The following is a 55,996-nucleotide window of genomic DNA, read 5'->3' as shown; positions in this document are numbered from 1 at the left end:
CGGTTCTCGATTACACGCGCGACGCCATCGCCGCCGCGACGGAAGAGTTCTCCATCCCCGTGAACGCGCTGCACGCACAGGGCTTTCTCTCCATTGGCTGCGCGCCCTGCACGCGCGCCGTCAAGCCCGGCGAGGACGAACGCGCCGGCCGCTGGTGGTGGGAGCAGGACGACAAGAAGGAATGCGGCCTGCATGTCGGCGAAGACGGAGTTCTGCGCCGCGGCTCGGCCCCGAAATCGCCGGAGGCGTTCCAATGACGGCGCTGCCCACACGCTCGCTCGGCCATCTCGACCGGCTCGAAGCGGAAAGCATTCACATCATGCGCGAGGCCGTCGCCGAATGCGAACGGCCCGTGATGTTGTTCTCGGTCGGCAAGGATTCCATGGCGATGCTGCATGTCGCCATGAAGGCCTTCTACCCGTCGAAGCCGCCCTTCCCGTTGATGCATATCAACACGACATGGAAGTTCAGGGAGATGATCGACTTTCGCGACCGCATCGCGAAAGAGTGGGGCCTCGAGCTTATCGAATACATCAATCCCAGGGGGATTGAGATGAACATCAGCCCCTTCGTTCATGGCTCGAAGCTTCATACCGAGATCATGAAGACCGAGGCGCTGAAGCAGGCGCTCGACAAATATAAATTCGACGCGGCCTTTGGCGGCGCGCGCCGTGACGAGGAAAAATCGCGCGCCAAGGAGCGCGTGCTGTCCTTCCGCACAGCGCAGCATCGCTGGGATCCAAAGAACCAGCGCCCGGAATTCTGGCGTCTCTACAATACGCGCAAGGCGCCGGGCGAAAGCCTGCGCATTTTCCCCATGTCGAATTGGACGGAAGCGGACATCTGGGACTATATAGCGCGCGAGAACATCCCCGTCGTGCCGCTCTATTTCGCCAAGGAACGGCCCGTCGTGCGCCGGAGCGGCACGCTGATCATGGTCGAAGACGACCGCCTGCAGCTCGAGCCGGGCGAGGTCGTGGAGCACAAGAAAGTGCGTTTTCGCACCCTAGGTTGCTATCCCCTGACCGGCGGCATTGAGAGCGAGGCGGAGACGCTCGACGAAATCATCACCGAAATGCGCGAGAGCCGCTCCTCCGAGCGGCAGGGCCGCCTCATCGACCATGACGGCTCGAGCTCGATGGAACAGAAAAAGCAGGAAGGGTATTTCTGACATGCAGGGCGTCGAGCTCATCGAAGGCGCCGCCCAGACGGCCGTCGCGCGTGTTCCAGCCGACAAGCCGCTGCTGCGCTTCATCACCTGCGGCTCGGTCGACGACGGCAAGTCGACGCTGATCGGACGCCTGCTCTATGACGCCGATCTCGCGCCCGACGATCTGATCGCCGCGCTCGAGGCCGACTCGAAGAAGCACGGGACGCAGGGCGACGATCTCGATTTCGCATTGCTCGTCGACGGCCTCGCCGCGGAGCGCGAACAGGGCATCACCATCGACGTCGCCTATCGCTATTTCGCGACCGACAAGCGCAAGTTCATTGTCGCCGACACGCCCGGCCACGAGCAATATACGCGCAATATGGCGGTCGGCGCCTCGACGGCGGATCTCGCCATCCTGCTCGTCGACGCGCGCAAGGGCATCCTGCCGCAGACGCGCCGGCACAGCGTCATCACCTCCATGTTCGGGGTGCGCCATGTCGTCGTCGCCGTCAACAAGATGGACCTCGTCGACTACAGCGAGGAGACCTTCCGCAAGATCGAAGCGGATTTTCGCGACTTCGCCAAGCATCTGCGCTTCGCCTCCGTCTATGTCCTGCCGCTCGTCGCCAAGGACGGCGACAATCTGGTGCATGGCGCCAAGACCATGCCCTGGCACGACGGCCCGCCGCTCTTGACCTATCTTGAAGGCGTAGCGGTCGAGGACGTGATGCGCATCGCGCCCTTCCGCATGCCGGTGCAATGGGTGAACCGCCCCAATCTCGACTTCCGCGGCTTCTCCGGCTTCATCAGCGGCGGCAATATCCGGCCCGGCGACATCGTCCGCATTCTGCCGGCCGGGCGCGACACGCGCATTTCCCGCGTCGTGACTTACGACGGCGATCTCGACAGCGCAGTCTCGGGCCAATCGGTGACGATCACGCTCACGGAGGAAATCGACTGCTCGCGCGGCGATCTGTTGAGTTCGCCCGTGTCGCCGGCGAAGGTCGGCGACCGGCTGGAGGCGAAGTTGCTGTGGCTCGTGCGCGAGCCGCTCTCGATCGGCAAGAGCTATCTCCTGAAGATCGGCGCGAAGACGACGCCGGCCAATATTACGGCGGTCGACGCGCGCATCGAGATCGAAACGGGCCTCGCGGCGCCGATCCCTTCGGACGAGACGCTGGCCTTCAACGAGATCGGCGAGGCGAGACTCTCGCTCGAGACCGTCGTGGCCTGCGATCCCTATGTCGAGAACCGCGAGACGGGCGGCTTCATTCTGATCGATCGCATCACCAATGAAACCGTGGCCGTCGGCATGGTGAAGACGGTCGCGGCCTCGGATCGTCGCGCCGAGACGCCGCTCACCGATCTGAGCTACGCCTCCATGGAAGGCGTCGCGATCGAGCGCGAGAGCTACCGCCCCGCGCCGAAGCGCAGCCTCGCCAAGGCTGTCACCTGGCTTTTGCCGGCGGGCGTCTCGACCTTCTTGGTCGTCTACGCCTTTCTGGAAGACGCCGCCCGCGCGGCGGAGATTGCAGGCGTGCAAGTCGGCGTGATGTTTGTGCTCTATTATCTTCATGAGCGCATCTGGACGCGCTACGCTTATGGCCTGGAGAGCGACAAGCCGCCGCCGGCGAATGATCCGGGGATCTAAAATTTCAGCCGCTTCCCTCCCCGCAAAGGGGAGGGCGAGCGCATTCTCAATGCGCTTCGTCCCAATTATGCGCGGCGCGCGCGTCGACTTTCAGCGGCACGCTGAGGTCGACGGCGGGGAGCGGCGCCTGCTCCATCACCCGGCGCGCGATTGCAATCGTTTCCTGGGCTTGCGCCTTCGGCGCCTCGAAAACGAGTTCGTCGTGCACCTGCAGAAGCATTTGCGCCGCAAGGCCCGCCTCGGCGAGCGCGGCGTCCATGCGCGTCATGGCGCGGCGGATGATGTCGGCGGCCGCGCCCTGGATCGGGGCGTTGATCGCCGCGCGCTCATAGAAGGCGCGGTCAGAAGGGTTGGCCGACGCCATGCGCGGGAAATGCAGCGCGCGGCCGAAGATCGTCGTCACGCACATTTTCTCGCGCACGATCTTTTTGGTTGCGTCCATGTAGTCGCGAATGCCGGGGAAGCGCTCGAAATAGCGCTTGATATAGGCGCCAGCCTCTTCGCGTGGGATGGAGAGCTGATTGGCGAGGCCGAAGGCCGAAATGCCGTAGATAATGCCGAAATTGATCGCCTTGGCGCGGCGGCGGACCTCCGGCGGCATGCCCGCGACGGGCACGCCGAACATTTCGGAGGCCGTCATGGCGTGAATGTCGATATCGTCGGCGAAAGCTTGTCTGAGTTGCGGAATGTCGGCGATATGCGCCAGCAGGCGCAGTTCGATCTGCGAGTAATCGGCGCTGATCAGCACATGGCCAGGGCTCGCGACGAAAGCCTTGCGGATTTTGCGGCCCGCCTCGTTGCGCACGGGAATGTTCTGCAAATTCGGCTCGGATGACGAGAGCCGCCCCGTCGTCGTCGACGCGAGCGAATAGCATGTGTGGACGCGGCCGGTTTCTTTGTTCACGAAGCCGGGCAGGGCGTCGGCGTAAGTGCTCTTGAGTTTCGACAATTGGCGCCAGTCGAGGATGCGACGGGAGAAGTCGTTGCCTTCGCTCGCCAGATCTTCGAGCACGCTCGCCGACGTCGACCAGGCGCCGGTCGCGGTTTTCTTGGCGCCGGGCAGGCCCATCTTGCCGAAGAGAATATCGCCGAGCTGTTTCGGCGAGCCGAGATTGAACGCTTCGCCCGCGAGGTCGAAAATCTCGGCCTCCAGACGCGCCATGTCCTGCGCGAACTCGCCCGAGAGCCGCGACAGCATGTGACGGTCGATCGTTATCCCGCGCCGCTCCATGCGGGCGAGCGTTTCGACCATCGGCCGCTCGAGCGTCTCGTAAACCGCGGTCTTATGCTCCGCGGCGAGGCGGGGCTTGAGCGCGCGCCACAGGCGCAGCGCAACGTCGGCGTCCTCGGCGGCGTATTCCGTCGCGCGATCGAGGGGCACGCGCGCGAAACCTTTGAAGTTGCGGCCCGTCCCGGCGACTTCGCCGAAGGTGAGATTTTGATGGCCAAGATGTTTTTGCGCCAGTTCGTCGAGGCCGTGATTGTTGCGGCCGGCGTCGAGCGCGTAAGAGATCAGCATCGTGTCTTCGATCGGCGCGACCGCGACGTCGTAGCGGGCGAGCACGAGCAGATCATATTTCATATTGTGCGCGACCTTGAGGGTGGCGTCGTCCTCGAAAAGCGGCTTCAGCCTGTCGAGCGCGGTCTCGAGCGGCATCTGGCCGGCGACGAGCTCCGCGCCGCCAAAGAGATCCCCGTCGCCCGCCTCGCGGTGCTGCAGAGGGATGTAACAGGCGCGGCCGGGCTCCAGCGCCAGCGAGACGCCGACAAGCTCGCAGCTCATCGGATCGAGCGAGGTGGTCTCGGTGTCGAGCGCGACAACGCCGGCGGCGAAGGCGTCCGCGACCCATTGGTCGAGCCGCGCGGGCGACAGCACCGTCTCATAGGTCGAGCGGTCGATCTTGGACGCGAGAGCGGCCGCCTTGCGCGCGGCCGCGAGCGTCGAGGGCGCGAAGGCGGCGGCGGCTTTCGCGGCTTCGGGTTCGGCTGTGCGCGTCGGCGCGGGCCGGGGCGCGTCGCTCACCTCGCCGTTGCGCGCCCGCCAGCCGGCGGCGCCGACGAAGTCGGGGTCGGGCTCGACCTCATGGACATCGACGCCATAGAGCTCGCCGACGCGGCGGGTGATGGTCGTGAACTCCATCGCCTGCAAAAATGCGATCAGCTTTTTCGCGTCCGGCTGATGCAGGCCGAGGTCCTCGAGCTTGGTTTCGAGCGGCGCGTCGCGCACGAGCTCGACGAGCTGCTTGGAGAGGCGAATGAGCTTCACCGCCTCGGGATCGGTCAGGGCTTCGCGGCGCTTGGGCTGCTTGATGCCGGGCGCCTTCTCCAGAAGCGTGTCGAGATCGCCATATTCATGGATGAGCTGGGCGGCGGTCTTGACGCCGATGCCCTTTGCGCCCGGCACATTGTCGGTCGAGTCGCCGGCGAGCGCCTGCACGTCGACGACCTTATTGGGCGGGACGCCGAAATAATCGACGACCTCGGCTTCGGTGATCAGCCGTTCCTCGCGCGAGCCCTTTGCGCCCGCGGTTCCGGAAGCGGGATCGTACATGATGACGCCCGGCCCGACGAGCTGCATGAGGTCCTTGTCGGCCGAGACGATGAGAACGTCGGCGCCCTTTTTGCGAGCTTGCGCCGCGTAGGTCGCGATCAGATCGTCGGCCTCATACATGTCCTGCTCGATCGGCGTGAGGCCGAAGGCGCGCACGGCGGCGCGCATGAGCGGAAACTGCGGGACGAGGTCTTCCGGCGGCTCGGTGCGGTGCGCCTTGTAGTCCGGATAGATGTCCTTGCGGAAGGACCTCTCGCTCTTGTCGAAGATGATGGCGAGATGGGTGGGCTTCGCCCCCGCCGCGCCCTCGCGCACGAATTGCAGAAGCTTGGTGCAGAAGAGCCGCACTGCGCCGGTCGGCAGGCGGTCGGAGCGATAATTGTATTTGGCGTCCTGGCGGATCGACTGGAAATAGGCGCGAAAGACGAAGGACGAGCCATCCACGAGGAAGACATGGCTGCCGGGGCCGACGGGTTTGTGCGTGAGGGTCATGGGTTCATTCTAGCGGGAATATGCCGATGAAGGCCACGATCTCTTCCCTCCCCCTTGCGGGGAAGGGATGCGGCGCGCGATCGGCGTCGGGCGTTACCCCAGCCGCCCGAGCGCCGCGGTGAGCTTCTCGATGCGCGCCAGCGCTTCCTCGCGGCGCTCCTTGTGCTCTTCGATGACGTCCTCGTCGGCCTTGGCCATGAAGCCGGGATTGCCGAGCTTCGCCTCGACCTTCTTCGCCTCGCCCTCGAGCTTGGCGATTTCCTTGGCGAGGCGGGTCTTTTCGGCGGCGAGGTCGATCACGCCTTCGAGCGGCATGGCGACGACGCCGCCGCGCACGATGATCTGCGCCGAGGATTTGGGCGCGGCCTCGGCGAAGCCGATGCGGGAGAGACGCGCGAGCTTGCGGATCGTTTCATCCCAGCGCGAGGCGCGCGCCTGCACTTCGGCGTCGGCGCCGATCAGCAGAAGCTCGGTCTCGCTCGTTAAGTTCATCTCCGCGCGCAGCGAGCGGATTTCCGAGACGAGGTCGACGACCCAGCCGATCTCGGTCTCAGCGAGCGCATCCTCGAGCCCGTGGAGGGATGGCCATTGGCTCAGCGCCAGCAGGCTCTCGCGCTTGGGCCCCTCGGCGCCTTTGATCGCCCACAGCTCCTCGGTGATGAAGGGCATGAAGGGATGCAGCAGCGCGTAAATCTGGTCGAGCACGAAGGCGGTCGTCGCCCGCGTCTCGTCCTTGGCGGCGCCGTCGGGGCCGGTGAGCAGCGGCTTCGACAGCTCCACATACCAGTCGCAGAAGACGTTCCAGACGAAGCGATAGGCGGCGCCGGCCGCCTCGTTGAAGCGATAGGCGTCGATGGCGGCGGAGACCTCCTGCGCCGCGCGCGCCGCTTCGCCGACGATCCAGCGGTTGAGCGTGACCTGATTGGCGCGCGGGTCATAGCCCGAGACGCGCGCGCAGCCGTTCATCTCGGCGAAGCGCGAAGCGTTCCACAGCTTCGTCGCGAAATTGCGGTAGCCTTCGACGCGCTGGGTCGAGAGCTTGATGTCGCGGCCCTGCGCCGCCATGGCGGCGAGCGTGAAGCGCAGCGCATCGGCGCCGTATTCGTCGATCAAATGCAGCGGGTCGATGACATTGCCCTTCGACTTCGACATCTTCGCGCCCTTCTCGTCGCGGACGAGCGCGTGGATGTAGACGTCGCGGAAGGGGATCTCCTTCTTGAAGTGCAGGCCCATCATCATCATGCGGGCGACCCAGAAGAAGATGATGTCGAAGCCCGTGACGAGAACATTGGTCGGATAGAAGCGCGCGAGCTCCGGCGTCTCGTCCGGCCAGCCGAGCGTCGAGAACGGCCACAGCGCCGAAGAGAACCAGGTGTCGAGGACGTCTTCGTCGCGGGTGAGCGCCACATTCTCGCCGGTGCGCGCGCGGGCGGCGGCGTGGGCCGCCTCTTCGCTCTCCTCGACATAGACATTGCCGTCGGCGTCGTACCAGGCCGGAATGCGATGACCCCACCACAGCTGGCGCGACACGCACCAAGGCTGAATATTGTCGAGCCACTCGAAGTAGGTCTTTTCCCAGTTCTTGGGCACGAAGCTGGTGCGGCCCTCGCGGACGGCGGCGAGCGCCGGCTGCGCCAGCGTCTTGGCGTCGACATACCATTGGTCCGTCAAGCGCGGCTCCAGCACGGCGTTGGAGCGGTCGCCATGCGGGACCATGTGCTTGTGGTCGTCGATCCCGTCGAGCAGGCCGCGCTCTTCCATCATCTCGACGACGCGCTTGCGCGCGACGAAACGATCCTGTCCGTCGAGTGCGGCGACAACGGCCGCGAGTTCGTCTGAGGGCGGCGTCCCCTCGTGAAACTCGGCGTTGGCGGCAAGCATCATGCGCGCCTGCGCGTCGAGCACATTGACGAGCCGCAGGCCATGCCGCTTGCCGACCTCGAAATCGTTGAAGTCATGCGCGGGGGTGATCTTCACCGCGCCCGTTCCCTTTTCGGGATCGGAATACTCGTCCGCAACCACCGGAATCAGACGGCCGACGAGCGGCAGGCGCAGCTTCTTGCCGACCAGCGCCTTGTAGCGCTCGTCTTCCGGATGCACGGCGACGGCCGTGTCGCCCAGCATCGTCTCGGGGCGCGTCGTGGCGACGACGATGAAGTCGCCGGTCTCTTTGCCGTTGTCGTCGACAACAGGATATTTGAAGCGCCATAAGTGGCCCTTCACTTCCTGCTGCAGCACTTCGAGATCGGAGATCGCCGTGTGCAGCGCCGGGTCCCAATTGACGAGGCGCTTGTCCTTATAGAGCAGCCCGTCGCGATAGAGCTGCACGAAGACTTTCACGACTGCGCGCGACAGGCCGTCGTCCAGCGTGAAGCGCTCGCGCGACCAGTCGCAGGAGGCGCCGAGGCGCTTCAACTGCTCGACGATCTGGCCGCCGGACTCCGCCTTCCATTCCCAGACGCGTTCGAGGAATTTCTCGCGGCCCATGGCGCGGCGGCCCTGCTCTTGCCGCTCCATGAGCTGGCGCTCGACCACCATCTGCGTCGCGATGCCGGCGTGATCCGTGCCCGGCTGCCACAACACGTCCTCGCCCTTCATGCGGTGGTGGCGCACGAGAATGTCCTGCAGCGTATTGTTGAGCGCATGGCCCATGTGCAGGCTGCCGGTGACGTTGGGCGGCGGGATAACGATGGAATAGGGCGCGGCCTGCGCGCGTTCGGGACGCCCGGCGCGGAAGGCCTGGGCCTCTTCCCAGGTTTCGCGGATGCGGCTCTCGATGGAGCGGGGGTCGAAGGTTTTTTCCATGGTCATCGGTAAAGCCGAACGCCTCAGTTACAAAAATCCCTCCCCTTTACGGGGAGGGTGGCCCGGCGAAGCCGGGTCGGGTGGGGTATAGGCCGCAACAGCGAGAAACTCGGAGCCGGACCCCACCCGGCTCGCTCCGCTCGCCACCCTCCCCGCTAAGGGGAGGGATGTGAGCGGAGAGATCGTCAGCGATCAGGCCAGCGCCTTCAGCGCGCTCCTGCCGGCGTAAATCGCCGCGTCGCCCAGCTCTTCCTCGATGCGGATGAGCTGGTTGTATTTGGCGGTGCGGTCGGAGCGGGCGAGCGAGCCGGTTTTGATCTGGCCGCAGTTCAGCGCCACCGCGAGATCGGCGATCGTCGAATCCTCGGTCTCGCCGGAGCGATGCGACATGACGCTGGTGTAGCCGGCGCGATGCGCCATATCGACCGCCGAGATCGTCTCGGTGAGCGAGCCGATCTGATTGACCTTGACGAGGATCGAATTGGCCGTGCCGGTCTTGACGCCCTGACTCAGGCGGGTGACGTTCGTCACGAAGAGATCGTCGCCGACGAGCTGCACCTTCTTGCCGATGGCGTCGGTGAGCTTCTTCCAGCCCTCCCAATCGTCTTCGGCCATGCCGTCCTCGATCGAGACGATCGGATAGTTATTGGCGAGCTTGGCGAGATAGGCGACCTGCTCGTCGATCGAACGCGTCACGCCCTCGCCTTCATAAACATATTTGCCGTCCTTGAAGAACTCGGTCGCGGCGCAGTCGGAGCCCAGCATCACGTCGACGCCCGGCTTGAAGCCCGCGGTCTCGATCGCCTTCATGATGAAGTCGAGCGCCGCTTCGGCGGAAGGAAGATTGGGCGCGAAGCCGCCCTCGTCGCCGACCGAGGTCGAATGGCCGGCCTTCTTCAACGCGCTTTTCAGTGTGTGGAAAATCTCCGCGCCCCAGCGGATCGCGTCGCGGACGTTATCGGCGCCCGTCGGTAGAACCATGAATTCCTGGAAGTCGATCGGGTTGTCGGCATGGACGCCGCCATTGACGATGTTCATCATCGGGGTCGGCAGGACGCGCGCCTGCGTGCCGCCGACATAGCGGTAGAGCGGCAGGGCGGAGGCTTCCGCGGCGGCCTTGGCGACGGCGAGCGAGACGCCGAGAATGGCGTTGGCGCCGAGGCGCGACTTGTTCGGCGTGCCGTCGAGCCGGATCATGGCCTGGTCGATGCCGACCTGGTCCTCGGCGTCGAGGCCGAGCAGCGCGCCGGCGATCTCGTCATTCACATTGTCGACGGCCTGCAGGACGCCTTTGCCGAGGTAGCGCTTGGGATCGCCGTCGCGCTTCTCCACGGCCTCATGCGCGCCCGTCGAGGCGCCCGAGGGGACCGCCGCGCGGCCGGAAGACCCGTCTTCGAGCGTCACATCGACCTCGACGGTTGGATTCCCGCGCGAGTCGAGAATTTCACGGGCGTGGATGTCGATGATCTCGGTCATGTGAAGGGCCTCTTTTGGGTGCGCCGCGGAGCAGCGCCGCCTTTTAGCCTTATTAGCCGGCGCGGGAAAGCCTTGGCGCGCGTTATGAGCGGCATTTCGGGACGCCCCTGCCGCAGGCCGGCGGGAAAGCGGTTGACTGGCGCGGGTCGGGGACTACCTTGAGCTTTATCAAGAAAAAACGCGAGTCGGCCGAGCTTTGCTCAGCGTCACGCCGAAAAAGACAAGAGCGGGAGAGAAACATGACGTTCGACAGGAGAGCGCGGGCGCTCGCCGCGGCGGCGATGTTGACGGCCAGTCACGGCGCTTTGGCGCAGACGGCGGAACATACGGCGGCGGTGAAAGCCATGTTCGACAAGTCCCCGGTTCGGGCGGGAGCCTGCGCCCCGCTTTCCGAGGATTTCATGGGCTGGCCGGCGGCGCTGGCGCAGCGCTGCGACTATCCGCAGGGCATCGCCTATATTCTCGACGTCAAGCCCGAGACCATGGCCAAATGGATCGAGACGAGCTGCGCCGCCCATGAGTCGGGCGTCGCCGCCTGTTTCGACCGCATGCTCAAATGCGCGGGGGAAAAGTCCAGCGCGACCTTCGTCATCGGCGGCAATCTGGCGGCCGCGCGCAAGGGGGCGGTGACCAATCTCTTTTTCCGAAATGGCGTCGTCGTCGCCGCGCCCCAGAACGGCACGGCCGAGCCCGTGCCTGTCGCCGAACAGGAAAAGCTCGCCCGCCTGCCCGAATCGGCGATCGAGGCCATGCCGGGCGGCGGCGCCGTCGCCTTCTGGCATACGCAACCGTTTCAGTTCGCGGTCAAGGCGATCGACCTCGGCGTGCCGGCCGAGATGAACACGCCCGACCGGCGGCAGAAATGGCTGGAGGTCATTCGCGCCGAAATGCAGGCGGCCCTGAAGTCCGACACGAACCGCTTTCTTTCGGGCTGGATGACCGCGCATCCGATCACCCTGCGCACCGGCGAATGCGCCGACGATCGCGATCCGTGACGGGGCGTCTTCCGGGTTGACGGATTTCCTCGTCCTTCGAGACGCCTGCTTCGCAGGCTCCTCAGGATGAGGAAATCCTTCTGTCAGCGTTGCTTCCTTCATCCTTCCTTTCTTCGTCCTTCCTTTCCGCCGGCCACGCCGCCGCGCGCGTCCTTCTTGACGGGCGGGCCGCAGCGTTATCTTTAGCCTTCCATGACGAAGATCCACGAAGGCGCGTCGCTTCTCGGCGTGCAAGCCAAGCTCCCCGCTTCGCCCGACGAGGCGAAGCTCGATCTCGTGCCCAATCCGCACAAGGGCGTCGCTTATCTGGTCCGCTTCACGGCGCCGGAATTCACCTCGCTCTGCCCGGTGACCGGCCAGCCCGATTTCGCGCACATTGTCATCGACTATGCGCCAGGCGAATGGCTCATCGAGTCCAAGGCGCTGAAGCTTTATCTCGGAAGCTTTCGCAACCACGGCGCCTTTCACGAAGACTGCACGCTGCGCATCGCCCGCGATCTCGTCGCGGCGATGACGCCGCAATGGCTGCGCATCGGCGGCTATTGGTATCCGCGCGGCGGCATGCCGATCGACGTGTTCTGGCAGACCGGCGCGCCCCCCGAGGGGCTGTGGCTGCCCGATCAGGGGGTGCCCCCTTATCGCGGGCGGGGGTGAGTCGCGCCTTGAACGAGACGCGCCACTTCTGCGCGCAACACCGGCAGGACTTCCGCCTCGAACCAGGGGTTTTTCTTCAGCCAGCCCGTGTTGCGCCAGGAGGGATGCGGCAGCGGGAAGAGCAGCGGCCGCCCGCCCTGAAACTCCCGCCAGCGCGCGACGATCCCGGAGACGCTGGCGCCTCTGGGCAGAGCGTGGCCGAGCCGGGCGAAGTGGTAGTCCTGCGCATAGCGGCCGATCGCCAGCACGGTCTCGATCTGCGGCATGGCCGAAAACAGCGCGTCGTGCCAGAGCGTGCGGCATTCGGGGCGCGGCGGCAGATCGCCGCCCGCCGCGTCATTGCCGGGAAAGCAGAAGCCCATTGGCGCGATGGCGACGCGCGAGACGTCGTAGAACGTGTCGCGATCCACGCCCATCCATGCGCGCAGCCGTTCACCCGATGGATCATTGAAGGGAATGCCGGTCTGGTTGACGAGATTGCCGGGCGCCTGGCTCGCGACGAGCAGCCGCGCGGTCGGCGAGACCCGAAACACCGGACGCGGGGCGTGCGGCAGGGGCGCGGGGGCCTGCGCGCAATGGCGGCAGGCGCGAATCCGCGCCGACAATTCTTCCAACGTCTCGGGTCTGTCGCGCCTCATGTTGCGCGTCAGGCGGCCGCGCTCGGCCGCGCCGCCACGTCCGATCGCCACCGCGCCAAATGCGCCAATTCTCCCGGGACGTCGACGCGGGCGAGCGGCGACAGCTCCAGCGCGACGAAGGCGGTGATGTCGGCAATGGTGAAGGCGTCGCCCGCGACATGGCGGCGCGCGGCGAGTTCGCCGTCGAGCCAGCGCATCGCGTCCACGGCCCGCCCGCGCTGAGCCTGCGCAAAGTCCGGGAACTGTGGCTGCTCCAGCGCGGCGAGCCGCGGGTGGCTGTGGCGGAAGGCGTGCGCCACCGGCATGAACAGCTCGAACTCCATCCGCCGCTGCCACATGTCGATAAAGGCCGCCTCGCGGCCGTCGCGCCCGAAGAGCGGCGGCTCGGGATAGAGGGTTTCGATATAGCGGCAGATCGACACGCTCTCCGTCAATACGGCGCCGTCGTCGAGCACGAGCGCCGGCACGCGGTGGAAGGGGTTGATGCGCGCGTAGTCGTCACTCTTGTGCTCGAGCGCGAGGAGATTGATCTCGCGGGTGGGGATGGGGACGCCTTTTTCCGCGAGAAACATACGAACCCGCTTGGGGTTGGGCGCGCGCGGCGTATCGTAGAGCAGCATTTTCGAAGTCTATCATCGCCACAGCGGCCCGTTCAATTTAAACCCTGCCGTGAGCGCGCCGTTAATGTTTCCGGGCGATTATCGCGCTTCGCCGATTTTGACGGCGGTCCTGCATGCACAGTTGAGCATGAGCGAAGTCACCGCTGAGATGATTGAACGCGGGCGCGGACTCGATCCCCAGGCCGCGACCAGGAAACGCCGCATGGGCGCGCACATGCGCGCGGCGCGCGAGCGCTTGACGACCTCCGACACGGGACACAGGGGCACGGATCTCGAATTGCTGCGCGCCTATGCGGAAGCGCGGAGCAAATCCGCCTTCGGCGCCGCCTGTCTCATTCTGATGCTGGCGCTTCTCGCCCTGTTCTGGGTTCCGGCGACGAAGACTCTCGTCTGGCTCGTCCTGGCGCTTTCGAGCATGGCCCTTTGCGTCAACATGGCGCGGGGCCTCGCTGGACTCGAGGACACGAAGGTGACCGTCATCGAGTGGCGCAGGAGATTCGTTGTGACCGAGCTCCTGCACGGCTTCCTCTGGGCCGGCTATGCGGCGGTGTTGCTCAGCGTCAACGACCCGAACGCTCGCACGCTCGTGGTTGTGATGCTGCTCTTGTCCTCGGCCTTCAACACCATGGTGACGGCGACAATTCCCGCGGCCGTGTATGCGGCGATCGCGCCGAGTTCGCTCGCGGCCGTCGCTTACATCACGCTCGTCAATCGCGCCGGCGCGGACACGCTCGGCGTGCTGCTCGCCATGGTCGCGGCGGCGCAGTTGTTTTTCTACACTCTCGCCAAGCGCTTCCATCAGCTCGCCTCCGAAAGCCTGTTCTTCCGCGCCGAAAAGAACGAGCTGATTGCGGAGCTCGAGCAGGCGAAAGCCAATTCCGACGAAGCGCGCCGCCGCGCCGAGGAGGCCAATCTGGCGAAGTCGCGCTTTCTGGCGACGATGAGCCATGAGCTGCGCACCCCCTTGAACGCCATCCTCGGCTTTTCCGAAGTGCTGAAAGGCGAGCTGTTCGGCGCGCACGCCAATCCCGCTTACCGGGATTATTGCGAAAATCGCCCGTGAAAGCCCGGATTTATTGGACATTGCTGTTAAGCTTTGAGCTTCGTTATACAGTCTGTTGCCAGCGTCGGGGCAGCGTTCAAACGACGCCGCCTCGGTCCTTGCCCCGCGTCCCTCAACACGCGTCGGCTATGCCCCGGCGCTGATCCTTGGCGAAGCGGCGGGCGTCATCTGGGACTCAGGGATTCGCGCGCGCCTGTCTTCGTGCCGCGTGACTTTCTGCGAAAACAAACGCTTCCTTAAGAAATCAAGCGCCTGATACGTCCTGCAACGTCAGGTGCTCCTTTCTTAACGCCGCAAATTTAAGAATAGTAAAGCAGCTTGGCGTTGCGCCAATGTCAAATCAACCTAATAGACAAGGTAAAATGGTTTTGGATTTTGCCTATCCTGCCATTCTGATTGGCAGCTTCTCAGCTGCTCTCATATTTTTGTTATCGACCGCTGTATGGTTACTCCGAGAAATCTTAGTTGAGCTTCGTGAAATTCGCGAGACGATACGGAACACCGCATTATCGGACATAGAGCTACGCCTTTTTGGGAATGACGGCGATTAAATGTCGAACATGGCCCCCGAGGTAAGGCTGGCAGCCGTTTGAGCCAATGGGCGTTGGCCGCCAGCCTCGGCACTGCGGAGATGCAGACAGTGCAGCTCTAATTTAGAGCCACCCATCTTGACGCCATTGTGGGAAATACGGGTGCGCTACGGCTCCCCGAGCATGGTGCTCCGGCCACAGAAGGATGTAGCCGCCCGCCACTAAAATTTTCCTGAAGGTAAGCTATTGCGACAAAACCAAAGACGCCCATCGAGGGCAGGCGGTTGCCTGCTTGCAGCGCCCGCACCCGCTGGAACAAGCCAAGCAGGGCTCGCGTTGCAGGGGCGGCGTTGGGGCTTTGTCCAACAAGGGCCTAGACCGGGCCGAGGGAGTTCCGCTGATGACGAACTCACGCAAGACAATTACTGCGGCGCTGGCCGCCGCGATGACAATCACTACGCTGTCGATTGCGACTCCTGCTTCCGCATGGGGCCGCTATGGCGGCGGTTGGGGACACCGCCATTGGGGCTCCGGCTGGGGTTACCGTCATGCCGCGTGGCGTCCGACATGGGGTTATGGCCGCTGGGGCTATGCCGGTATGCGTCGAGGATGGGGCCGCTGGGGCTTTGGCGGCATGGCTCTCGGCGCAGCGGCAAGCTACCCATACAGCTACGGCTATTATGGCTCCGCTTATCCATCTGCGTGCGAAAATTATGGCTCGGGGACTTACGGCTATTCAGGCGCAAGCTATTCCGCGCCTGTCGCGAGCGAGGGCTATTACTGTGCAACCTCGGAGAAGACTTGCTTGCTCAACGAGCCCGGATGGCTTGGGACTGGTTGTTCCTGCAAGGTTCCCGGCGGCCGTGCGCGGGGGATAGTTGAATAAATAGCAATAGGCGGCTCACGACAAAGAAGCTGCGGCCGGGAAGAAGTCGGCCGCAGGTCGAGAGCGACCCCGCCGCAAGCGCCAGCGAAACGGGACGCCCCGACCGTGGATGTATCGGCGGGGCGTTTTTATGCTGCGGGCCGCTCGAATGCGCGGGTTAGTAACCGTCTGAGTCGTCGTTCGGCACCTGAACGGCAGGAGGGGCGGGTCTATCCGGAACATCCACAGAGTAGCCTTCGTCATATGGAATAGGCGCTGCCTCCGCGCGGGGAGGTTCGGAAGGGGGAAGGGACTGGGCATTGGCAAGAACCGCGCCCGCAAGGCTCGCTCTGAGCATAAGCCGCATCATGGTGAATCTCCCTGTCGTGCCGGACACCACCCGACGACAACGCGCCACATGGCGCGACCAGACGCCCAGTCAACCGAGAACATGTGCCAGCTCTAGGGAGGAGCCGAAGCCCTGTTTGTCGCATCCCAGCACCCCCCCGTCTTGGGTGGGGGCGCTCCGGCGCGAGTCCAAAAACAACCGTCGCTCATGCCCCGGCGCTGACCCCCAAAGCGGCGTGGCAGGCGCTCTAGACCGATGCCTTAATTTTTCCTAAAGGACCCGGTTCAGTTGGGCTCGATGTGGCTGTTCCAGCCCCAAACGCCGGAGGCTCGCTATGTCGAAAGAAGTCATGTCAACCGCGTCAATGAAGGCGGAAGTAACCGAATACGCCAAACTGTTGAAGCAGTTGCACGACAAGATTTTGGCGCAACTCGATTCGAAGAACGCAACGAAATCCGACGACTTCATAGCAAAAATGTCTTCCGCTACGCCGTCTTAAAGAGACGACGCTGCGCCATTGCGGTTGCACCATCTGAGGGCCAATGGCGAGCGCCACAGGGACCGCGTGAGAAAGCGGCCCGCCCCTAAAGGGTCCAGAAAGGGACGAGCCGCTCGCTGATCGCCTGAAATACGCCTTGAAACGGTCCGAGCCTAGCCGTGTTTCAGCGATGGTTAAAGCTAAGCCATTGATCTAGAACTCGGTTCGTGAAAGCGTGTGGCTGTTTGGCAACAGGGTATTTTCGCGCGCGCAATGCGCTGGCGCACATACGAGACTTTCCGGCCCTATCAGACATGCCTGTCGGTCACGTCCCTGCGAAAATGGCGTGCCGACGGGAAGTCGCCGGAAGACCCTGAAACCCCTACCGGCGGCTTCCTTTTTTCGCATCTGCGCCATCTTGCGCGAGTCCGGGAAGTCAGTAGAGGCGGCTCGCCGGAGAGCTAGGCCAACGAGCCGCCAGCCGGGCGTGGAAGTCGGCGAACCCGCACAGCCTCGGCGGCTCTATAGACGCAAGGTGACGCGGCGAGATTGCGGCGCACCGGAATCACTGAAGCGCCGGAACTTACCCGCCCATTGCACGGAACGTCGTGCTGGCTATTTTACCGTTAAGAGATTGTTAAGCATTCATGCGTCGCATGGTCATGCAAGGTCGGGCAATTTCATCCGCAGCGTCAGCAGCGTTGGCAAAACCAAGCTTGGCGTTACACCATTATAACTCCACGCGCTACGCGCCCGGACCATGTTCGGTAGCGAGCCCCTCTCGTGCCTGTAAAATATCAAGCAACGTCTGCATCGCCTCGGGCAGCGGTTCGAGAATCGCTTTGTCATATAGAGAGCGAAGGCCGCTCGCGATTTGTCGCTCAACGAGCGCCTTGTCTTGCGGCGTGAGTTGCTGCTTTTTCATGGCCCGAACAGGGGTTCGATTGTTTATGAGAAACAGTTGACGAAGATGATTTCGTAGATGACTCGATACGATGCAATGCGACGTTTTGAGGCGGGCCGTGCATACTTGCGCCCACTTCACCCTTCCCCTTCCGCTGTTACCTGTTTGCCCGTGTGTGCCGCCCGTGCCCGCGTTTCTCACGGATTCCTCGCCCCTGTCGGGCACGCTAGCGCAACGCCAAAAACGAGGGGTCCCCACCCTACCGGCCACCCTCGTTTCGCGCACCACGCGGCTTCCCTGTGGCGATAGCTATGCCGCTATAAGCGGCGGCTCGGGCGTGTTGCGGCACTAATCAAAAGCGGAGTAATGGCAACTCTTCGGACTGGCGCACCCGTAGCCAATGAAGGTTCGCGCCGCCAGCCCGACTAGTCTGCTTACGCAGAAGTTAGCAAGCGTAATAACGACCGCCGCTCGCGCAATGCGGGAAAATACGGATGTCGTCCGCTCGCCGCCACGCCTTTCAAGCTGGCAGGCAAGGGCTACCGTGTTTGTGTTTCAAGAGGGTTTTTCAGGGGCAAGCGACGGCTCGCCTGCTAACATCGCCTTCGGGCGGGCCGTCTATTCCTAGCTAGATAATGAAGAACCGCTGTCTGAGGTTTTCCCGATTCGAATGCGAGGCCGCTGAAGCGCCTCCCCTCTTATCCATGCCGCAACGAGCTTCTATCGCTGCTAGTTTATCAAGCAATGCCCGTATTTGATCGGGCAATGGCTCACAGATGACTGGGCCAAAGAAGGATCGAAGGGCGCTCCCCAATTCGCGCTCAATGAGCGCCGTATCTTCAACGCCGGGAGTAGACATAGCGCCACCCTCTTTGTTTCTCTCGGACCTTTCAAATCAACGTGAGGAAAATGGTTTCTGTGCGGCAATTTTCGCGTTAACGACAAAGGGAAGCGGTTGGGTCTTTGGTCAACGGCGAAAGAAGGGGTGCGCCCCCATTTACTCTTGCGCCCCGCCTTCGTCCTCCGACGTGCCTTCGACAACTTCGGCCAGCGCCAGCCGCATCAACAACAGCGCGAAATCGCGAGGCAGTGCCTCTTCGGCAATCCTCTCGTGTGAAAGCCGTAAAGCGACGCCAAGCGCGTGCTGAATTGCCAGAGCGTCCCTCGACTCGGTCTGGGCCACAACGCTGAGTTTCCGGGACGGCATGATCATACCCTTATTTTTGCTTTACTCGCTTAACTTGCCGCTCGACAGGATCGTTCGCGCCGATTTGCATTTTTTCGCGTCAATCACAAAGACGAGCGGCAGAAAAAGCAAAGTTCAAAAAGCGGGCCTGAATCGAATCAATGCCGTTCACAAAGTTTCTCTGTGTGCTGTGCGTGCGCGCACATACGGGCTTCGTAGCGATTAGGAGACATGCGACGGTCGGTAAACGCCCCCTGCCATACGGGCGCGCCGACACGAAGCCGCCGGAGTATTGAAACCCCTCTCGGCGGCTTCACCTTCGTTTTCTCGGAAGCGAGCCGAGCGCGTGCTGGCGCGGATCACGGCGCTGGCGGCCTAATAGTCGCGGCGAACACGCGCTCAAACGCGGTGTAGCAGAATACGCGGCATTGGCGATGGCATTGGCGGAGCAAAACGAAGCCAGGGAATGACCTTGCCGCCCGTCCCATGCCGTTCATGGATTCCTCGCCGCAGCGGCGGGCGCTGGCGCAGGGGCGAAATATGGGAGGGTTAACCTATGCCCGGTCCCTTTCGCGTACCACGGGGCTTCCCATCTGGTAACCTGGCAGGAGAAGTTAAAGCTGGCCGTCGCCTTTAACATGACGGTGAGGGGGCACGGAAGCCCGCGCGACTTAGGACTTGCGCGGCCGCGAGGGCCGGAACGTCGCCCTACGCCCGCAACATGCTCGCGGTCAATTGCTCTGGGAACGTCATGAGCCCGATGCCGAATTATAGATTGATTACAATAGGAAGCCCCTCGCGTCGATCTCTCGCGACGCCCCACTTGAACGCGCTTGCGGGAAAGGTTCAAGCTGTTGCGGCGCGCCAAAAAAGGCGCAAACCTCGGGCGGAACTACTCTGAGCTTTTCATTGAGTGCTGATATCGCGAGGGAGACAACTTCCGCGATGTTAAGCCCAGGAAATTCACCCCAGCCCACCCCCAGACAGGCCGAAAGCTGTTCAAGTTCGTTGGCCGCGGAGTCGGTCGGTTGTAATCGAATGTTCTGCGCCGAAACGCCCAGAGCCCGGGCGAGGGCGTCCAGCGGCGACTCCCCCTCGCGCCAGCCTCCGACGTGATAGGCTAGAATAGCGCGTTTACAGTTGCGCCATTCGTGGTCGATATGAGGCCAATCTGATGCAAACATGGCCCACCCCCACACGCCATCGTCAGCGATATTTCCTGCGCCCCGTTTATTGGACCGCCGCGCCAACTAGGGTTGACCGGATGGCAAAGGAGGCAAAGACTCAATGTGCTGGCCAACGCCCGCGTAGCTTTGGTTCCCGACTTGAGTGACCGTCGTATCGTTACTGAGGGAGCTGCCTGCCTTGCCAATGGCGACTTGTTGGACGCCGTAGAAATTAACGCGGCTGGTCTGGGTGGTGTTGTCGGTGTTGTGTTGGCCCAGCGACACCCCGGCCTTGGCGCTCAAAAGCGGGTTGTTTCCGAAGTTGACGCCGATGAAGCTCGGCTTGACGCTGATGAAATCGCCCGCGTGCGCCTGGCCGACGCCGATGCAAGCAAGAACGGGAATAAGCCAATATTTCATTTTCTATTCCCCCGCTTTCGTCGTTGATGGCGATGACAGATCGCCATTCAATCGCTTTTGGAGGTGAGATCGCGGCCATATTGACCGCGATCTACTTCAAGACCGCAGAGCTATTCTCACGGAGCGCCGAAGTTCAGCGGAACCTGAGCCTGGATCACCGCGGCCTTGTTGATGGCCGTGCCGCCCTTCGAGGTGTCGCCAATCGACTGTTTGACGCTCGCCTTCTGCGAAAGATCGCCATGGTATTGGTTCACCGGGACCTGTGCCTGCACGACGAACGCCTTGTTAAGCGCGAAGCCGCCCTTCGAGGTGTCGCCAATCGACTGTTTGACGCTCGCCCACTGGCTCAGATCGAGCGCAAAGGCGAAGCTCGTTGAAAGGACCAGAATGGTGGGAATGAGAAGGAGCTTCCTCATGAGCAAATACTCCATGGTTTGTACGAAGCTGCCTTTCGGCGCTTCAGGTCAGGAAATAAGGCGGTACGAAGGCGCTGCCAGGCGCCTTTTAGGATGGGTGTTCAAAAGGATTAAGTATCTTTAGGATTAAGTATCTTTACTGATTCCCTGTCATCTTCACGCTCTATCGTGGCGGCGGCGTTCTTCTATGCCGTGGCGATATCGTGATCGCTTTGAACCGGCGATGAGGGGCAATCTTATTTGTTACTAGGAGGAACGGCTAAGCGAGTTCAGCGTCGTTCGCTCACCAAGCGATAGGGCGAGCCCCGCGCAATCTAATGGATCACGCGGGATTCTGAGCGACGCGATAGGAGGTACAGGCAACCATGTCCGCGCCGCTGTTCGAATTGAATCGCCGGGGAAAGCTTCGACAACCTTCCCCCGGCGCTTTCCGCCATGGGATTGCACAGGCGACCGCTCCATAGCGAAGCGAAAGATAGGGACCGATGGAATGCGCGCATCCGCCGACTCCACCGGCCCCCGGCTCGCGCCGGAACCACAGCGCACTGTGAGAACCGTGTGGTTGGCGCGTCTCGCTTTGGGAAGAAGAAGGAGAACCAAAGCGAGGAACTGAAAAAACCGCCGGTCCCATATTTGCCGGATGCAGACAGCAAACAGGAACCGGCGGAGTCGCCCGCCCATGCGGCCACACGTTCGAACCGATGGCGGGAAAGGCTCATTCGGCGGCGTCCTTCACGATGAGCGACTCGCCGCGATCTTCGATCAAAGTTTCCTCCACTTCGAATGTCGCCAGCGGATCAACGCGCAATCTTGCCCACCAATCTGCTACAGCCCTTCCAACGTCGTCTCTGAGCTTTAGGCCCCCGCGTCTGTCGTAATCGCCCATCGGGTCTTCGCGCAGCGCCAGTCCAACTTTCGGCGACATGCTGATTTGACGCATTCCGCCATCGCCGCAATAGGGTCTGCCACTAATATCGACCACCCCCGGCGTGCGGCGCATCTGGCGAATGGCCATGTGTCTAATTTGATTCCATAGTTTGCGCACGTCCATCAGGCGCGTAAGGAATTCATCGCACATGGCTTCCGCTTCATTTATGAAAACGCCCTCGCGGCAACAATCGAGATTGTAGTCGGCTTGCTCTGCATTGCGACGGGCTTCCAGCGCTTCGGCTTCAAGCACCTTGATCGAGTCGCGAACCCCATCAATTTTTTGGTCGAGATTATCGCGCGCGCGCTTTGCCGCCGTGAAGCCCTCCGGCTCTGACAAATGCGCGTCATCTTCGCTTTCGAGCGCCTGTTTCACGAGATTTGCGCGCGCGGTTGCTATTTCTGAATCGAGCGTATCGAAGTCAGCGCGCTTCGCCATGAGCGCCCCTAGCATTTCATGGGCGCGGGCCAGCACATTCTCGGCACGATGCAGTTGGTCGAGCGCCTCGCTATATGCGTCGATGGACTCACGTAGTTGCTGGCGGGGGTTATTCCCCATGGTTATGCCCCTTTGTTCCAAATCTTGTCACTGGCGGCGCGCATCTGTGCTGCGATTCTCTCATTGCGTTCGAACTGCGACCGCGTGAAAGCTTTCGCATCGGCGGCGTTGCGTGCTTGCTTCGCCTTCAATTCGGCGGAGACGCGGGCCTTATCGCCAGCCATGTTTACAGGTTCAAAGCGCCCCTCGGTTTCTTTCGAGCGTTCATGTGAACGCGCCACGCTTCTCTTGAAGTTTTCGCCGGACGCTTGTTCGTAGGGCGCGGAGGCTTCTTCCACGATCTTGCTGGTTTCGTCGCGGCGCTTCTCTTCCCGGCCGGGATTGTGCAAGCCTTCGAAGTTGTGCTCGATGCTCACATGCTCGCCCTCATCGGTCACTTGCACGTGCTTTGCGCCCCCGTTCAAATCTACAACTTCGAGTCGCCCCGCTGCATCCCACAAGAGCGCCACGCCGCTCTTATGCCCACGCGTGATTGCATCGTTTACGCGGCTGCAATCTTTCGAGTAGCGCCCATTGGCGCGGGCTTCCGCTTCGAGCGCGAGGGCGGTTTCCTGCATTGCGCGAACGTGTTTGAGAGTGTCGAGAGGCATGGTGCGGTTCCTTCTACAGTTGAATGTTTGCAGCGATTTGCTGCGGTTGGTCGGAGTCGTCAGGCAAACGATGATCGTCGTGCGTTGATGGCTGATCGTCTTTTGTTGACTCGTCGTGTTCTTGCGCTGAATGTGATTCCTGCTTTTGTCGTTCGGCTTCGAGGCGTTCTTGTTCTTCCTTTCGCCGTTGTTCTTCTCTCATGCGGCGCTCTTCCCACAACGTTGGCTTAGAACCATACGCACGTAGGAACATGTCGAGGCTAAAGCCATCGGCAGACATGCCGCTTGCTAAGACAAGCGCCCCCAGTGCGCTATTGGCCACGTCATCGTGTGCGTTTGCACCATAGCCGGGAGGATGATCAATCGAATCGCGACCGCCGCGCGCCACACGTCTTTCGAGTCCACAGATTTGCGAGATAAGGCGCTTATTATCGAGTAGCTCGATGCGCCCCGAATTCAGCAATGGCAAGGCGTCGCGATACAAGTCCGACTTGCTCTTTTCAGATGGTTCAACCGTGACGCCGTGATTGCGGAACAGTTCGGCGGGGAATTCGCCCGCGTAGCGGTCGCTCGTAACTGTGTTGATATTGTAGGTGTGCAATATCTGGCAAATCTCTTCGATCACACGCGCAGGCGAGAACGGCGGGCGGAATTCCCGCACACAAGCAAGCGTGCAAATCTGAATGTCTAAATCCATTCGACTTGTGGCGATTCCTAATGTAAACGAGTCAGAATGCCCACCAGAGGGGTCAACCATAGCCACGTAGGTTTGATCAAACCGATAGGGAATCTCATAGACGCCGCGCAGCACGCAGTTATTTACAACGTCTGCATCTACATAACTCGAAATATCATTGCGGAATTCGGCGAGATACTCGCTTTTTGCCGCCTCCAAATCTTCCTCTATCGCTTCATCCACTGTTGCCTGTGGGAACGAGGGATTCATAACAGTTGTCGGCGCTTTCCAAACGAGGATGTTTGAAGAGTCCTTGGCGAAGTGCTTTTCATATGCGCGCCACAAACTGCCTTTGCGCGCGTAGGGCGACGAGGCGCAAATCAACATCGCCGTTGGAATCATCGCCATAGCAGGACGCAGGGCGCGAATGATTTCAGTGTCGCTCACCACGGCGTCATCGCCAGTCCCGACGAAGGCCAATTCGTCGATTAGACAGCCGCAAACGCTGTAACCGCGAGTCGTCGAGAAGGATGCAGTGTGAACTTCAATCGTCACGCGGTTGTTTAGATCGAAGCTTTCAGCACGTTCATTCAAAACCATTTTTACTAACGCGGGCGTTTGCAATATGCCCCTGATATAACGCATGATGGTGCGCGCCTGTTTGCGGTCTGCGGCAATGACCATCAGAGTTGCGCGCTCGCCGATATTCAGGAACGGTTTGTAATCGAAGAAGCAGGCGAGATAACACGCCGTCGTCGCCATCATGAATGACTTCCCGGCGCGTCTGCCGCAAATTAAGTATGCCTCTTTAAATTGTTTGGTCGGCGGAGTCGTGCGCCCTGTGCATTGCTGATAAAGTTCAATGTCGCTCTCTGACATTGGCAGACCGAACATGGCGCGTTGCGCCGTTTTCCATGGTCCCCATGATGGATTCTTAAAGAGCGGCTGCCATAGATCAGGGTGCTCCATAATTTGCACAATATCCATCATGACGCGCCCCCATCGCCATTGAGGATTTCGGCAAGGCTCGGCGTCACGTCGCGGGGCACGCGCTTAATGCCGACTGTTTCGAGCAGGCGGCGCATTCCATTTGAGACTTGCGCAAATGTCACAAGGTCAATCTTCTTCTCGCCACTCGCCAGCGCCGCCTCTTGGGCTTCTAATTCGACTTGAAGTGTCGCAGCACGGCGAATGATCGCGATTTCCGCTTGGCTCAAATGTTCATAGCCGCCAAGGTCGGAACAATGCAGGGCGACAATATCCCGATAGCGCCGACTCCATGGGGAGCGGCCATCAGCCATCAGCACTTTCGCGCCGTTGGTGATCCGGCTCGATGCGGTCGGTTTGCGCTTCGCGATAACCGGCCTTTCACTGTTCGGTTTCGGTTTCCAAGTAGTCGGGTTAGCGCCGTGCATTTTCTACCTTGAACTTTTCAGCGTTCACAGCGCCCGGTTAAGCCCCGCTCTTTCAGCGCTCGATTTCGAGGGGAATGAACCCTGCGGGCTATATGACGGGCTGTATAATAACTACTCAGGATATGCCGAAGGTTCGCAGAATCAAGCGAATTGAGACGAATGCGGAATATGATGCATATTCGGAGTCGTCAAAAGACGCTGGACAAATTGATAAGGTTTAGCAACGTCGACCACAGTGGCGTTTATGCTTCGTCTTTCACCTTGTGGACTCGCGTTGGCGCGGCGGGCTTTCGAGCGCCAGATTTTTTCTGGCGAGAGCTTGTCTTTATCTTCGCTTTTCCCGCCCATCGGGGCAACGCTACGCGGACCTAGGCCCCGTAGACCGTGCGCTAAGGCCGCAGGGAAGGCCGCTGGATAGCCCCGGCGGGTTGAGAGCTAGCCCTGTGCCCCTCGCGACAGGAACCGGCCTCCATCGCGAGCCCCTCAAATCTCTGCCCCTAAGTTTACGGCTGTAGTTTCTGCACTTTTTTCCAGAACACCCTAATCGAATGCGCGCGTGTGTATATGCGCGCGCACACACACACGATCAGCGGTAACTGGCAGAAAGTGCAGAAACTACAGCCATAACCTTTGCAAGGGGCATATTAATGAAAAGGGGCGCGGCGCGCAGCCCTTCGAGGGGCTTGTGAGTCAAACGCCCAAAAACAGAAGCCGCCCGCAACACGACACACGACGCCACAACGCATGTTGCGCGCGCCTTGCAACAATCATGAGACCAAATATTGCGCTATCACATAGGCGTGGGTTTCAACTTCAATCCTGCGAATCCAATCCCTTTCTCTTTTCTTTCTTCCTTATATCCGCGCTTTTCAAACCACGCCTTGAATTCCTTTCTCTTACCAACCCATTCGCCCGCTCTTGTCGCCCATTGGGTCCACGAATCGAACAGACCCTGAATCGGTTCAAAACCTTTCACGTCGAGTTCGATGCAATCCTTGAACCATTCCGCGACTGAGTCTTGATCCTGCATATATTCGGCGGTCTTCTCGATAACGCATTGCGGGGGCTTCAATCCGATCCGTTGCCACTCCATGCAGCCGTCAATCATCTTGGCGAGAATGCCGGGGCGTTCCGCTTTCAACTTTTCCTCTAACATCTTGTCTCTTTCTTTTTCGGGAATAACCACGTCGAACGGCCACATTTGCATACGCCCTTTGATCGCTTCGTCTACCGTCCGCAATGAAGGTTTGTGGTTGCCGATGATAAACAGCTTGAATTGCGGCTGATAAGTAAAAAAGTCTTGCCGCATGAAGCGCGCCTTGATCGGATCGCCGCCGCTCAGCAACTTGATTTTTGCTTCCGCCCATTGGTGGCCCTTCTCAACCTCAGAACAGCGCACGAATCGCGCGCCGCGCAATGAGGCTAGATCAGTCGGGTGTTGCTCATGTTTGCTGACGATAAATGTCGTAATGGGGGCGACGACGCTGTAATCATTCATTAAGCCGCCGACTGTATTCAGCAATACGCCCTTACCATTGCGCCCCTCTCCATATCCAAAGCAAATCACGTGCTCGTTTACGAGTCCGGTGAGCGAATAGCCGAACACGCGCATGGCGTAGGCGATGAATTCCTGATCGCCTTTCATGATTCTATCTATGAAGCTGTCGAACAGCGGCGTCGGACAATTCCAGTCCGGGGCGACTTCTGTGATCTTCGTCATATAATCATCGTGACAATGCTCGCGCAGTTCGCCGGTGCGCAAATCCACGACTCCGTCGGGCGTATTCAACAGCCAAGGGTCTTTATCCCATTGATCTACGGTAGAGGCGACTGGCGGAATGCTTTGCGCCAGTTTGCGCACCGAATGGATTGTGGCGCTGCTTAACAACTTCGCAGAAAGCTTTTCTGCATTCTTAGTGTTTTGTTGCCCGATTCGATCCGCTTTTTCGTAACAAACGACGCGGATATACTGGTCAATGACGCGTCCTGTATCATCTTCGCGCCAGCATACGCCATCCCAAACGAACCATTTGCCCCACGCCTCTACGTAGCGAAAAGACTCGCCATGGAGTTGCACAACTTCCTGCGCCAGCACGTCTTCGGCATAGTCGGGGACAAAATCATAGTTGTCTATCAGACGACCATCGCGTTCAATTTTTGGTTGATAGTCCACAGCTTCCTCCAATAACTCTAAAAACTTCGTGCGCATGATTTCCCGGTTTGCCGTTGTATGGTTCCAAACGAGCTTGTCGCCGAACAACTGCAATGACATTTCTTCTACCCAATCCGTTACGTCGAACTTGGGCCGATGTTTTCGGAAGCGCACGATTTTGATGGAGGGGCAGTAGGGGCTTAATTGTTCGGCGATGGTCTGCACATGGCGCACGCCGTCCCTATCGTTGTCTTCGAACAAGATAGCGGGATGGCCTTTACAGGGCTCATTGAGTTCGAGCGCCCAACCTTTCAGTTCGCCTTTGCTATTTACGTAAGTCGCGCCGCAACTATTGCAGGTTGCGAGGAAACCAAGATCAATAAGCGTGTCGGCGTCTTTCTCGCCCTCGCTAATGTAGAAGACTGCATCGGGGGCGGCCTTCGATAGCACCGGAAGATTGTAGAGAACCTTCGGCCCCTTTGGAGCGCCGGGCGACCAGTTTCGTGGATCATTCGTATCAGGAAGCATCGTAACTTGTTTGTAGTGAAACTGTGGGAACTGTTTTTGATCAGTCCGTTTCACCATTCCGTAAGGCGTTCTGTCCGCTTTCGGATAATAATAAACTTCGAGAAATTTCATGTTCTCGTCATAACGCTCGCCACACGGATAGCCGTCACGGCTCTTGCGCCCGCGACTTTTACGAGCGCCGCCCCCGAGAGGATGCGGCTTGCCGTTAATTTCTTGATCGCCAGCGCCCGGCGTAGTATTTTCTTCCTGACCTTCTAGCCGGGGGTCTTTCTCAGCGCCCGTCCCGTGATCGCCATCATGGGGCGGGTTTTCTTTTCCGAATTCATGCTCAGCCATTGGAGTTGATCCATCGCCGCCGGGCCTCATTGCGCGGGGCGTAACGTTCACTTCACACGGCGCTGTGCGCCGGGGCGTTGGTTGGGGCCGGTTACATTGGCGTTTTCCGTTCTGGTTTGAGTCGAAAGACAAAAAAACGATCAACGTTTGTCGATCATTTCTTGTCTATCTCTTCCTTCTGCGTATCGGATTAGCTTTGATCCATTCCAATCCTTCTTTCCTCTTGTGTTTGCTTCATGGAAGAGGCGCGCAGCCGAAACCGCGCGCCCCGATGTCGGTTATTCGCTGATTTCTAGCGACAGCAGAAAGGCGACGATTTTCTTCTCCACCGCAATTCGCAGCGACATGTTGCGCAACTCTATCTCGGTGAGAGAAGCAAGATAGTCTTCGTCTGTAGGACCCTTTGTAAGCAGGACGGCCAAATCTGCGATGACTTCCTTGGTTTGCGCATTCATCACAAGATGAAGGGCAAGTTCGTTAATCGCTTCGGCGAGGGTCATGAAGGTGTTCGACCTTGCCTGAGCGATTTCTTTTTCTGTCATAGCCATCATTTTGCCTTTTCTCCGTTGTTATGAAGCACAGCCGCTTTCACGAAACGCACCAATGCGATGCGTTCGGCAAAACGTCAGAATTACTTATTCATCGGCAATTTTAAGCTTCAACATTCCAAATTTTCCGAGTTCAGAGTCGCATATCGCAACGCCCATCTGTTTGGGCGTTAAATCGCTATTCGATGCGATGCGTTCGAAGACCATGCGCGCCAAGCGTTCATCGTTCATGCGGTCGATAATCGCAGCGGGAAGCGGAAGATATGCGCGGATGCGCCGATTCATCGTTACGCGTTGAACCGCGACACAAAGGACAAAATTTGACTCGATCTTTTCGCCGGTCAGAGCATAAGCGGACGCTTCTTCCTTCGACGCCAAGCGCATTCGATAACGGCGCGTGCGATGCGTCTTAAAATATTGGCGATCAGGAATGCTCGGCGGGATTGCAACGCCGCAGATTGTGGCTTCAAGGGCGTTGCGCATGACTCATCCTCCCTTCCGGGCGAAGCGCCGGAGCGGCAATGGGCGCGGGCAAAGCGATCCTTGCGGCCCTGTCGGGGGCGCATGGCGCAAGATTGCGGGTCTGGTCGGGGTTGGGGCGGGGCGCTGGCGAAAGGCGCTCAGAAGCGCGCTATGGGCCTTGCCGTCGCGGGGATTCTGGAATATTTTGAGCATCGTGAGCCGCCTTTCTCCAAGGGCCGGTTTCCATCCGCCGCCAAGCGAATGTGCCCCCGCCCTGACCGGCGGGGGTTTTCTTTTGTTTAGACTTCGGTTGCTGTCTCGGCGACGATGCAGAGCCACTCGTTTCGACTCATGCCTGCCGCTTTTGCCGCCGCGTTGACCTTCTTTATGATCGAAGTTTTCATGCGCACCTGAAAGTTCACGCGGGCGCATTGATCGGGGTCGCGGTGTCGGGGCTTCTGCGTTTTCTTTTCCGCAGTCAAAGCAGAAGTTTCCATTTTTCGTGTGCTCCTTTTTGGTAGCACCACGCAATTAGGGAACACCCACGGCGAAGGGAAGAGACGAAATCTCAATGAATTTCAGGCTGCAACGGACCGCGCGCCATAACGCGCTATCGCGTATAGTGCGCGCTAGTAGAAAATATTGTCAGCGGCCAATCGCGCCGCCGCCCGATCCGCGACCAAGCGCCAGTGCGAGGGGCGCGCGTCGCCTGCATTCTTGAATCCGCTCTGCGGCCGACGGTAAGGCAGATAGCGCACGTCAAGCGCCCCGATAGGCACAACAAATCCGCGCGGGTCCGTCCAGAACGATGGCGGGAGTCCAACGGCAATCGGCGCAACCTGATCGTTGCCCCACGCGGGCTTATTGGCTTGGTCTAACGTCGGGTCGCATAACCAATTGCATTCGACCGCGACGGCGACATGCCCGTGCCACATGCCGGGCTCGGGGGCGCGCCTGTCCCATGGGTCGCGGCCTAAAAGCGTGCCCACGAATGTCCGATCCGTTCGATGATGGATGCTCGCCTCAACCCGCAGGACGTAAGAGCGCAGCCCATAGAACCGCAGGATGTGGTTGAGCGCGTGCGCCGAGAGGATGCAGGTGTCGCGCGCGCCAGTGAGCGCGAAGGCTTCGGCGTTGACGGCCTCGGTCGCGGCTTGAAGGAAGGTCCGGTCGGAAGCGGCTAATATGACGCCATGCGCCCAAAGCGCCGATTGCATGAGGGCGATGGGCAGATTGCCCGATGGCCGACAATCAAGGTCAAAGCCCCAATCAAACAAGCCGCCGCGCTCAATTGGAAAGAAGCGCGCCTTGAGCGCAGCGCCATGAACGGGATTGTTGAAGTCGGGGCAAACGCAAGCGTCATCTGAGACGCAGCATGTGCCGACCTTCCACCACCAGCCCGGCAATGTCGTCTCGACAAAGCGAACCGCCGCATCAAGAGAGCCGGTGACGTGCTCAGCCTTGACGTTGAACGCCCGGCATATGTCTGCCGAAAGCTTCACATTTGGCGCTGTCGCAGACTTCACGCGCTTTCTGAGCGCTTTTATAGACTTGACGGTGATCAATGCTGCGAAACCCAGAAAAACGAGCCACAGAACTGCGTTCTGACAGCGTTCATGGAAGTGCGGGTAGGGTAGTCAACCCCGCTTTTCGGGGCTATTCGACTCGATCCAAAACCTTGGTCTCTACTTAAGCCGGCGGCGAGGGGCGCGGGTCACTCCGCCGCCTGTGCGTCGTCATCCTCATAAAGATGGAAAGCTTCGCGGACGGCCTCGGCTAGGCCGTAGTCCCAATCATGAGCCACGTTGTAGACGCGCTCTTGCGTCTCGCGATCAAAGCCAGCGCCGACAAGCGCCCGAACGATCACGTCGATGATGCGCTGCTCTAAATCCTGCCGCGCCTGTGCGAGGCGCGCCGCTTTTTTCTCGGTTTCCGCCTTTTGCTCTTTCTGCTTGGCTTTCGCTTTCTTTTCCTGTTCGCGAAGCTCGTCAGCTTTGCCTTGAATGATCCGGCCTAGTTTCAGCCCGTTGTGCTCAGATTTCGCTTCCGCAGCGAGCGTTTTCTGTTCCTTGACGGGAAGAGTTGCGAGCCGGTCGTTGGCCGCCTTTGAAAGCTTTATCTGCGCTGCAAGCTGCGCCAGTTCCGGCACAAGGCCGCGATAGGCGGTCGGGATCGTGGCGGCGTTGACAGCTTTCGCCTGTTGCTCTGGGGCTAGGTCCGCAATGGTCGCGGCGGCGCTGATCGAAAGGTCGCCGTGCTGGACTGCCTCCTTCAAAACAGGCGCGCCCTTCTTCTGAACCTTGACGGCGCGCGCAAGAGAGCGGGGCGAGGCATTCACGAGCTTGGCTGCATCCGCCTGAGAAACCTTTTGCCGATTGGCAGAAGGTTCAAGGTCCGTCCGCTCGCCTTGCCGCATGTCCGCCAGTTGCGCGCCGATCATGGCGCGTTGGCTTTCGCTAAGATGGCGGCGGTGCAGGTTCTTACTGATAATAAAGGCGAGAGGGTCTTGCCCCTCGGGCAGGGGCTCCATACGCGGCGCTATGCCCAATTTCTCACAAGCGCGAAGCCGGTTGCGGCCATCGAGGATGACCTTCTCGCCTTCATAGACGATGGGCTCGGTCTGCCCGTTGACGCGCATATCCTCAACAAATTTATCGAAAGCTTCGCCTTCGAGAAGCGGGAACAGCGCCGCCGCCGGATGAATTTTGCGGTCGTCATTTTTCATTTACCGCCTCCGCTTCGCCAGCGTCATCGTCATCGTCGCGCTTCGAGAATGGCGGCGGCACGGGCGGCAGTTCGACCGGGCCGGCGTCGAGCAGGGAGAGGCGCTCCGCCTGATAGGCGTCAACCACGCTATCGAGCCAGCCGAGCGCCCTGCCGCCGGGGACGGCGGGAACGCCCGGCGGGAAATGTCCCGCCTTGATCAGCTTTCGCAGCGTTGTGTCGCCGATCCCGAGACGGCGCATTACCTCGGTCTTTGTAATAAATGCAGGCTTGGTTGAAGCTTTCTTTCTGGCCGACATGGGGGAGCTTTCCTTGAAGCGCACGAATGGCGCGGTTTCCCGCTTTTGCGCCCCGTTTTGCCCCTCTTGCAAGTAAAAAATCCAAACGGTAGCCTGTCAGTAAAGTAAAACGAAAACAAGCGGCAAGTAGTATCAAACAAACAAACTAATTTTTTTAATTGCGATGGCCCAACGATTACTTGGATTCTAAGCTCTGTCGCTGCACTGGCGATGCGGTCCCTTGGGCGGGGGCCGCATCGAATTTCCAACCTTTAGCCGAACTTTCCGACAACGACGTTCTCACCGCCAACGCCGCCCGTCTCGCCGCCGACGTAGCGCGCCCAATCTTCGAGCAACAGGGCGCGCTTTCGCACGGCCGGGGAGCGCCGATAGGCGTTTCGGGAGTCGTTCCCGACCTTATGGGCAATCGTCAACTCGGCGATTTCGTCGGCATAGTCCGTCTCGTCGCCCGCCCAATCTCTTAGGCTGGTGCGGAACCCGTGTGGGGTCGCCTCTTCCTTGGTGACGCCCAGCGTTTGGCGCAGCAAATTTTCAAGCGTTTTAGGGTTGATCGCCTGCCCGGCGATGCGCCCCTGAAACACGTGCGCGGCGGGGCGTGGCGCATCCTCCGGCGCGAGGCGGTCGAGGACGGCCATGGCGGCGGCGCTCAGCGGCGCGATGTGCTCGCGCCCGGCTTTCATGCGCGCGCTCGGAATGCGCCACAGGCGGGCCTCGCGATCTATTTCGCCCCACGTCGCATCGCACACTTCGGCGATGCGCCCGCCGGTCAGGATCAGGAATTCCAGCGCCAGCGCCGCGACGCCTTCAAGTTCGCGCAGGCGCGCCATGAACGCCGGAACGTCCTTGTAGGGCATGGCCGCGTGGTGTTTGACGGTTCGAATCCTGCCATGGCTCGGAAGGATCACGGCGAGATTGCCGCTCCATCGGGCGGGGTTGTCACTGGCGCTCCGGTAGCCGTGGACTTCCGCATAGGTCAGGATCGTTTCGAGGCGAATGCGCAACAATTTGGCGACGGTCGCCTTGGTCTCCCAAATGGGCGAGAGCACGGCCAAAATGGCGGCTCTATCGACGGCCGCCACGTCGGTCGCGCCGATGGTCGGATAGACATAGGTTTCCATGGTCGAGATAAAGTTGCGCCGCTGCTTGTCTGTCTTCCACTCGCCGCTCTTGGCCGCATAGAACCGCTCGGCTGCTTGCTTGAAGGTGACGATCTTCTTCTGTGCGGAAGCGGCTTGCGCGGCCCGGAGAGCGGCGCGCTCGGCGATAGGGTCTATCCCCTGCCTTATCTTCTCTCGCGCCTCACGGGCCTTGTGACGGGCCTTGGCGAGCCCGACTTCGGGATAGGGGCCGAGCCCATGCCCCCGGCCTTTCTTACCAAAGCGCAGCACCCAAGATTGGCGCGTGGCGCTCGTCACCTTCAAGCCAAGTCCGGGCACTTCCGCGTCGGGCAGGCGGTCGCCGGGCTTCGCAGTTTTGAGCTGCTTTTCGAGCCCCAAGGCGCTCGTGATTTTTGGCTTCGTTTTATTGCCGGGTTTTAGTCCGTCGCCGGGCTTGAAGGTCATGGTCTGGTCCGCAGGTTCGAGGGCTTTTCCTTGCACAGCCTATTATACAGCCGGGCAACCGATGGCACGCGCGCCATTGCGCGCCTTGCTGGACCCTCAATATAGGCGGAAACGCAACAAATGGAAGGAAAAACGGCTGCTTTAACGCGGGATCGCGCGCCATTGGGAAACCTAGGAGCGGACTTCCGGGATTATTCCGCCGACATTCATTCGAGCGGTCAGCATCTGCTCATGCTGATCAACGAAATCCTCGATCTGTCGCGAGTCGAGGCGGGCCGATACGAACTCAAGGAGGAGAGCGTCTCCTTGGTCAATATCGCGCAGGATTGCCGACATCTGTTGATGATTCGCGCCAAGAAGCGGGACATCACGCTCATAGAGGCGGTCGAGCCGAGCCTGCCGCGCATCTGGGCGGATGAGCGCGCCGTGCGGCAGATCGTGCTCAATCTCCTGACCAACGGCATTAAATTCACGCCGCAAGGCGGGCAGGTGACGCTGAAGGTCGGCTGGACCCGGGCGGGCGGCCAATATATCGCCATTACCGATACCGGGCCCGGCATCCCGGAAGAAGAGATCGCCGTCGTCATGTCGTCCTTCGGCCGCGGCTCGCTTGCGCAAAAAAACGCCGAAGAAGGCACCGGCCTCGGTCTGCCGATCGTCAAGGGGCTCGTCGAGCTTCACGGCGGGCAGTTCATGCTGCGCTCCAAGATTCGCGAGGGCACGCAGGCGATCGTCGTGTTCCCGCCGCAGCGGGTGATGAACGCCCTGCCGAAGTTCGAAACCCAGGGACGCGCCAGCCGGCCCGCCGCCTGAACGAGAAAACCTCTGACGGCGAGCAAAAACTGCTCTAGGCTGCCGCGTCATGACGACCCATGACGCACATCCCGCGCCCGATTCCGCCGCGCTCGTGCTCTTTTCTGGCGGGCAGGACTCCACCACCTGCCTCGCCTGGGCGCTCGCGCATTTTGCCCGCGTCGAGACGGTCGGCTTCGACTATGGCCAACGCCACCGCATCGAACTCGATCAGCGCAAAAGACTGCGCGACGGGCTCGCGGCGTTGTCGCCGCTCTGGCGCCAAAGGCTCGGCGACGACCACACAATGACCATCGAGGCGCTCGGCGCCATCTCGGACACCGCGCTCACCCGCGACGCGGAGATCGCGTTGCGCGAGGACGGTTTGCCCAACACCTTTGTCCCCGGGCGCAATCTCATCTTCCTCGCCTTCGCCGGCGCGCTCGCCTATCGCCGCGCCGTTTCCGACATCGTCGGCGGCATGTGCGAGACCGATTTTTCCGGCTATCCCGATTGCCGCCACGAAACGATCCGCGCGATGAACCGGGCGCTTTGTCTCGGCATGGCCTCCGACATCGAAATCCATACCCCCCTGATGTGGATCGACAAGGCCGCGACCTGGCGCCTGGCCAAGGATCTCGGGGGCTGGGGCCTCGTCGAATTGATCGTCGAGGAGAGCCACAGCTGTTACCTCGGCGAGCGCGGCCGACGCTTCGACTGGGGCTACGGCTGCGGCGAATGCCCGGCCTGCACGTTGCGTGCGGCCGGCTGGGCGAAGTTTTTCGCCGCTACCCCGGCTTGACCGCCCGCAGCCACGTAATGTTATAACATGCATGTTATAACATTACGTGGGTGGGCGCTTTGCTGTTACGTCACGCTCTTGGCCGCGCAGAGGCCCCGAGGCCCGCGTCACAGCTCGTAAGATGCGCCGTCGCGGGCCTTTTTGTGCTCATGTCCTATGCGGCGGCGGCGCAGCAGTCGCTGCCCACGATCGAAGTCCGGACCGCCAAGCGCCACACGGATGCGAAGACCCCGCCCGCGCGGAGGCCTGCCGCGCTGCGCCAGCCGCTTGTCGCTGCGCTCCCGCCCACGCCCTCGGCGCCGCGTGACAGTCTGCCGATCGTCGCCGATCGCTTCGGGTCGACATTGGTTGTGCCGCGGGAGGAGCTCCGCCGCTTGCCCGGCGCGACGCTCGGCGACCTGCTCTTCGACAAGCCGGGCGTCACCGGATCGGGCTATGCCCCGGGCGCCGCAAGCCGCCCGATCGTGCGCGGGCTGGATAATTACAGGGTGCGCATCCAGGAGAATGGCGTCGCCGCCAGCGGCGTCTCGGAACTGGGCGAAGACCACGCCGTCCCGCTCGATCCGCTCGGCGCAAATCGCGTCGAGGTGATTCATGGCCCGGCCACGCTGCGCTGGGGCGCGGCCGCGATGGGCGGCGTCGTCAACGTTGAAAACAATCGCATCCCGGACCATCCGCCCTGCGCTGACGCGGCCCTGTTTCGACAATCCGGCTGCGCAGCGGCTGAAACCCGCGCGGCGGCGTCGACCGTCGACGGCGCGCTCGAAAATGCGACGCTTCTGGACGCCGGGCGCGGCGCGTTTCTCCTCCACGCCGACGTCGCGGGTCGACGCGCCGGCGATTACGCGATTCCCGCCTATCCCTATCTCTTTCCGCCCGACCCGCCGCCGCCGGTCTATGGCCGCCAGCCCAATTCGGCCATGCGCATGGGCTCGGCCTCGCTCGGCGGGACTTATCTTTTCGACGCCGGCTACGTCGGCTTTTCAGTGACGCAGTTTTTCACCCGCTACCACATTCCCGGCATAGAGCCGACGGCGACCAATACGCGGATCGACATGCGCCAGACGCGCGTCGCCTCGAAAGGCGAATTGCGACCGCGGTCGGCCTATGTCGATACGATCCGCTTCTGGATGGGCCTCGGCGACTACCGCCACAACGAGCTCGCAAATGTCGATGGGGTCGACGGCGCTCAGCAGACCTTCACCAATCGGGAGCTCGAAACCCGCGTTGAAACCCTGCTTCAGCCGGTCGCGCTGCCCTTCGGGACGCTGAAAACCTCTTTCGGTTTCCAGGGCGCGCATCAGTTCTTGCGCGCGCCGGGCGTCGACGGCGGGCTCTTCGACCCCAACCGCACGAAGAGCGTCGCCGGCTATCTGTTCAACGCGCTCGCGTTCAACGCGGCGCAGCGTCTCGAAATCGCCGGTCGCGTCGAACATGCGCAAATCAGCGGAGCCATGCCGGATTTCCGGGTCGACCCCGGCTTCTCGACACCCCGTGACCGACAGTTCACGCCGGTCAGCGGCGCGTTCGGCTTTCTTCAAGATCTTCCCGGCGACATGGTCGCGAGCCTCTCGGCGCAATATGTTCAACGCGCCCCGCGCGCGCCCGAACTCTTTTCGCGCGGCCCCCATGAGGCCACCGGCACCTTCGACGTCGGCGATCCCAATCTGAAGATCGAAGCGGCGAAGACGGTCGAGATCAGCCTGCGTCGGGCGCCCGGGCCGCTGCGTTTCGAGGTCAATCTCTTCTACACGCGCTTCGATAACTTCATTTTCCGCAATCTCACCGGCGAGAGCTGCGAGGCGACCGTCGCAAGCTGCACGCCCTTGGGCGAAGGCGGCGATCTCGCGCAGGCCTTCTATGCGCAACGCAACGCAGTCTTTCGAGGCGGCGAATTCCAGGGCCAGCTCGACGTTGCGACGCTCGCGGGCGGGACCGTCAGCGTCGAGAGCCAGTTCGACGTGGTGCGGGCGAGCTTCACGGGTGGCGGAAACGTGCCGCGCATCCCGCCCGTGCGGCTCGGCGGCGGTCTCGTCTGGCGCGACGCCAATTGGCTCGCCCGGGTCAATCTGCTGCACGCCTTTGCGCAGAATGCGATCGCCGAGACGGGCGAGACGCCCACGAAAGGCTATAATCTGCTCAAGGCGGAGCTGAGCTACCGGATGGTTTTCGGCCCGAACGATCCGCTCGGCCGCGAGATGACGTTCGGCCTCGCGGGCAATAATCTGCTCAACGCGGACATGCGCAACAGCGTCTCGTTTCGTAAGAATGAGGTGTTGCTGCCCGGCGCCAATCTGCGGCTTTTCGCCAATATCCTGTTCTAGACGCGGCTTCGAGACTTGATCGGCGGCGCGAAATTTGGCATAGGCGTCGCCAACGAGGCGCTGGGCGTATCCCGGCCTGTCTTCTATTGCCGAGGATAAACACATGAAAGTCCGCAACTCCCTGAAATCCCTGCGTTCGCGCCATCGCGCCAACCAGATCGTGCGCCGCAAGGGCCGCGTTTACGTCATCAACAAGGTCCAGAAGCGCTACAAGGCCCGCCAGGGCTAAAGCCCGTCCCGGCCTTCAGCCATTAGAAAAAGACCGCGGGACATTGTCTCGCGGCTTTTTTTTACGCCGCAGGGGCTTGGCGGCGGCTCTCGGCGGCGGCTCTTGCCGGGGGCCTGGCGGTCACGCCCCCATCAGGGCGCGCACATGCGCCGCGACGCTTCGGCCAAGCCCTTCGAGGTCATAGCCCCCTTCGAGCAGCGACACGACGCGGCCGCCGCATTTCCTGTCGGCCACGTCCATCAGGCGCTTGGTCGCCTCGCTGAAATCCTCCTCGGTGAAGCGCAGGCCCCCGAGCGGGTCGCGCTCATGGGCGTCGAAGCCCGCCGAGATCAGGATGAGGTCCGGGCTGAAGTCCCGCAGCCGCGGCAGGACGCGTTCAAGGAGCGCCTCCTGAAAGACATCGCCCGTCGAGCCGGCGCGCAGCGGGGCGTTGACGATGGTGTCGTGCTCGCCGGTCTCGTTGTAGCCGCCGGTGCCGGGATAGAAGGGCGCCTGGTGGGTCGAGCAAAACAGCACGCTCCCATCCGACCAGAAAATATCCTGCGTGCCATTGCCGTGGTGCACGTCGAAGTCGACGATCGCCACCCGCTCGGCGCCATGGGCGGCCTGCGCGTGGCGCGCCGCCACGGCGACGTTATTGACGAAGCAGAAGCCCATCGGGTTGCGGGCGCCCGCGTGATGGCCGGGCGGCCGCGCCGCGACGAAGGCCGTGTCCGCGTCGCCGCGCATCACCCTGTCCACCGCCGCGACGGCGCCGCCCGCCGCCCGCCAGATGGCTTCGAGCGTCTTCGTGCACATGACCGTGTCGCTGTCGAGCGCCGCATAGCCCTCGCGCGGCTGCGCCTCCTCGAGCGCCGACAGATAGCTTTGCGGATGCACGCGTCGCAGCGCCTCGACGGGCGCCCGCGGGGCTTCGGCGCGGGTCAGGACCTGGAATGCTTCAGCTTCGAGTTCGCGCTCGATGGCGCGCAGCCGGTCTGGACGCTCCGGATGGCCCGGGCCCATCTCATGCTCGAGGCCGCTCGCATGCGTGAACAGAAGGGTTCTCACCAGCCCGCCGCTCTACTGGCCGCCACTGCGGACCGCCTTTTATTGGGCCGTTTTTCGACAAAGTCCATGAAAATTGAAAGACAGCGGTTTTTGCCACGGCCGTCATGGCCGGGCTTGTCCCCCGGTTGTCCCTGCCTTTGGGGGGCCGCGATTGCGCGCCTTCGCCCGCCGATCCGCTGCAACCAGAGGATGTGCGCGTGGCCCATAGGCCACACCTCCACATTATTGGCGATAGCAGGGCGGCAGGCGGATTAAACGGGGCGGGTTCGTGGTAAGGAAATTTTCAAGAAATCTGATTGCGGCGGAAAGGAGCGTGCTGATGAAGTGGAAAACTATGGCTGCGATGTCGCTAACCGCTCTCGCTCTGGCGGGTTGCTATAGCGGCGTCCGGGTGCCCGACCCCAAACTCTCGGCGCGCGACGCGGAATTTCTGGCGCTTGCTCCCAAGGCCCAAATCAGCTCCGAATTCGACCGCTATCTCGTTGATTACAAGACGAACGAACCGGTGGGGTCGATCGTCGTCGATTCGAGGGCGCATTTCCTTTACTACGTCATGCCCGGCGGCAAAGCCATTCGTTACGGCGTCGCGACGGGGCAGGAGGCGATGGGCTGGACCGGCCGCGCCTATGTGGGCGCCATGCAGGAATGGCCGCGCTGGATCCCCCCGAAGGACATGCTCGAGCGCTGGCCCCATCTGCAGCCGACGGCCGACGCTGGCGGCCTGCCCGGCGGCCCCGACAATCCGCTCGGCTCACGCGCGCTGTATCTGTATCAAAATGGGAAAGACTCGCTCTATCGCATCCACGGCACCAATGAGCCGGAGAAGATCGGTCAGGCCGTGTCCTCGGGCTGCATCCGCATGCGCGACATCGACGCGATCGACCTTTATAGCCGCGTCAAGGTCGGCACCCAGGTCGTTGTGCTCTAACCGAGCGAGCTGACGCCGATTGAGCCCTTCCCCTTCGGGGAGGGGCTTTTTCGTCTTTGGCGCGGGGGCGATCCACAACAATTTTTCGAAGCTCGGCCTTTATTTGCGGAACGGTCACGCTCGAACTGCGTTATCGGGGCAAGACGGCGTCCGGCTGGTCAAGACAGAGCCGGGCAAGCGGCGATTGCAACGCAAGTCATTTGACGGGGCGGGGAGGAAAAATGAAAAAGGCCATGGTGTTTGGAATATTTGCCTTGTTTTTGGCTGCAAGCTTTGCGAGCGCCGCGTCGATGATCAAGCCGGCCGACACTGACAAGGATTTTTGTTTCGGCTATGCGATTTGCGAATGAGCCTCAGGCGCGCGGCTTCTGACGCATCATGTCCCGCAGCTGCGCGACCCAGCGCAGAACGTCTCCCCCGTTCGTTCTGACGAAAGCGGTCGCCGCGGCGGGCAGTCGGGCGACTGATTTTAATGCGCGCAATTTCAGTGGCTTCACCAGCAGGGAGGCCCAGGCGCGCGCATCGAGGACGATCGAATAGAGACGGGCGAACCACGGCATTTGCAGGAGCTTGTCGCGGCATATGTCGAAGAGGAACGCTTCGACGCCGAGGGTGAGCGACTTCACCAGGAAGATAAACAGAACGCCGAGGAAGACGTGGCCCTTCGCCAGCAGCGCCAGCGCGGCGACTTTGAAGGGCAGGACCCCCAGCATCGGGACGGCGAAAAGCGCCAGCGTCATCGGCGGCGACAGTTTCTCCACCACGCCCGCGAGCCAGGGCTCGATGCGCTCAAGCCCCAGCGCCCGTTCGAGCTGGCGCAGCCAGTCCCGCACATGGTCCCAGATCCAGCTCTCGATGAGGAAAATCACCGCGAGCGCGAACCAGAAGGCGCGGATCAGCAGAGGTTTCAGTCTGTCGACGAACGCGTCGAAGCGTCCCATGCAATCGTTCCTTCCAACGGGCGGATCGTAGCGCTCGCAACCATGTAGGCGCCCGGGAGCAAGACCCCAAGGCGGGCGGACGCGGCGCGCGTCAAATGTGAATCGCCCGCTTGGCGACCGCGAGCGCCGCCTCCTTCATCGCTTCCGACATGGTCGGATGGGCGTGGCAGGTGCGCGCCAGATCTTCGGACGAGCCGGAGAATTCCATCAGCACGGCGGCTTCCGCGATCAATTCGCCGGCGCCGGCGCCGAGGATATGGACGCCGAGCACGCGGTCGGTGACGGCGTCGGCAACGAATTTCACGAAGCCGTCGGTCTCCCGCATCGAGCGCGCGCGGCCATTGGCGGAGAAGGGGAATTTGCCGACGGCGACATCGAGTCCCTTGGCCTTCGCCTCTTCTTCGGTGACGCCGATGGACGCCACCTCGGGCGAGGTGTAGACGACGCTCGGAATGACGTTGTAATTCACATGGCCGGCCTGGCCCGCGAGAATTTCAGCGACGGCGACGCCTTCATCCTCCGCTTTATGCGCGAGCATCGGGCCGCGAACCACGTCGCCAATGGCGTAGACCCCTGGAACATTGGTCGCAAAATGGTCGTCGATGACGATGCGCCCGCGTTCCAGAGCGACGCCCGCCTCCTCGAGCCCCAGTCCCTGCGTATAGGGAATGCGACCCGTGGCGATCAGCACGACGTCGGCCTCGATCTTGTCCGACGTCGCGCCGTCGACCGACGCGTAGGAGACGACGACGCCCGTCCCTTCGCGCGCGACGCCCGTGACCTTCGACGACAATTTGAAGGCGAAGCCCTGCTTCTCCAGTATTTTTTGAAAGCGTGCGGCGACTTCGAGGTCGAAGCCGGGCAGCACGCGGTCGAGATATTCGATCGCGGTCACCTGCGCGCCGAGCCGGCGCCAAACCGAGCCGAGTTCGAGCCCGATGACGCCCGCGCCGACGACGACGAGCTTTTGCGGAACTTTCTCCAGGGTCAGCGCGCCCGTCGAGGAGACGATCGTCTTTTCATCGACCGCAATCTCCGCTCCAGCCGCGTCACGCAGCGGCGCGACCGCCGAGCCGGTCGCAATGACGATATTCTTGGCGTCGAGCGTCTGCGCCCCGCCGTCCGACCCTCTGACCTCGACCTTTCCGGGGCCGGCGAGCCGACCGACGCCACGAATGCCGTCGACCTTGTTTTTCTTGAAAAGAAAGGCGACGCCGTTGACGTTGGCGCCCACGGTGTCGGCCTTGTGCTTCATCATGGCCGCGAGATCGAGCCGGGGCGGATCGACGATGACGCCGAGCGGCGCGAGGCCATGCGCGGCTTCGTCGAACATATGCGAGGCGTGCAGCAGCGCCTTGGACGGAATGCAGCCGACGTTGAGGCACGTGCCGCCATAGGTCGCGTCCTTTTCGACGACGGCGGTCTTCAAGCCCAGTTGCGCCGCTCGGATGGCGCAGACATAGCCGCCCGGCCCGGAGCCAATCACTACGAGATCATAAGTCATGAAGGCCGCTCTTCAAAAATGGCGCCGAAGCGTCAGCCTGCCGCCCAGGCGAAAATCGCGATGCCCAGAACGCCGATCGCGGTCTGTCCGAGCTCCAGGCTGCCCCACAGGTCGATGACCTTGCGGGCCTCATGCGCCGCATCGGCGCCGATGAGCCCGAGGATGCGGTTGTTGAGCGGCACAATCGCCCAATAGGTGTAGGGCCACGAGGCGAGCATGACGAGGGCGCCGAAGAGCCAGCGCAAATCATTGAGCTCTCGATAGGCGATGAAGCCGAAAAGAGCGGCAGCCGCCGCCAGTCCCGCGAGCACGATGAAGCCGCGATGGTCGGAGGGCTCCCACTCCTTGATCAGCGCGTCGTCGCTCAAGGCCAGACGCGCAGGCTGCTCGACATAATTGACATAAAGCGACGCGCCGGTGAAAGCGCCCGCCGCCGCGAGCGCAAGCGAACCAATGATCATCTGTCGTTCCCTCGTGAAGTCTTCAAGCCGATTCGATCGCTTCCTCGTCGCAGACGACGCGGGCGTTGGCTTCGGCCTCGGCGGCGACGTCGACCTTCAGGGCTCGGACCGCCTCCTGTTCGCGCGCGCGATCGGTGAAGTGGTCGAAGAACATCTTCATCGTCCGATCGATGCCGTGTGAATTGATCCGCCTCGTATCCTCCCGATAGAATCGTCCAGCGTTCGGCGAGACGTTCACGAGATCGTAAGACGGGAAATAAGCGATGTTGGGCCGGGCCCGCACCACTTCGTCGGCGGCCGCGCGCAGGATCGACTTCACGGCCGTATTCGATACGATGACATGCCTGTCTTCATACGTCGCGATAATGCCGACGGGCGAGACGCTGAGAACAATGCGAACCTTGGGATTGACGGCCCGGATGCGGTCCACGGCGGCGAGAAAGTCGCGAACGACTTCGCTCACGGTCATATTGTAAAACTCGTAGACATTTTCGTCCCAAACGCCGCCGGCGACGCCGGGAGCGAGTTGCAGAATCGCGCCGTCGGCCTTGTGTCGCCAGGTTTCGGTGTGACCGAAGGTGAAGACGAAGACGTCCATCGTCTCGAACATGTGACGCACGGCGGCGAAATGGCTTTCGCGATCCGCGTGCATCTCCTCGAGCGTCTCATAGGCGTCGGGTTCGATTCGCGGACGGAAGGGGTCGACGAAGCGGCCGTCCTCGGGACGATTCCAGAAATCGAGCGTCGGCTTGAAGTCGCCATAGGCGCGTTCGATGAGCTGACGAAATTGCGCCGTCGTGTAGATATTGCCGTAGCGGCAGGAATACATCGAATAATTGCGACGCAGCGCCTCTTCGGCCGACATCCCCTGCGGCGGCTTTTCCGCGAGGTAATAGGTGTAGCCGCTGGTCTGGAGCCGATGGGCGATTTCCTGCGCGAAGCAGCTTCCGGCGGTGGCGACCCTGTCTTCGCGGGCGATCTTGAAGGGCGCGGAGAGCAGCGGGTCGATCGCGAAGGGCGGCAGGCCGGTCACAGCCTTGCGCCAGAAGCGATGGTCGGGTAGGGAGCTATAGGGATTGTCCGCCACGGGGCAAACTCCTGATCGCGATGTGAATAAGTCGCAAATGGCGCTTGGCGTCGTGTGGCGCGCCATCCTTCGTCAGCGGACCATAGACGAAGGCGCCGCCGCTTGTCACCAGCCGGGGGCCGGCGGGCGACGCGCCCAAGCGGCGAAGCCGGTGAATGACGCAGATGTTCTCCCAGATCGAGAAACAGATTTCCAAGTCCTGGATTCAATATGCGGTCGAGCCGCGAATCGCCAAGCTGACAGGCCGCCAGATCCGCACTACCGGGCCACGCATCGCCGTCATGGGCAATTGCCAAGCCTTTGGCGTGGCCTATGCGATGAAGGTCATGGACCCGAGCGCGACGGTTCATCATTTCTCGGCGATCGGCCGCTCTCGCTTCGCCAATTTCGATGTTCTGGTCAAGACGCTCGACACCTATGATTACGTCTTCTCGCACGAATTCCTCTCGGGCCATCTGCGCGGCCCTGGCGATTCGGCGGAGCTGCGCCAACGCCTGCCGAAAGTGACGCGCCTTCCCGCAGTGACCTTTGCGGCCTTTCATCCCGATCTGATTTACATCCAGGAGCCCACGCAGCCGCTGCACGGCTTCATCTTCGGCCCGCTCGGCCCCTATCACTCGGCGATCGCCGTCTTCGCCTATCGGGCCGGTCTGTCGCTCGAAGAAACTCGGGCGATGTTCAATGAAAATGTGTTCCAGGCTTTGGGCTATCTGGACATCTGGAACGACGCTGCGCGCGAGCTGCTCGAATCGACGCGCAACGAATTCGACGTCGACCTTTCGACCGACCTCATGAAATGGGCGCGTCGCGGCGTCTTCATGTACAGCCTCGTGCATCCGATGAGCTATGTGCTCTTCGATCTCTCCAAGCTCATGTGGGAGAAGGTCGGTCTGAAGCCGCCGGCGACGGATTTCAGCTATTATCAGATCTATGATCTCGCGCGCGCCGAGATCTTTCCCGTCTATCCGCCGATCGCCAAGCTTTTCGGCGTGCAGGGCGGCTATCTGTTCAAGCTGCAGAATCATCACCTCGCCAATGACGTCGGCGACTTCTTGACGCTGCCGCAATATCTCGCCGCCTGCTTCCGCACCTATGAGAAAGAAGGCGCCGAGCGTCTGGGCAATCCGCGCGTCGACGCATGGCTTGCAGACGAGAGCACGAAAAAACTGCTGATTGGACTGGCGCGGGAAAATCTGAAGGCCGGCCGCCTGCCGACGCTCTGAGCGGGGAAGTCTCTCCCCGCTTGCGGGGAGAGGGTCGAGCGGCGCGGTTTGCGGCGCCGGCTTACGCCTCCACTTGCTCCATCTCGCGGGTGAAAGCGCAAATTCGCGGGGCGATCTCGCGGCGGAAGCGCGAGCCGTTGAAGACGCCGTAATGGCCGACGCCTACCTGCAAATGATGCGCCTTGCGCGCCGCGGGAATGCCGGAGCAGAGGTCCTGCGCGGCAAGCGTCTGGCCGACGCCCGAAATATCGTCCTTCTCGCCCTCGACGGTGAGCAGCGCCGTGTGGCGGATGGACCGCAGGTCGATGAGTTCGCCGCGATGGCGCAGAAGCCCGAGCGGCACTTCATGCTTGATGAAGACGCGCTCGACCGTCTGCAGATAGAATTCCGCCGTCAGATCCATTACCGCGAGATATTCGTCGTAGAAATCGCGGTGTTTTTCGGCCGAGTCGCCGTCGCCCTCGATGAGATGGTTGAACATCTCCACATGCGCGGTGACATGGCGCTCGATGTTCATGGCCATGAAGCCCGAGAGCTGCAGAAAACCAGGATAGACGTCGCGTCCCATGCCGGCGTGGGGGAAGGGGACGGTGTGGATGCAGTGGCGGCGGAACCAGTCGATGCCGCGCTTCTCCGCGAGCTTGTTGACCGCGGTGGGATTGACGCGCGTATCGATCGGACCGCCCATCAAAATCATGGATTCGGGCGCCGCCGGGTCGTTCGCCGCCTCCATGGCCGCGACGGCGCAGATCAGCGGCACGGAGGCCTGGCAGACGCCGAGCGTATGGACCGGAACGCCGTCATCGGCGAGGAAACGCATCATCTCTTCGAGATAATCGATGTAATCGTCGAGATCGAAACTGCCCTCGACGAGCGGGACGGTGCGCGCGTCGGTCCAGTCGGTGATGTAAACGTCGTGGCTCGGCAGGAAGGCCTCGACCGTCCCGCGCAGCAGCGTGGCGTAATGGCCCGACATCGGCGCGACGATGAGGAGCTTCGACTGTTTCGGCGCCGCGTCCGCGAATTGCCGCTTGAAATGCAGCAGGCCGCAGAACGGCTTCATCCAGACGTGCTCTTCGGCGACTTCAACCTCGACGCCGTCGACCTTGGTCGTGTCCAGGCCAAACATCGGCTTGCCGTAGCGGCGCGTCATGCGCTCGAAGAGTTCCGCGGAGGCCGCGATGCTGCGGCCGAGCGAGGTGTGGTAGAGCGGGTTGAGCGGGCTCTTGATCGTGTGCAGCAGCGCGTCGGTCGCCGCACGCGCCGGCGCAAAGGCCAGATGCAACATTTCGTAAACGTGGTACGACATCCGATCCATATTCAGAGCTCTCCGCCACTCCTATCCATGTTGCACTGCACAAAACTCTTATAGCCAACTTGTTGCGGAAAGGAAAGGCTGACGCGCGCGCCCTGACCCCGCACATAATGTAAGTCGAGTTCGGCCGCCTGAAAAACAAACTATTTAACGCCCGCGGCGACCCCGACGAGCAGGATAAGCCAAAACACGGCGGCCGATAGTTTGTAAATCGTCAACGCGCGAAAAATATCGGCTGTGGTCGCCGCCCGGAGCCCTTCGCCGAGCACGGCGCCGTCCACTGTCGCGCCGCGATAGGCGCGCGGGCCGCCGAGCGCGAGGCCGAGCGCCCCGGCCATGGCGGCCTCCGGCCAGCCGGCGTTGGGCGAAGCGTGTTTGGCGGCGTCGGCGCGGGCGGCGGCGAAGGCGCGCCACCCCGAAGCGCCCGGCGTCGCTGCGGCCGCAGCGGCGATCAGCCCGGCCGCAATGCGCGCGGGAACGAGGTTGAAAAGGTCGTCACAGCGCGCCGCCGCCCAGCCGAAGGCGAGATAGCGCTCGGATTTATGGCCGATCATGCTGTCGGCGGTGTTGACTGCTTTGTAGACCAGCGCGCCCGGCAGGCCGAAGAGGGCGAGAAACAGCGCCGGGGCGACGACGCCGTCCGAGAAATTCTCCGCGAGACTCTCGATCGCCGCGCGGGCGACGCCGGCCTCGTCCAACTCGGCGACGTCGCGGCCAACGATTTTGGCGACTTCCCGCCGCCCTGCGTCCAACCCGTCGGCAAGCTCCCGCGCCACCGCCGCGACATGGTCGTAAAGGCTTCTCTGGGCGAGGAGGGCGGAGGCGAGGAGGGCGGTGAGAAGCGCGCCGTAAGGCGCGGCGCCCAAGAGGCGCTCGATGACCTCCCCGGCGGCGAGCGGGGCCGCGACGATCAGCAGCAGCGCCGCCACGCCCTTGCCGCGGCGCATCGGGAAAGGATCGGCGGCGCGGTTGAGCCTTCGGTCGAGCGTTGCGATGAGCGCGCCGATCCAGGTGACCGGATGGCCGATGCGCTTGAACAGGGGCTCGGGGTAGCCGGCGACCGCTTCGATCGCAAGCGCCGCGACGGCGACGCCGAAGCTCATTCGGCGACGTCTCCGCACGCGCCGCAGCCCTCATGCTGAGGAGCGCCACAGGCGCGTCTCGAAGCGCGAAGGCGGCCGGCCCCGGCCCCCCGTCCTTCGAGACGCCTGCTTCGCAGGCTCCTCAGGAAGAGGGGCCTCATGTGCGCGACGCCGCCCGCAGCCGTCAGGAGAGCAAAGATCACCGACCGAACAGGCCGGTGACCGAGGCCTTGGCGAGCGCGTTCTGATTGATCGTGAAGCCGGCGATGGCGGTGCGGCCCTTGCCTGCGTCGCCGATCTTGTCGGTCTTCAGCGCATAGACGGTGATGACATAGCGATGCGGCTTGCCGGGCGGCGGGCAGGGGCCGCCGTAGGACTTGTCCCCGAAGTCGTTTTCCAGATGATGCGCGCCGGGCGGCAATTTCTTGCCCGAGGCGTCCCCGGCGCCCTGTTTGAGGCCGCGCACGTCCGGCGGGATGTCGACCACGAGCCAGTGCCAGAAGCCGGCGCCGCCGGTCGGCGCGTCGGGATCGTGCATCAGCACGGCGAAGCTTTTCGTGCCGGCGGGCGGATCGGTCCAAGTCAGTTCCGGGGAGAGGTTGGCGCCCGTGCAGCCGAAGGAGTCGTAGACATGTTTCATGTCGATCCTCTGGCCGTCGGCGATGTCGGGGCTTTTCAGTTCGAAAGCCTGCGCGCCGCCGGCTTCGGCCGTCGCGAACGTCATCAGTGCGAAGAAGGACGTCAGGCTGCGATTCATGGCCAAGCTCCTTTACATGAAATTCGGCGCCCCTTTTAACGGATCGCCGACCCTGTGTCGCGTGGGCCGCGGCGACTTGCTAAACATGGCGCATGACTGACGCGCCAAAAGATCGCCCGTTACGTCGGGGCTGGACGACCGGCGCCTGCGCCACGGCCGCGACGCGCGCGGCTTTCGAGTCGCTCGTTTCGGGCGCGCCGCCGCCCGATCCGGTCGAGATCGCGTTGCCCTCGGGCCGCCGGGTCGCCTTTGCGCTCGCCGAGTTTTCACGCGCCGCGGATTTCGCGCGCGCGGGCGTGGTCAAGGACGCGGGCGACGATCCCGACGTCACCCATGGCGCCCTTGTGCGGGCCACCGTGCGTCGGGCGGCGCCGGGGGCGGGCGTGTCCTTCCTCGCCGGCGAAGGCGTGGGCACGGTGACGCGCCCGGGCCTCCCCGTGCCGCCAGGGGAGCCGGCCATCAATCCCGTGCCGCGTCAGATGATGCGGGAGACGATCGCCGAAGCGGCGCAGAATTTCGGGGTCGGCGGCGATGCAGAGGTCGAGATTTCCGTTCCCGGCGGCGAAGAAATGGCCAAACATACGCTCAACGGGCGCCTGGGGATCGTCGGCGGCCTGTCGATCCTCGGCACGACGGGAATCGTCACGCCCTTTTCCTGCGCCGCCTGGATCGACAGCATTCATCGCGGCGTCGACGTCGCGCGCGCCAGCGGGTTGACGCATGTCGCCGGAACGACGGGTTCGACGTCGGAAGCCGCCGTGCAGGCGCTCTATGGCCTGCCCGAGGCGGCGATGATCGAGATGGGGGATTTCGTCGGCGGCCTGCTGAAGTATCTGCGCACGCATCCCGTCGCGCGCGTGACGATCGGCGGCGGCTTCGCGAAGATGACCAAGCTCGCGCAAGGACGTCTCGATCTGCATTCGGGCCGCTCCAGCCTCGATCTCGCGCGCCTCGCCGAGACGGCGCGCGGCGCGGGCGCCGATGAGGAGACGACCGCGCGCATCCATCACGCCAATAGCGGGCTCGACGCGCTGCTCATCGCCCGCGCCGAAGGGGTCGATCTCGCCGCGCCCGTCGCGCGCGAGGCGTGGAAAACCGCGGCGCGCGCGCTCGGTTCCGGGGAGATGGAGTTGAACGTCATCGTCTTCGACCGCGACGGCGCCCTCTTGGCGCAAACGCCTTTCAGGAGGGCCGGCGATGTCTGACAGAGAAGGGGATAGCGCGAACTCCTTCCTGACCTTCGTCCTCGGCGGCGCGCGCTCGGGGAAAAGCGCCTATGCCGAAGGCCTGATCATGGCGCATCCGGCGCCGTGGATTTACATCGCCACGGCGGAGGCCTTCGACGACGAGATGCGCATGCGCATCGACGCCCATCAGGCGCGGCGCGGCGGCAATTGGCGTACGACCGAAGCGCCGCAGAACTTGCCGCGAGCGATTGGGCAGGCGTCCGCAGAGGCGCCCCTGCTCATCGACTGTCTCGGCATCTGGCTCTCCAATCGCATGCTGGCGGGGGCGGACCTCGCCGCCGACCGCGCGGCGCTGATCGTGGCGCTGATGGCGCGTCGTGCGCCCACCGTGGTGGTGTCGCCGGAAGTCGGCCTTTCGATCGTGCCGGAAAACGCGCTCGCGCGCGCTTTCCGCGACGCCGCGGGGCTCCTGCATCAGGAGGTCGCGCGCGTTTCGGCGCAGGTTGCGCTGGTGGTGGCGGGCTATCCGGTGAAGGTGAAGTAGCGGCTCCTCGCCGACAATGCTTCGACGCGGCCTCGCCCTTCGAGACGCGCGCTTAGGCGCGCTCCTCAGGGTGAGGCCTAATTGAAGCAGATGAAACAGCCCTCATGCTGACCTGGGGACTCAAGCCCCCGCCGCCGTCAGCCCCTTCTCGAGATCGGCGAGAATGTCGTCGATATGTTCGAGGCCAATCGAGAGCCGCACATAGCCGGGCGTCACGCCGCTGGCGAGTTGCCCCTCTTCGGCGAGTTGCGAATGCGTCGTTGTCGCCGGGTGAATGGCGAGGCTGCGCGCGTCGCCGATGTTGGCGACATGGTAGAACATCTCCAGCGCGTCGATGAAGCGGCGGCCGGCTTCGAGCCCGCCTTTCAGTTCGAAACCGATCAGCGCGCCATAGCCGCCCTTGAGATAGGCGTCGGCGCGCCGGCGCGCTTCGCCTCTCTGCTGCGAGGGATGGATGACTTTGGTCACTTCGCCGCGCTTGCTCAGGAAATCGACGACCTTCTGCGCATTTTGCACGTGGCGCTCCATGCGCAGCGTCACCGTCTCGATTCCCTGCAAAGTGAGGAAGGCGTTGAAGGGCGAGGGCGCCGAGCCCAAATCGCGCAACAGCGTCGCGCGCGCCTTGAGGACATAGGCCACGGGCCCGAGCGGCTTCACCGCTTCGACCCACACGGCGCCGTGATAGCTGGGGTCGGGCGTGTTCAGCGCCGGCTGGCGCGCGGGGAATTTTTCCCAGTCGAAATTGCCGCCGTCGATGATCGCGCCGCCGATCGAGGTGCCATGTCCGCCGAGATATTTCGTCGTCGAATAGACGACGATCGCCGCGCCGTGGTCGAGAGGGCGCGCGATGATCGGCGCAGCGGTATTGTCGACGATCAGCGGAACGCCGTAGTCGCGGCCGATCGCGGCGACTTCGGCAATTGGAAAGACGGTGAGCTTGGGATTGGGCAGCGTCTCGGCGTAATAGGCGCGCGTGCGATCGTCCGTCGCGCGGCGGAAATTCTCGGGGTCGGCGGGATCGACGAAGCGGACCTCGACGCCCTGGTCTCTCAGCGTATTGGCGAAGAGATTCCACGTGCCGCCGTAAAGATCGGTCGAGGAGACGACATTGTCGCCGACGCGCGCGATATTTTGCAGGGCGAAGGCCGAGGCCGCCTGTCCCGAGGCCAGCGCCAGCGCCGCAACGCCGCCCTCGAGCGCCGCGAGGCGCGCCTCCAGCACGGCCGTCGTCGGATTGCCGATGCGCGTGTAGATGTGGCCGAGCTCTTTCAGCGCGAACAGATTTGCGGCGTGTTCGGTGTCGCGGAACTGATAGGACGTCGTCTGAAAGATCGGCACGGCGACGGCGCCCGTCGTTTCATCGGCGCGCCAGCCTGCGTGCAGCGCAATCGTTTCCGCATGTTTCGATTCGACAGCCATGGCAATCCTCCCGCCGCAGCTTTCGTAAACGAAAAGCGGGCGCGAGGCGATATTTTCTTGCCGGCGCGACGGCCTCGCCCATCTAGCCCGTGGGGGGCCAATCCGGCCTGCCGCGCGCGGTGGGTCAGGAGCGAGAGCCATGCAAAAAATTCTCGTGATCTCTGCTTTTCTGTCGGCGGGCGCCGTCGCGCCCGCGCTCGCGGTGGATCAGGGAGATCCCAACCCGCCGACGTTTGAAAACGGCCAGCCGGTCATGCCGAAGGGCGCGCAGGCGACGCCGGAATTTCGCCAGGCCGAGGCGCAGGACGCCCCGGTGCAGGGGTCGGGCGTGATCCCCAAATCGACCACGCAGCCGTCCGTCGGCGAGACGTCCGGTCCCGCGGTGGGGACGCATGTCGATCCGCCGACCGTGGTGCAGAAAGACAATCCGGCCGCGCAAATGCATGCGTCGCCCACAGGCCTCGCGGGCCCGAGCGGAACCTCCGCCGGATCGCCCGGCATCGAAGGCAAGGCGGGAACTCAGGCCGGCAAGGAATGGCTGCCGCCGGAAGAGATTCGCAGCAAGAAGCCTAGCAGCTGAGCCGCGGCGCGCAGGCCAGGGCGAAGGCGTATTCCAGCGCAACATCCTCCAGCGCCTCGAACCGTCCCGAGGCGCCGGAGTGACCGGCGCCCATGTGCGTGTGCAGGAGCGCCGGTCCGCCGCCGGTCATGGCGGCGCGGAGCTTGGCGATCCATTTGAGCGGCTCCCAATAGGTCACGCGAGGATCGGTCACGCCCGCAATCGACAGGATCGCCGGATAGGCCTGAGCGCGAATATTGTCATAGGGCGAGTAAGCGGCGAGACGGTCGTAAACCTTTTCATCCGCCAAGGGATTGCCCCATTCGAGCCATTCCGGCGGCGTCAGCGGCAGATCGTCCCGCAACATCGTGTGCAGCACGTCGACAAAGGGCACGCCGGCGATGACTCCGGCGAAGAGCTGGGGCGCCTCATTGGCGACGACTCCCATCAGCAGGCCGCCGGCCGAAGCGCCCTGCGCGACGATCGCGCCTTCGCGCGTGTAGCCGGTTTTCACGAGATGCTTCGCCACGGCGATGAAATCGGAAAATGTGTGGGGCTTCCGTTCGAGCTTGCCGTCCTCGTACCAGCGCCAGCCCTTCTCGGTTCCGCCGCGCACATGGGCGAGCGCGTAAACGAAGCCGCGATCGACGAGCGAGAGCACGTCTGAGTCGAAGCGCGCGTTGAGCGCGTGGCCATAGGCCCCGTAGCCATAGAGCAGCAGCGGCGCGCCGCCGCGCCCGGGCGTGAAGGTCGCGCGATGCAGCAGCGTGACGGGAATCGTCTCGCCATCCGCCGCCGGCGCGAAGAGCCGTCGCGTGACGTAATTCTTCGGATCGTGTCCCGAAGGGATTTCCTGACGCTTGCGCAGCACGCGGGCGCGCGTCTTCATGTCGTAGTCGTAGGTTTCCTGCGGCGTCGTCAGCGAGCAATAGGTAAAGCGCAGCCTGTCCGTGTCGAATTCGAGGCCGGGCTCGAGGCCGAGCGCGTAAGCCTCCTCCTCGAAGGCGATGGCGTGCTCCTCGCCGCTTGTCAGATCGCGGATCATGATTCGCGGCAATGAATTCTCGCGCGTCATCCACACGAGGTAATTGCGGTAGACGGTGAAGGCGACGATCATGGCGCCGTCCCGATAGGGGACGACGTCCCGCCAATGGGCGCGCTCGGGCGTCGCGAGCGGCGCGACGGAGATCCGGAAGTCGTCGGCGCCCTCGGCGTTGTTCATGACGTAGAGAACATCGCCGTGCGGCTCGACATCGTAGCGCAATTTGGGTTCGCGCCTGGCGACGAGTCGCGGCGGCGCGTCCGCGTCCGCGAGATCGACGAGCCAGCATTCCGAGGCGTCGTGGCCGCGGATCGAGACGATGGCGAAGCGGCGGCAGCGGCTTTCCTCGAGCTCGACGAACCAGGCGCCGTCCGGCTCCTCGATGATCAGGCGGTCGGTAGCGGGGTCGGCGCCGACGTGGTGCCGAAAGACCTGCGCGGTGCGATGATTCTCGTCGACCCGCACGTAGTAGAAGGCTTTGGAATCCGCGCTCCAGACGATCGAGCCCTCGGTGTCGGTCACGACGTCCGACCGGTCCCGGCCGTCGGCGAGCGCGCGGGTGCGAATGGCGTAGAGCTCGGAGCCCTTGTCGTCGACGCTCCAGGCGAGCTGCGCGTGGTCGGGCGAATGGGCGGCGTCGCCAATGTCGAAGAAGTCATGGCCCTTGGCCAGCGCCTCGCCGTCGAGCAGGATCGTTTCCGCGCCGCCGTCGCGCGGGGCGCGGCAGGCGATAGGGTGTTCGGCGCCTTCGCGGAAGCGTCCGTAATAGGCGTAGGGCCCGTCGGGGTCGGGAACGTCGGCGTCGTCCTCCTTGATGCGGCCGCGCATCTCGGCCACCAGCGTCTTGCGCAAGTGGCGAAGCGGCGCGACGACCTGCGCGCAATAGGCGTTTTCGGCCTTAATGAGCGCGGCGATGTCCCCCGGCAGTTTCTTTGGATCGCGCAGCACCTCGCGCCAGTTGTCGGCGGCGAGCCAGGCGTAAGGGTCGTCGAGCACGCGCCCGTGCGTCGTCATTCGAAACGGGCGCCGCTCCGCCACAGGGGGCGTCGCCGAGAAATCGAAGGCGGCGCCGTCAGTCTTTAGAGCTTCAGCCATGTCGTCCCCGCCAGAAGGCCCGCGCGGCTCGCGCGCAAGCATTTCTCAAGATTTTCGTCGTTAGCCTTACCATCCGGGGCCTCGGATTTTCGAGTGGAAACCGCCATGAGCATCCTCACTCCCCATTTCAACGCCGGACCGCCGCGCAAGGTCGGCGGCAAGGGCTTTATCGCGCATCTTGTGAAGGGCTTCGCCCCGAACCTCGTCTTGATCCGACTGTCTCTGTCCGCTCTTGCCGGGGTTCTCGCCTTCCACTTCTGGAAGAACGGCCGGCGTTAGGCAAAAGCTTTGCAATTGGCCGTCCGGGCGCCGCAGCAAGACAAGGTCTTGGAAATGTCATAGTGTCCGCCCTGGCCGCGTTCGACGAACGTCGGCCGGGGAGAGTCCGAAGCCGTGCGGCCGGCTTCTAAGAACAAAAGAGACGTTATGTATAAGAGCATCAAGATCATCTTGTCGGCGGGCGCCGTCGTTGCGCTCTCTGGCGCGTCCGCATTTGCCGAAACCGTCTGGAAGCCGCCGGAGGAGGTCGCGCCGAAGGCCGCCGCCGAAGCCGCGCCCGCTCCCGCCGCCGCAACTAGTCAGGCCTCGCCGCAGTCCCCCGCGGACAAGGAAAAGGCCTGCGCCGAGCAGGCCAAGGAGAAGGGCCTGAAGGGCAAGGCGAAAAAGCAATTCAAGGCCGAGTGCGTGAAGTCCTGAAGATAATCGCAGAAGGCGCATATGAGGAGGGCGGGCTCGAAGCCCGCCCTCAGCTGAATCGACAAGCCTGCGAAGCGGCCTCGCCCCGGCCCTCAGTAAACGCGCTCGATGCAGAAATCGACGACTTCGAGCAGAGCGTCCTTCCACGGCGACGACGGGAAGATTTCGAGCGCGTCGCGCGCGATGGCGCCGTAATGGGCGGCGCGCTCGATCGTATCGTCCAGCGCCTTGTGCTTCTTCACCAGACCGCAAGCTGTCTCGACGTCGTCGTCGTTGATCTCGCCTTTCTCCAGCGTGCGGCGCCAGAACTCACGCTCCTTCTCATTGCCGCGGCGGAAGGCGAGCACGACGGGCAGAGTGATTTTGCCCTCGCGGAAATCGTCGCCGACATTCTTGCCGAGCTTGGCGGAGGAGCCGCCGTAATCCAGCGCGTCGTCGATGAGCTGGAAGGCGACGCCGAGGTTCATGCCGTAGCTGCGCGCCGCCGCCTCGTCGGCCTTGGGCTTGCCGGCGAGCATCACGCCGACTTCCGCCGCGGCGGCAAAAAGCTCGGCGGTCTTGCGCCGGATCACGCCCATATAGGCGTCTTCGGTCGTCGTCGTGTCCTTGGCGGCGTTGAGCTGCAGGATTTCGCCCTCGGCGATGACGGCCGCGGCCTGTGAGACCACGGTGAGCGGCGGGACCATGCCGGGCTCGACCATCATCTTGAAGGCGTGGCCCAGCAGGAAATCGCCGACGAGCACGCAGGTCTGGTTGCCCCAGAGCATGCGCGCCGCGATCTTGCCGCGCCGCATGTTGGATTCGTCCACGACGTCGTCGTGAAGCAGGGTCGCCGTATGCATGAATTCGATGCCGGCGGCGAATTTGAGGTGGCCGTCGCCCTTGTAGCCGCACATGCCCGCGGTGGCGAGCACGAGCATCGGGCGCAGGCGCTTGCCGCCGGCGGAAATCAGGTGGTTCGCCACTTCCGGGATCGTCGTGACGTCCGAGCCCATGCGTTGGATGATGAGCTGATTGGTGCGCTCGAGGTCCGGGCGGATCAGGTCGAGCAGGCTGTCGAGGCCCGCGGCCTTTTTCTCTTCGAGCGGAATAACGATACCCACGGACCCCCCTACGGCCTGACCCTGAACGGCGGGGCAATTTACGGCCTTGCGCCCTTACCGGCAAGTCGACGCCTCGCCACGGACCGCGCCCGGCCTGAGCGGAGGGTTATGGACGCCTTGCCGACCACGCGGCGGCCGTGTGACTAATCGCCCATCATGAGCGGGGACGACATCGACGGGTTCATGGAGGGGCGGCTGCGGCTGCGGCAGGGCCGCGGCCATCGCGCCGGCCATGACGCGGTGTTGCTCGCCGCTGCGACGCCGCGTGACGTCGACGGCCTCATTCTCGACATTGGCGCCGGGGCCGGGGCCGTCGGGCTCATGGCCGCGATCCATGCGCCCGAGGCGCGGGTCGGCCTGGTCGAGATCAATCCGCAGAGCTGCGCGCTGGCGCGTGAAAATATCGATCGCAACGGCCTTGCCGCACGCGTCAGCGTCTTTGAGGCGGACATCCTCTCTGCGACATCACGTCGCGCCGCCGGTCTCGTCGACGGGCGCGCTGCGCTGGTTCTCACCAACCCGCCGTTTCACGAGGCCGCGCGTGTGCGCGTGACGCCCGATGCGGCGAAGGCCCGCGCCCATGTCGCCGCCGCGCCGCTCTCGGAATGGGTGCGCGGCGCGCTCGCGCTGCTGGCCCCGGGCGGGCGATTCGCGATGATCCATCGC

The 55,996-nt window shown here is 62.7% G+C and carries 54 protein-coding genes and 1 pseudogene (2 of these 55 only partly in view); 21 read left to right on the top strand and 34 right to left on the bottom strand.

Translation table 11 applies throughout. From position 1 onward, the window contains the following. The 3 genes in view from ACETII_RS05675 to cysN are tightly spaced (at most 1 nt apart) and all read left to right on the top strand, a layout consistent with a single transcriptional unit that may run on beyond the window. Positions 1-257: the final stretch of a phosphoadenylyl-sulfate reductase gene (locus ACETII_RS05675; RefSeq protein WP_472787426.1), read on the top strand. It extends 502 nt beyond the left edge of the window; the window shows 257 of its 759 coding nt (coding positions 503-759); the start codon falls outside the window, past its left edge; the stop codon is at positions 255-257. Continuing rightward, entirely contained in the window at positions 254-1,171 is a 918-nt protein-coding gene (gene cysD, locus ACETII_RS05670) for a sulfate adenylyltransferase subunit CysD (RefSeq protein ID WP_472787425.1), read from the top strand. Before ACETII_RS05675 ends, cysD begins: the two co-directional genes overlap by 4 nt. Position 1,172: 1 nt before the next feature. Then, a complete protein-coding gene (gene cysN / locus ACETII_RS05665; protein ID WP_472787424.1) occupies positions 1,173-2,804 on the top strand; it encodes a sulfate adenylyltransferase subunit CysN in 1,632 nt (543 codons plus the stop codon). A gap of 46 nt (positions 2,805-2,850) precedes the next feature. Here the strand turns inward: cysN and polA are convergent, their stop codons facing one another. The 3 genes from polA to eno all read right to left on the bottom strand — a co-directional run bounded on the left by polA (position 2,851) and on the right by eno (position 10,128). Further along, positions 2,851-5,847, bottom strand: a complete 2,997-nt coding sequence (polA, locus tag ACETII_RS05660; protein WP_472787423.1) for a DNA polymerase I — start codon at positions 5,845-5,847, stop codon at positions 2,851-2,853. Between the two features lie 93 nt (positions 5,848-5,940). Next, a complete protein-coding gene (locus tag ACETII_RS05655) occupies positions 5,941-8,652 on the bottom strand; it encodes a valine--tRNA ligase (protein WP_472788120.1) in 2,712 nt (903 codons plus the stop codon). A gap of 192 nt (positions 8,653-8,844) precedes the next feature. Then, positions 8,845-10,128, bottom strand: coding sequence for a phosphopyruvate hydratase (gene eno / locus ACETII_RS05650; protein WP_363349907.1), 1,284 nt, complete (start codon positions 10,126-10,128; stop codon positions 8,845-8,847). 239 nt (positions 10,129-10,367) lie between these two features. On the opposite strand from eno, the gene ACETII_RS05645 reads away from it, so the two are divergent. After that, positions 10,368-11,123 carry a hypothetical protein gene (locus ACETII_RS05645; RefSeq protein ID WP_472787422.1) on the top strand — a complete coding sequence of 252 codons (756 nt, stop codon included), beginning with the start codon at positions 10,368-10,370 and terminating at the stop codon, positions 11,121-11,123. A gap of 192 nt (positions 11,124-11,315) precedes the next feature. Next, a complete protein-coding gene (gene queF, locus ACETII_RS05640; protein WP_363349905.1) occupies positions 11,316-11,777 on the top strand; it encodes a preQ(1) synthase in 462 nt (153 codons plus the stop codon). On the opposite strand, the gene ACETII_RS05635 is transcribed toward queF, so the two are convergent. Together ACETII_RS05635 and ACETII_RS05630 are read right to left on the bottom strand one after the other, a co-directional pair. Beyond that, positions 11,759-12,415 carry a uracil-DNA glycosylase family protein gene (locus ACETII_RS05635; protein ID WP_363349904.1) on the bottom strand — a complete coding sequence of 219 codons (657 nt, stop codon included), beginning with the start codon at positions 12,413-12,415 and terminating at the stop codon, positions 11,759-11,761. The two genes, queF and ACETII_RS05635, sit on opposite strands and share 19 nt — an antisense overlap. Before the next feature lie 8 nt (positions 12,416-12,423). Then, positions 12,424-13,035 (bottom strand): glutathione S-transferase family protein, encoded by a 612-nt coding sequence (locus ACETII_RS05630; protein ID WP_472787421.1) that lies wholly within the window; start codon positions 13,033-13,035, stop codon positions 12,424-12,426. A gap of 64 nt (positions 13,036-13,099) precedes the next feature. On the opposite strand from ACETII_RS05630, the gene ACETII_RS05625 reads away from it, so the two are divergent. The 3 genes from ACETII_RS05625 (at position 13,100) to ACETII_RS05615 (ending at position 16,341) form a co-directional block, all read left to right on the top strand. Continuing rightward, on the top strand, positions 13,100-14,098 hold the full coding sequence (locus ACETII_RS05625; protein ID WP_472787420.1) for a sensor histidine kinase: 999 nt from the start codon (positions 13,100-13,102) through the stop codon (positions 14,096-14,098). 930 nt (positions 14,099-15,028) lie between these two features. Then, the gene (locus tag ACETII_RS05620) at positions 15,029-15,514 is read left to right on the top strand and encodes a hypothetical protein (protein ID WP_472787419.1); all 486 of its coding nucleotides are present in this window, start codon (positions 15,029-15,031) and stop codon (positions 15,512-15,514) included. Positions 15,515-16,191: 677 nt separating this feature from the next. Continuing rightward, positions 16,192-16,341 carry a hypothetical protein gene (locus ACETII_RS05615; RefSeq protein WP_472787418.1) on the top strand — a complete coding sequence of 50 codons (150 nt, stop codon included), beginning with the start codon at positions 16,192-16,194 and terminating at the stop codon, positions 16,339-16,341. A gap of 724 nt (positions 16,342-17,065) precedes the next feature. Here the strand turns inward: ACETII_RS05615 and ACETII_RS05610 are convergent. From ACETII_RS05610 to ACETII_RS05525, 18 genes are all read right to left on the bottom strand, one after another. Next, on the bottom strand, positions 17,066-17,245 hold the full coding sequence (locus ACETII_RS05610) for a NepR family anti-sigma factor (RefSeq protein ID WP_472787417.1): 180 nt from the start codon (positions 17,243-17,245) through the stop codon (positions 17,066-17,068). Between the two features lie 607 nt (positions 17,246-17,852). Beyond that, complete coding sequence (locus ACETII_RS05605) at positions 17,853-18,083, bottom strand: NepR family anti-sigma factor (protein ID WP_472787416.1); 231 nt, start codon at positions 18,081-18,083, stop codon at positions 17,853-17,855. Between the two features lie 138 nt (positions 18,084-18,221). After that, on the bottom strand, positions 18,222-18,437 hold the full coding sequence (locus tag ACETII_RS05600; RefSeq protein ID WP_472787415.1) for a hypothetical protein: 216 nt from the start codon (positions 18,435-18,437) through the stop codon (positions 18,222-18,224). A gap of 752 nt (positions 18,438-19,189) precedes the next feature. After that, positions 19,190-19,594 (bottom strand): hypothetical protein, encoded by a 405-nt coding sequence (locus ACETII_RS05595; protein WP_472787414.1) that lies wholly within the window; start codon positions 19,592-19,594, stop codon positions 19,190-19,192. Between the two features lie 66 nt (positions 19,595-19,660). After that, a complete protein-coding gene (locus ACETII_RS05590) occupies positions 19,661-19,996 on the bottom strand; it encodes a hypothetical protein (RefSeq protein ID WP_472787413.1) in 336 nt (111 codons plus the stop codon). 116 nt (positions 19,997-20,112) lie between these two features. Beyond that, complete coding sequence (locus tag ACETII_RS05585; RefSeq protein WP_472787412.1) at positions 20,113-20,412, bottom strand: hypothetical protein; 300 nt, start codon at positions 20,410-20,412, stop codon at positions 20,113-20,115. A 715-nt stretch (positions 20,413-21,127) separates the two neighbouring features. Then, complete coding sequence (locus tag ACETII_RS05580; RefSeq protein WP_472787411.1) at positions 21,128-21,898, bottom strand: hypothetical protein; 771 nt, start codon at positions 21,896-21,898, stop codon at positions 21,128-21,130. A 2-nt stretch (positions 21,899-21,900) separates the two neighbouring features. Continuing rightward, positions 21,901-22,488, bottom strand: coding sequence for a hypothetical protein (locus tag ACETII_RS05575; protein ID WP_472787410.1), 588 nt, complete (start codon positions 22,486-22,488; stop codon positions 21,901-21,903). Between the two features lie 13 nt (positions 22,489-22,501). Further along, positions 22,502-24,154, bottom strand: a complete 1,653-nt coding sequence (locus ACETII_RS05570; RefSeq protein ID WP_472787409.1) for a hypothetical protein — start codon at positions 24,152-24,154, stop codon at positions 22,502-22,504. Further along, positions 24,151-24,579 carry a hypothetical protein gene (locus tag ACETII_RS05565; RefSeq protein ID WP_472787408.1) on the bottom strand — a complete coding sequence of 143 codons (429 nt, stop codon included), beginning with the start codon at positions 24,577-24,579 and terminating at the stop codon, positions 24,151-24,153. Before ACETII_RS05565 ends, ACETII_RS05570 begins: the two co-directional genes overlap by 4 nt. Positions 24,580-25,369: 790 nt before the next feature. Further along, on the bottom strand, positions 25,370-27,595 hold the full coding sequence (locus ACETII_RS05560; RefSeq protein WP_472787407.1) for a phage/plasmid primase, P4 family: 2,226 nt from the start codon (positions 27,593-27,595) through the stop codon (positions 25,370-25,372). A 278-nt stretch (positions 27,596-27,873) separates the two neighbouring features. Then, entirely contained in the window at positions 27,874-28,146 is a 273-nt protein-coding gene (locus tag ACETII_RS05555; RefSeq protein WP_472787406.1) for a hypothetical protein, read from the bottom strand. A gap of 84 nt (positions 28,147-28,230) precedes the next feature. Continuing rightward, on the bottom strand, positions 28,231-28,626 hold the full coding sequence (locus ACETII_RS05550) for a hypothetical protein (protein ID WP_472787405.1): 396 nt from the start codon (positions 28,624-28,626) through the stop codon (positions 28,231-28,233). A 278-nt stretch (positions 28,627-28,904) separates the two neighbouring features. After that, a complete protein-coding gene (locus tag ACETII_RS05545; protein ID WP_472787404.1) occupies positions 28,905-29,102 on the bottom strand; it encodes a hypothetical protein in 198 nt (65 codons plus the stop codon). Between the two features lie 132 nt (positions 29,103-29,234). Next, positions 29,235-30,107, bottom strand: coding sequence for a hypothetical protein (locus ACETII_RS05540; RefSeq protein WP_472787403.1), 873 nt, complete (start codon positions 30,105-30,107; stop codon positions 29,235-29,237). A 212-nt stretch (positions 30,108-30,319) separates the two neighbouring features. Then, positions 30,320-31,330 (bottom strand): ParB/RepB/Spo0J family partition protein, encoded by a 1,011-nt coding sequence (locus tag ACETII_RS05535; RefSeq protein WP_472787402.1) that lies wholly within the window; start codon positions 31,328-31,330, stop codon positions 30,320-30,322. Continuing rightward, a complete protein-coding gene (locus ACETII_RS05530) occupies positions 31,320-31,571 on the bottom strand; it encodes a helix-turn-helix transcriptional regulator (protein WP_472787401.1) in 252 nt (83 codons plus the stop codon). The genes ACETII_RS05535 and ACETII_RS05530 overlap by 11 nt, the downstream gene beginning before the upstream one ends. Positions 31,572-31,879: 308 nt before the next feature. Then, positions 31,880-33,190 carry a tyrosine-type recombinase/integrase gene (locus tag ACETII_RS05525; protein ID WP_472787400.1) on the bottom strand — a complete coding sequence of 437 codons (1,311 nt, stop codon included), beginning with the start codon at positions 33,188-33,190 and terminating at the stop codon, positions 31,880-31,882. Positions 33,191-33,373: 183 nt separating this feature from the next. Here ACETII_RS05525 and ACETII_RS05520 point away from each other — a divergent pair. From ACETII_RS05520 to ykgO, 4 genes and pseudogenes are all read left to right on the top strand, one after another. Continuing rightward, positions 33,374-34,003 (top strand): annotated as a pseudogene (locus tag ACETII_RS05520) (sensor histidine kinase); the annotation flags it as partial. Between the two features lie 49 nt (positions 34,004-34,052). After that, the gene (gene queC, locus ACETII_RS05515; protein ID WP_472787399.1) at positions 34,053-34,784 is read left to right on the top strand and encodes a 7-cyano-7-deazaguanine synthase QueC; all 732 of its coding nucleotides are present in this window, start codon (positions 34,053-34,055) and stop codon (positions 34,782-34,784) included. Between the two features lie 149 nt (positions 34,785-34,933). Then, a complete protein-coding gene (locus ACETII_RS05510; protein WP_472788119.1) occupies positions 34,934-37,108 on the top strand; it encodes a TonB-dependent receptor in 2,175 nt (724 codons plus the stop codon). Between the two features lie 103 nt (positions 37,109-37,211). Further along, positions 37,212-37,337, top strand: coding sequence for a type B 50S ribosomal protein L36 (gene ykgO / locus ACETII_RS05505; protein WP_036283477.1), 126 nt, complete (start codon positions 37,212-37,214; stop codon positions 37,335-37,337). Between the two features lie 120 nt (positions 37,338-37,457). On the opposite strand, the gene ACETII_RS05500 is transcribed toward ykgO, so the two are convergent. Continuing rightward, positions 37,458-38,387: a histone deacetylase family protein gene (locus tag ACETII_RS05500; RefSeq protein ID WP_472787398.1), complete on the bottom strand. Its 930-nt coding sequence runs from the start codon at positions 38,385-38,387 to the stop codon at positions 37,458-37,460. 319 nt (positions 38,388-38,706) lie between these two features. Here ACETII_RS05500 and ACETII_RS05495 point away from each other — a divergent pair, with 319 nt between their 5' ends. Both ACETII_RS05495 and ACETII_RS05490 read left to right on the top strand, forming a co-directional pair. Continuing rightward, complete coding sequence (locus ACETII_RS05495; protein WP_363349899.1) at positions 38,707-39,315, top strand: L,D-transpeptidase; 609 nt, start codon at positions 38,707-38,709, stop codon at positions 39,313-39,315. Between the two features lie 221 nt (positions 39,316-39,536). Beyond that, positions 39,537-39,665 carry a hypothetical protein gene (locus ACETII_RS05490; RefSeq protein WP_472787397.1) on the top strand — a complete coding sequence of 43 codons (129 nt, stop codon included), beginning with the start codon at positions 39,537-39,539 and terminating at the stop codon, positions 39,663-39,665. A 3-nt stretch (positions 39,666-39,668) separates the two neighbouring features. Here the strand turns inward: ACETII_RS05490 and ACETII_RS05485 are convergent, their stop codons facing one another. The 4 genes from ACETII_RS05485 to ACETII_RS05470 all read right to left on the bottom strand — a co-directional run bounded on the left by ACETII_RS05485 (position 39,669) and on the right by ACETII_RS05470 (position 43,308). Continuing rightward, a complete protein-coding gene (locus ACETII_RS05485) occupies positions 39,669-40,256 on the bottom strand; it encodes a hypothetical protein (RefSeq protein ID WP_472787396.1) in 588 nt (195 codons plus the stop codon). 91 nt (positions 40,257-40,347) lie between these two features. After that, a complete protein-coding gene (lpdA, locus tag ACETII_RS05480; protein ID WP_472787395.1) occupies positions 40,348-41,760 on the bottom strand; it encodes a dihydrolipoyl dehydrogenase in 1,413 nt (470 codons plus the stop codon). Between the two features lie 32 nt (positions 41,761-41,792). Continuing rightward, positions 41,793-42,221 carry a DUF1772 domain-containing protein gene (locus tag ACETII_RS05475; protein WP_363349895.1) on the bottom strand — a complete coding sequence of 143 codons (429 nt, stop codon included), beginning with the start codon at positions 42,219-42,221 and terminating at the stop codon, positions 41,793-41,795. A 22-nt stretch (positions 42,222-42,243) separates the two neighbouring features. Then, complete coding sequence (locus ACETII_RS05470) at positions 42,244-43,308, bottom strand: GSCFA domain-containing protein (protein ID WP_363349894.1); 1,065 nt, start codon at positions 43,306-43,308, stop codon at positions 42,244-42,246. Positions 43,309-43,463: 155 nt separating this feature from the next. Here ACETII_RS05470 and ACETII_RS05465 point away from each other — a divergent pair, with 155 nt between their 5' ends. Beyond that, positions 43,464-44,531, top strand: a complete 1,068-nt coding sequence (locus ACETII_RS05465) for a WcbI family polysaccharide biosynthesis putative acetyltransferase (RefSeq protein WP_472787394.1) — start codon at positions 43,464-43,466, stop codon at positions 44,529-44,531. Between the two features lie 61 nt (positions 44,532-44,592). Here ACETII_RS05465 and ACETII_RS05460 read toward each other — a convergent pair whose 3' ends face one another. The 3 genes from ACETII_RS05460 to ACETII_RS05450 all read right to left on the bottom strand — a co-directional run bounded on the left by ACETII_RS05460 (position 44,593) and on the right by ACETII_RS05450 (position 47,685). Beyond that, complete coding sequence (locus ACETII_RS05460) at positions 44,593-45,849, bottom strand: polyhydroxyalkanoate depolymerase (RefSeq protein ID WP_472787393.1); 1,257 nt, start codon at positions 45,847-45,849, stop codon at positions 44,593-44,595. Between the two features lie 140 nt (positions 45,850-45,989). Beyond that, the gene (gene cbiB, locus ACETII_RS05455) at positions 45,990-46,949 is read right to left on the bottom strand and encodes an adenosylcobinamide-phosphate synthase CbiB (RefSeq protein WP_472787392.1); all 960 of its coding nucleotides are present in this window, start codon (positions 46,947-46,949) and stop codon (positions 45,990-45,992) included. Between the two features lie 178 nt (positions 46,950-47,127). Next, complete coding sequence (locus tag ACETII_RS05450) at positions 47,128-47,685, bottom strand: YbhB/YbcL family Raf kinase inhibitor-like protein (RefSeq protein ID WP_472787391.1); 558 nt, start codon at positions 47,683-47,685, stop codon at positions 47,128-47,130. A gap of 92 nt (positions 47,686-47,777) precedes the next feature. Here ACETII_RS05450 and ACETII_RS05445 point away from each other — a divergent pair, with 92 nt between their 5' ends. Next, on the top strand, positions 47,778-48,890 hold the full coding sequence (locus ACETII_RS05445; RefSeq protein WP_472787390.1) for a cobalt-precorrin-5B (C(1))-methyltransferase: 1,113 nt from the start codon (positions 47,778-47,780) through the stop codon (positions 48,888-48,890). Next, positions 48,883-49,416: a bifunctional adenosylcobinamide kinase/adenosylcobinamide-phosphate guanylyltransferase gene (gene cobU, locus ACETII_RS05440; RefSeq protein WP_472787389.1), complete on the top strand. Its 534-nt coding sequence runs from the start codon at positions 48,883-48,885 to the stop codon at positions 49,414-49,416. Before ACETII_RS05445 ends, cobU begins: the two co-directional genes overlap by 8 nt. Before the next feature lie 120 nt (positions 49,417-49,536). On the opposite strand, the gene ACETII_RS05435 is transcribed toward cobU, so the two are convergent. Further along, positions 49,537-50,835, bottom strand: a complete 1,299-nt coding sequence (locus tag ACETII_RS05435) for an O-acetylhomoserine aminocarboxypropyltransferase/cysteine synthase family protein (RefSeq protein WP_472787388.1) — start codon at positions 50,833-50,835, stop codon at positions 49,537-49,539. Positions 50,836-50,974: 139 nt separating this feature from the next. Between ACETII_RS05435 and ACETII_RS05430 the strand changes: the two genes are divergently transcribed. Further along, positions 50,975-51,415: a hypothetical protein gene (locus tag ACETII_RS05430; RefSeq protein WP_363349886.1), complete on the top strand. Its 441-nt coding sequence runs from the start codon at positions 50,975-50,977 to the stop codon at positions 51,413-51,415. On the opposite strand, the gene ACETII_RS05425 is transcribed toward ACETII_RS05430, so the two are convergent. Next, entirely contained in the window at positions 51,405-53,531 is a 2,127-nt protein-coding gene (locus tag ACETII_RS05425; RefSeq protein ID WP_472787387.1) for a S9 family peptidase, read from the bottom strand. The genes ACETII_RS05430 and ACETII_RS05425 overlap by 11 nt on opposite strands. 105 nt (positions 53,532-53,636) lie before the next feature. Here ACETII_RS05425 and ACETII_RS05420 point away from each other — a divergent pair, with 105 nt between their 5' ends. Then, complete coding sequence (locus ACETII_RS05420) at positions 53,637-53,810, top strand: hypothetical protein (protein ID WP_472787386.1); 174 nt, start codon at positions 53,637-53,639, stop codon at positions 53,808-53,810. Positions 53,811-53,957: 147 nt separating this feature from the next. Beyond that, positions 53,958-54,227: a PsiF family protein gene (locus ACETII_RS05415; protein WP_363349883.1), complete on the top strand. Its 270-nt coding sequence runs from the start codon at positions 53,958-53,960 to the stop codon at positions 54,225-54,227. A gap of 92 nt (positions 54,228-54,319) precedes the next feature. Here ACETII_RS05415 and ACETII_RS05410 read toward each other — a convergent pair whose 3' ends face one another. Next, complete coding sequence (locus ACETII_RS05410) at positions 54,320-55,330, bottom strand: polyprenyl synthetase family protein (protein ID WP_363349882.1); 1,011 nt, start codon at positions 55,328-55,330, stop codon at positions 54,320-54,322. Positions 55,331-55,486: 156 nt separating this feature from the next. On the opposite strand from ACETII_RS05410, the gene ACETII_RS05405 reads away from it, so the two are divergent. Continuing rightward, a protein-coding gene (locus ACETII_RS05405) for a tRNA1(Val) (adenine(37)-N6)-methyltransferase (protein WP_472787385.1) crosses the window boundary here: on the top strand, positions 55,487-55,996 show its 5' portion. Its footprint extends 165 nt past the window's final position; the window shows 510 of its 675 coding nt (coding positions 1-510); the start codon lies at positions 55,487-55,489; its stop codon lies off the right edge, out of view.

It is taken from the genome of Methylocystis sp. NC52PC, from assembly GCF_055698645.1.
Note: the sequence above shows the minus strand (reverse complement) of the source record. Positions and strands in the feature narration are given on the sequence as shown.

Coding starts and splice junctions, on each gene's coding strand:
- ACETII_RS05530 (WP_472787401.1), bottom strand. CDS start 31,571: ATGCGCCGTCTCGGGATCGGCGACACAACGCTGCGAAAGCTGATCAAG.
- eno (WP_363349907.1), bottom strand. CDS start 10,128: ATGACCGAGATCATCGACATCCACGCCCGTGAAATTCTCGACTCGCGC.
- ACETII_RS05525 (WP_472787400.1), bottom strand. CDS start 33,190: ATGACCTTCAAGCCCGGCGACGGACTAAAACCCGGCAATAAAACGAAG.
- queF (WP_363349905.1), top strand. CDS start 11,316: ATGACGAAGATCCACGAAGGCGCGTCGCTTCTCGGCGTGCAAGCCAAG.
- ACETII_RS05545 (WP_472787404.1), bottom strand. CDS start 29,102: ATGGAAACTTCTGCTTTGACTGCGGAAAAGAAAACGCAGAAGCCCCGA.
- polA (WP_472787423.1), bottom strand. CDS start 5,847: ATGACCCTCACGCACAAACCCGTCGGCCCCGGCAGCCATGTCTTCCTC.
- ACETII_RS05635 (WP_363349904.1), bottom strand. CDS start 12,415: ATGAGGCGCGACAGACCCGAGACGTTGGAAGAATTGTCGGCGCGGATT.
- ACETII_RS05610 (WP_472787417.1), bottom strand. CDS start 17,245: ATGAAAAAGCAGCAACTCACGCCGCAAGACAAGGCGCTCGTTGAGCGA.
- lpdA (WP_472787395.1), bottom strand. CDS start 41,760: ATGACTTATGATCTCGTAGTGATTGGCTCCGGGCCGGGCGGCTATGTC.
- ACETII_RS05435 (WP_472787388.1), bottom strand. CDS start 50,835: ATGGCTGTCGAATCGAAACATGCGGAAACGATTGCGCTGCACGCAGGC.
- ACETII_RS05575 (WP_472787410.1), bottom strand. CDS start 22,488: ATGCCTCTCGACACTCTCAAACACGTTCGCGCAATGCAGGAAACCGCC.
- ACETII_RS05625 (WP_472787420.1), top strand. CDS start 13,100: ATGTTTCCGGGCGATTATCGCGCTTCGCCGATTTTGACGGCGGTCCTG.
- ACETII_RS05475 (WP_363349895.1), bottom strand. CDS start 42,221: ATGATCATTGGTTCGCTTGCGCTCGCGGCGGCGGGCGCTTTCACCGGC.
- ACETII_RS05495 (WP_363349899.1), top strand. CDS start 38,707: ATGAAGTGGAAAACTATGGCTGCGATGTCGCTAACCGCTCTCGCTCTG.
- ACETII_RS05645 (WP_472787422.1), top strand. CDS start 10,368: ATGACGTTCGACAGGAGAGCGCGGGCGCTCGCCGCGGCGGCGATGTTG.
- ACETII_RS05550 (WP_472787405.1), bottom strand. CDS start 28,626: ATGCGCAACGCCCTTGAAGCCACAATCTGCGGCGTTGCAATCCCGCCG.
- cysN (WP_472787424.1), top strand. CDS start 1,173: ATGCAGGGCGTCGAGCTCATCGAAGGCGCCGCCCAGACGGCCGTCGCG.
- ACETII_RS05420 (WP_472787386.1), top strand. CDS start 53,637: ATGAGCATCCTCACTCCCCATTTCAACGCCGGACCGCCGCGCAAGGTC.
- ACETII_RS05655 (WP_472788120.1), bottom strand. CDS start 8,652: ATGGAAAAAACCTTCGACCCCCGCTCCATCGAGAGCCGCATCCGCGAA.
- ACETII_RS05485 (WP_472787396.1), bottom strand. CDS start 40,256: ATGGGACGCTTCGACGCGTTCGTCGACAGACTGAAACCTCTGCTGATC.
- cysD (WP_472787425.1), top strand. CDS start 254: ATGACGGCGCTGCCCACACGCTCGCTCGGCCATCTCGACCGGCTCGAA.
- ACETII_RS05560 (WP_472787407.1), bottom strand. CDS start 27,595: ATGGCTGAGCATGAATTCGGAAAAGAAAACCCGCCCCATGATGGCGAT.
- ACETII_RS05555 (WP_472787406.1), bottom strand. CDS start 28,146: ATGATGGCTATGACAGAAAAAGAAATCGCTCAGGCAAGGTCGAACACC.
- ACETII_RS05605 (WP_472787416.1), bottom strand. CDS start 18,083: ATGTCTACTCCCGGCGTTGAAGATACGGCGCTCATTGAGCGCGAATTG.
- ACETII_RS05430 (WP_363349886.1), top strand. CDS start 50,975: ATGCAAAAAATTCTCGTGATCTCTGCTTTTCTGTCGGCGGGCGCCGTC.
- ACETII_RS05590 (WP_472787413.1), bottom strand. CDS start 19,996: ATGAAATATTGGCTTATTCCCGTTCTTGCTTGCATCGGCGTCGGCCAG.
- ACETII_RS05585 (WP_472787412.1), bottom strand. CDS start 20,412: ATGAGGAAGCTCCTTCTCATTCCCACCATTCTGGTCCTTTCAACGAGC.
- ACETII_RS05580 (WP_472787411.1), bottom strand. CDS start 21,898: ATGGGGAATAACCCCCGCCAGCAACTACGTGAGTCCATCGACGCATAT.
- ACETII_RS05460 (WP_472787393.1), bottom strand. CDS start 45,849: ATGGATCGGATGTCGTACCACGTTTACGAAATGTTGCATCTGGCCTTT.
- ACETII_RS05535 (WP_472787402.1), bottom strand. CDS start 31,330: ATGAAAAATGACGACCGCAAAATTCATCCGGCGGCGGCGCTGTTCCCG.
- cbiB (WP_472787392.1), bottom strand. CDS start 46,949: ATGAGCTTCGGCGTCGCCGTCGCGGCGCTTGCGATCGAAGCGGTCGCC.
- ACETII_RS05465 (WP_472787394.1), top strand. CDS start 43,464: ATGACGCAGATGTTCTCCCAGATCGAGAAACAGATTTCCAAGTCCTGG.
- ACETII_RS05415 (WP_363349883.1), top strand. CDS start 53,958: ATGTATAAGAGCATCAAGATCATCTTGTCGGCGGGCGCCGTCGTTGCG.
- ACETII_RS05570 (WP_472787409.1), bottom strand. CDS start 24,154: ATGATGGATATTGTGCAAATTATGGAGCACCCTGATCTATGGCAGCCG.
- ACETII_RS05450 (WP_472787391.1), bottom strand. CDS start 47,685: ATGAATCGCAGCCTGACGTCCTTCTTCGCACTGATGACGTTCGCGACG.
- queC (WP_472787399.1), top strand. CDS start 34,053: ATGACGACCCATGACGCACATCCCGCGCCCGATTCCGCCGCGCTCGTG.
- ACETII_RS05630 (WP_472787421.1), bottom strand. CDS start 13,035: ATGCTGCTCTACGATACGCCGCGCGCGCCCAACCCCAAGCGGGTTCGT.
- ACETII_RS05510 (WP_472788119.1), top strand. CDS start 34,934: ATGTCCTATGCGGCGGCGGCGCAGCAGTCGCTGCCCACGATCGAAGTC.
- ykgO (WP_036283477.1), top strand. CDS start 37,212: ATGAAAGTCCGCAACTCCCTGAAATCCCTGCGTTCGCGCCATCGCGCC.
- cobU (WP_472787389.1), top strand. CDS start 48,883: ATGTCTGACAGAGAAGGGGATAGCGCGAACTCCTTCCTGACCTTCGTC.
- ACETII_RS05620 (WP_472787419.1), top strand. CDS start 15,029: ATGACGAACTCACGCAAGACAATTACTGCGGCGCTGGCCGCCGCGATG.
- ACETII_RS05600 (WP_472787415.1), bottom strand. CDS start 18,437: ATGATCATGCCGTCCCGGAAACTCAGCGTTGTGGCCCAGACCGAGTCG.
- ACETII_RS05615 (WP_472787418.1), top strand. CDS start 16,192: ATGTCAACCGCGTCAATGAAGGCGGAAGTAACCGAATACGCCAAACTG.
- ACETII_RS05425 (WP_472787387.1), bottom strand. CDS start 53,531: ATGGCTGAAGCTCTAAAGACTGACGGCGCCGCCTTCGATTTCTCGGCG.
- ACETII_RS05595 (WP_472787414.1), bottom strand. CDS start 19,594: ATGTTTGCATCAGATTGGCCTCATATCGACCACGAATGGCGCAACTGT.
- ACETII_RS05565 (WP_472787408.1), bottom strand. CDS start 24,579: ATGCACGGCGCTAACCCGACTACTTGGAAACCGAAACCGAACAGTGAA.
- ACETII_RS05490 (WP_472787397.1), top strand. CDS start 39,537: ATGAAAAAGGCCATGGTGTTTGGAATATTTGCCTTGTTTTTGGCTGCA.
- ACETII_RS05445 (WP_472787390.1), top strand. CDS start 47,778: ATGACTGACGCGCCAAAAGATCGCCCGTTACGTCGGGGCTGGACGACC.